50 protein-coding genes (2 of these 50 running past the window's edge) are annotated in these 57671 nt (G+C 52.2%); 18 read left to right on the top strand and 32 right to left on the bottom strand.

Annotated features, from left to right (window positions below; genetic code table 11):
- From WN16_RS16950 to WN16_RS16870, 17 genes are all read right to left on the bottom strand, one after another.
- Positions 1 to 1784, bottom strand: the 5' portion of a protein-coding gene (locus WN16_RS16950) for a TonB-dependent receptor (RefSeq protein WP_044700230.1). Its footprint begins 187 nt before the window's first position; 1784 of the gene's 1971 nt are visible here — the first part of the coding sequence; its start codon is at positions 1782 to 1784; its stop codon lies beyond the left edge, outside the window.
- Between the two features lie 23 nt (positions 1785 to 1807).
- Positions 1808 to 2665 carry a ModD protein gene (modD, locus tag WN16_RS16945; protein WP_044700227.1) on the bottom strand — a complete coding sequence of 286 codons (858 nt, stop codon included), beginning with the start codon at positions 2663 to 2665 and terminating at the stop codon, positions 1808 to 1810.
- Positions 2662 to 3474 (bottom strand): class I SAM-dependent methyltransferase, encoded by an 813-nt coding sequence (locus tag WN16_RS16940; protein WP_044700225.1) that lies wholly within the window; start codon positions 3472 to 3474, stop codon positions 2662 to 2664. The genes modD and WN16_RS16940 overlap by 4 nt, the downstream gene beginning before the upstream one ends.
- A 9-nt stretch (positions 3475 to 3483) precedes the next feature.
- Entirely contained in the window at positions 3484 to 4245 is a 762-nt protein-coding gene (locus tag WN16_RS16935; protein ID WP_044700223.1) for an ABC transporter ATP-binding protein, read from the bottom strand.
- Positions 4242 to 5228, bottom strand: a complete 987-nt coding sequence (locus WN16_RS16930; RefSeq protein WP_044700220.1) for an iron ABC transporter permease — start codon at positions 5226 to 5228, stop codon at positions 4242 to 4244. The genes WN16_RS16935 and WN16_RS16930 overlap by 4 nt, the downstream gene beginning before the upstream one ends.
- Entirely contained in the window at positions 5228 to 6250 is a 1023-nt protein-coding gene (locus WN16_RS16925) for an ABC transporter substrate-binding protein (protein ID WP_044700219.1), read from the bottom strand. Before WN16_RS16925 ends, WN16_RS16930 begins: the two co-directional genes overlap by 1 nt.
- 207 nt (positions 6251 to 6457) lie before the next feature.
- On the bottom strand, positions 6458 to 8170 hold the full coding sequence (locus WN16_RS16920) for an alpha,alpha-trehalase (protein ID WP_003020888.1): 1713 nt from the start codon (positions 8168 to 8170) through the stop codon (positions 6458 to 6460).
- 170 nt (positions 8171 to 8340) lie between these two features.
- Positions 8341 to 9771 carry a dihydroxyacetone kinase phosphoryl donor subunit DhaM gene (gene dhaM / locus WN16_RS16915; RefSeq protein ID WP_044700216.1) on the bottom strand — a complete coding sequence of 477 codons (1431 nt, stop codon included), beginning with the start codon at positions 9769 to 9771 and terminating at the stop codon, positions 8341 to 8343.
- 10 nt (positions 9772 to 9781) lie between these two features.
- On the bottom strand, positions 9782 to 10414 hold the full coding sequence (gene dhaL / locus WN16_RS16910) for a dihydroxyacetone kinase subunit DhaL (protein ID WP_003020881.1): 633 nt from the start codon (positions 10412 to 10414) through the stop codon (positions 9782 to 9784).
- 11 nt (positions 10415 to 10425) lie between these two features.
- Complete coding sequence (dhaK, locus tag WN16_RS16905; RefSeq protein ID WP_003020880.1) at positions 10426 to 11496, bottom strand: dihydroxyacetone kinase subunit DhaK; 1071 nt, start codon at positions 11494 to 11496, stop codon at positions 10426 to 10428.
- Positions 11497 to 11821: 325 nt separating this feature from the next.
- Positions 11822 to 13096 carry a Glu/Leu/Phe/Val dehydrogenase gene (locus tag WN16_RS16900; protein ID WP_003020877.1) on the bottom strand — a complete coding sequence of 425 codons (1275 nt, stop codon included), beginning with the start codon at positions 13094 to 13096 and terminating at the stop codon, positions 11822 to 11824.
- Between the two features lie 322 nt (positions 13097 to 13418).
- Positions 13419 to 14387, bottom strand: coding sequence for a spore coat protein U domain-containing protein (locus WN16_RS16895; protein ID WP_044700214.1), 969 nt, complete (start codon positions 14385 to 14387; stop codon positions 13419 to 13421).
- A 13-nt stretch (positions 14388 to 14400) separates the two neighbouring features.
- On the bottom strand, positions 14401 to 16686 hold the full coding sequence (locus tag WN16_RS16890; protein WP_044700211.1) for a fimbria/pilus outer membrane usher protein: 2286 nt from the start codon (positions 16684 to 16686) through the stop codon (positions 14401 to 14403).
- Between the two features lie 55 nt (positions 16687 to 16741).
- Positions 16742 to 17464 (bottom strand): molecular chaperone, encoded by a 723-nt coding sequence (locus tag WN16_RS16885; RefSeq protein WP_003020869.1) that lies wholly within the window; start codon positions 17462 to 17464, stop codon positions 16742 to 16744.
- 14 nt (positions 17465 to 17478) lie between these two features.
- On the bottom strand, positions 17479 to 18009 hold the full coding sequence (locus tag WN16_RS16880; RefSeq protein WP_003020867.1) for a spore coat protein U domain-containing protein: 531 nt from the start codon (positions 18007 to 18009) through the stop codon (positions 17479 to 17481).
- 309 nt (positions 18010 to 18318) lie between these two features.
- The gene (locus tag WN16_RS16875) at positions 18319 to 19050 is read right to left on the bottom strand and encodes a MerR family transcriptional regulator (protein ID WP_003841536.1); all 732 of its coding nucleotides are present in this window, start codon (positions 19048 to 19050) and stop codon (positions 18319 to 18321) included.
- Positions 19051 to 19253: 203 nt separating this feature from the next.
- A complete protein-coding gene (locus tag WN16_RS16870; protein WP_103790852.1) occupies positions 19254 to 20483 on the bottom strand; it encodes a diguanylate phosphodiesterase in 1230 nt (409 codons plus the stop codon).
- Positions 20484 to 20800: 317 nt separating this feature from the next.
- On the opposite strand from WN16_RS16870, the gene ycgZ reads away from it, so the two are divergent.
- From ycgZ to WN16_RS16850, 4 genes are all read left to right on the top strand, one after another.
- A complete protein-coding gene (ycgZ, locus tag WN16_RS16865) occupies positions 20801 to 21037 on the top strand; it encodes a regulatory protein YcgZ (protein WP_003020856.1) in 237 nt (78 codons plus the stop codon).
- A 41-nt stretch (positions 21038 to 21078) separates the two neighbouring features.
- A complete protein-coding gene (locus tag WN16_RS16860) occupies positions 21079 to 21351 on the top strand; it encodes a hypothetical protein (RefSeq protein ID WP_003844030.1) in 273 nt (90 codons plus the stop codon).
- Positions 21352 to 21385: 34 nt separating this feature from the next.
- Entirely contained in the window at positions 21386 to 21652 is a 267-nt protein-coding gene (locus WN16_RS16855) for a biofilm/acid-resistance regulator YmgB/AriR (RefSeq protein WP_044700206.1), read from the top strand.
- Between the two features lie 132 nt (positions 21653 to 21784).
- Positions 21785 to 22336, top strand: a complete 552-nt coding sequence (locus WN16_RS16850; RefSeq protein WP_032935433.1) for a LuxR C-terminal-related transcriptional regulator — start codon at positions 21785 to 21787, stop codon at positions 22334 to 22336.
- Positions 22337 to 22413: 77 nt separating this feature from the next.
- Here the strand turns inward: WN16_RS16850 and WN16_RS16845 are convergent, their stop codons facing one another.
- The 3 genes from WN16_RS16845 to WN16_RS16835 all read right to left on the bottom strand — a co-directional run bounded on the left by WN16_RS16845 (position 22414) and on the right by WN16_RS16835 (position 26153).
- Positions 22414 to 23673, bottom strand: coding sequence for an MFS transporter (locus tag WN16_RS16845; RefSeq protein ID WP_016150363.1), 1260 nt, complete (start codon positions 23671 to 23673; stop codon positions 22414 to 22416).
- Positions 23674 to 23738: 65 nt separating this feature from the next.
- Positions 23739 to 24686, bottom strand: coding sequence for an aminoimidazole riboside kinase (locus WN16_RS16840; protein WP_016150362.1), 948 nt, complete (start codon positions 24684 to 24686; stop codon positions 23739 to 23741).
- 30 nt (positions 24687 to 24716) lie between these two features.
- On the bottom strand, positions 24717 to 26153 hold the full coding sequence (locus WN16_RS16835; protein WP_044700203.1) for a glycoside hydrolase family 32 protein: 1437 nt from the start codon (positions 26151 to 26153) through the stop codon (positions 24717 to 24719).
- Between the two features lie 173 nt (positions 26154 to 26326).
- On the opposite strand from WN16_RS16835, the gene WN16_RS16830 reads away from it, so the two are divergent.
- A complete protein-coding gene (locus WN16_RS16830) occupies positions 26327 to 27322 on the top strand; it encodes a LacI family DNA-binding transcriptional regulator (protein ID WP_003020837.1) in 996 nt (331 codons plus the stop codon).
- A 200-nt stretch (positions 27323 to 27522) separates the two neighbouring features.
- On the opposite strand, the gene ychF is transcribed toward WN16_RS16830, so the two are convergent.
- Both ychF and pth read right to left on the bottom strand, forming a co-directional pair.
- Positions 27523 to 28617: a redox-regulated ATPase YchF gene (gene ychF / locus WN16_RS16825; protein WP_003020818.1), complete on the bottom strand. Its 1095-nt coding sequence runs from the start codon at positions 28615 to 28617 to the stop codon at positions 27523 to 27525.
- A 115-nt stretch (positions 28618 to 28732) separates the two neighbouring features.
- Entirely contained in the window at positions 28733 to 29317 is a 585-nt protein-coding gene (gene pth, locus WN16_RS16820) for an aminoacyl-tRNA hydrolase (RefSeq protein WP_003020814.1), read from the bottom strand.
- Positions 29318 to 29591: 274 nt separating this feature from the next.
- Between pth and ychH the strand changes: the two genes are divergently transcribed.
- On the top strand, positions 29592 to 29873 hold the full coding sequence (gene ychH / locus WN16_RS16815; RefSeq protein WP_003020810.1) for a stress-induced protein YchH: 282 nt from the start codon (positions 29592 to 29594) through the stop codon (positions 29871 to 29873).
- Positions 29874 to 29987: 114 nt separating this feature from the next.
- Here ychH and lysC read toward each other — a convergent pair whose 3' ends face one another.
- On the bottom strand, positions 29988 to 31349 hold the full coding sequence (lysC, locus tag WN16_RS16810) for a lysine-sensitive aspartokinase 3 (RefSeq protein ID WP_044700199.1): 1362 nt from the start codon (positions 31347 to 31349) through the stop codon (positions 29988 to 29990).
- 608 nt (positions 31350 to 31957) lie between these two features.
- Here lysC and WN16_RS16805 point away from each other — a divergent pair.
- Complete coding sequence (locus WN16_RS16805) at positions 31958 to 33343, top strand: diaminobutyrate--2-oxoglutarate transaminase (RefSeq protein WP_008784983.1); 1386 nt, start codon at positions 31958 to 31960, stop codon at positions 33341 to 33343.
- Between the two features lie 15 nt (positions 33344 to 33358).
- Positions 33359 to 34822 carry an aspartate aminotransferase family protein gene (locus tag WN16_RS16800; protein WP_044700197.1) on the top strand — a complete coding sequence of 488 codons (1464 nt, stop codon included), beginning with the start codon at positions 33359 to 33361 and terminating at the stop codon, positions 34820 to 34822.
- Between the two features lie 120 nt (positions 34823 to 34942).
- On the opposite strand, the gene dauA is transcribed toward WN16_RS16800, so the two are convergent.
- The 4 genes from dauA to lolB form a co-directional block, all read right to left on the bottom strand.
- On the bottom strand, positions 34943 to 36598 hold the full coding sequence (gene dauA, locus WN16_RS16795; RefSeq protein ID WP_008322586.1) for a C4-dicarboxylic acid transporter DauA: 1656 nt from the start codon (positions 36596 to 36598) through the stop codon (positions 34943 to 34945).
- Positions 36599 to 36749: 151 nt separating this feature from the next.
- A complete protein-coding gene (prs, locus tag WN16_RS16790) occupies positions 36750 to 37697 on the bottom strand; it encodes a ribose-phosphate diphosphokinase (RefSeq protein ID WP_001518537.1) in 948 nt (315 codons plus the stop codon).
- Between the two features lie 265 nt (positions 37698 to 37962).
- Positions 37963 to 38814, bottom strand: a complete 852-nt coding sequence (ispE, locus tag WN16_RS16785) for a 4-(cytidine 5'-diphospho)-2-C-methyl-D-erythritol kinase (RefSeq protein WP_044700194.1) — start codon at positions 38812 to 38814, stop codon at positions 37963 to 37965.
- Entirely contained in the window at positions 38811 to 39434 is a 624-nt protein-coding gene (gene lolB, locus WN16_RS16780; RefSeq protein WP_044700192.1) for a lipoprotein insertase outer membrane protein LolB, read from the bottom strand. The genes ispE and lolB overlap by 4 nt, the downstream gene beginning before the upstream one ends.
- A gap of 211 nt (positions 39435 to 39645) precedes the next feature.
- Between lolB and hemA the strand changes: the two genes are divergently transcribed.
- From hemA to kdsA, 6 genes are read left to right on the top strand one after another with little or no spacing between them, the layout of a single operon-like run.
- A complete protein-coding gene (gene hemA / locus WN16_RS16775; RefSeq protein WP_003020789.1) occupies positions 39646 to 40902 on the top strand; it encodes a glutamyl-tRNA reductase in 1257 nt (418 codons plus the stop codon).
- Positions 40903 to 40943: 41 nt separating this feature from the next.
- A complete protein-coding gene (gene prfA, locus WN16_RS16770; protein WP_044700189.1) occupies positions 40944 to 42026 on the top strand; it encodes a peptide chain release factor 1 in 1083 nt (360 codons plus the stop codon).
- On the top strand, positions 42026 to 42859 hold the full coding sequence (prmC, locus tag WN16_RS16765; RefSeq protein WP_044700188.1) for a peptide chain release factor N(5)-glutamine methyltransferase: 834 nt from the start codon (positions 42026 to 42028) through the stop codon (positions 42857 to 42859). Before prfA ends, prmC begins: the two co-directional genes overlap by 1 nt.
- Complete coding sequence (gene sirB2 / locus WN16_RS16760) at positions 42856 to 43248, top strand: invasion regulator SirB2 (RefSeq protein ID WP_003020779.1); 393 nt, start codon at positions 42856 to 42858, stop codon at positions 43246 to 43248. Before prmC ends, sirB2 begins: the two co-directional genes overlap by 4 nt.
- Positions 43249 to 43250: 2 nt before the next feature.
- Positions 43251 to 44060 (top strand): invasion regulator SirB1, encoded by an 810-nt coding sequence (gene sirB1 / locus WN16_RS16755; RefSeq protein ID WP_003020775.1) that lies wholly within the window; start codon positions 43251 to 43253, stop codon positions 44058 to 44060.
- Between the two features lie 35 nt (positions 44061 to 44095).
- Positions 44096 to 44950 carry a 3-deoxy-8-phosphooctulonate synthase gene (gene kdsA, locus WN16_RS16750; protein WP_003020772.1) on the top strand — a complete coding sequence of 285 codons (855 nt, stop codon included), beginning with the start codon at positions 44096 to 44098 and terminating at the stop codon, positions 44948 to 44950.
- Positions 44951 to 45048: 98 nt separating this feature from the next.
- Here the strand turns inward: kdsA and chaA are convergent, their stop codons facing one another.
- On the bottom strand, positions 45049 to 46149 hold the full coding sequence (chaA, locus tag WN16_RS16745; RefSeq protein WP_003020769.1) for a sodium-potassium/proton antiporter ChaA: 1101 nt from the start codon (positions 46147 to 46149) through the stop codon (positions 45049 to 45051).
- 403 nt (positions 46150 to 46552) lie between these two features.
- Between chaA and WN16_RS16740 the strand changes: the two genes are divergently transcribed.
- Positions 46553 to 47248 carry a gamma-glutamylcyclotransferase gene (locus tag WN16_RS16740; protein WP_003020766.1) on the top strand — a complete coding sequence of 232 codons (696 nt, stop codon included), beginning with the start codon at positions 46553 to 46555 and terminating at the stop codon, positions 47246 to 47248.
- A gap of 54 nt (positions 47249 to 47302) precedes the next feature.
- On the opposite strand, the gene WN16_RS16735 is transcribed toward WN16_RS16740, so the two are convergent.
- Positions 47303 to 47548 carry a DUF1883 domain-containing protein gene (locus WN16_RS16735; RefSeq protein WP_003020763.1) on the bottom strand — a complete coding sequence of 82 codons (246 nt, stop codon included), beginning with the start codon at positions 47546 to 47548 and terminating at the stop codon, positions 47303 to 47305.
- Between the two features lie 262 nt (positions 47549 to 47810).
- Positions 47811 to 48164 carry a DsrE/DsrF/TusD sulfur relay family protein gene (locus WN16_RS16730; RefSeq protein ID WP_003020761.1) on the bottom strand — a complete coding sequence of 118 codons (354 nt, stop codon included), beginning with the start codon at positions 48162 to 48164 and terminating at the stop codon, positions 47811 to 47813.
- Positions 48165 to 48339: 175 nt separating this feature from the next.
- Here WN16_RS16730 and WN16_RS16725 point away from each other — a divergent pair, with 175 nt between their 5' ends.
- Complete coding sequence (locus WN16_RS16725) at positions 48340 to 49725, top strand: YchO/YchP family invasin (protein WP_044700186.1); 1386 nt, start codon at positions 48340 to 48342, stop codon at positions 49723 to 49725.
- Between the two features lie 21 nt (positions 49726 to 49746).
- Here the strand turns inward: WN16_RS16725 and narL are convergent, their stop codons facing one another.
- Both narL and narX read right to left on the bottom strand, forming a co-directional pair.
- Positions 49747 to 50397: a two-component system response regulator NarL gene (gene narL / locus WN16_RS16720; RefSeq protein ID WP_003020756.1), complete on the bottom strand. Its 651-nt coding sequence runs from the start codon at positions 50395 to 50397 to the stop codon at positions 49747 to 49749.
- The gene (gene narX, locus WN16_RS16715) at positions 50390 to 52186 is read right to left on the bottom strand and encodes a nitrate/nitrite two-component system sensor histidine kinase NarX (protein WP_044700183.1); all 1797 of its coding nucleotides are present in this window, start codon (positions 52184 to 52186) and stop codon (positions 50390 to 50392) included. Before narX ends, narL begins: the two co-directional genes overlap by 8 nt.
- A 340-nt stretch (positions 52187 to 52526) precedes the next feature.
- Between narX and WN16_RS16705 the strand changes: the two genes are divergently transcribed.
- Together WN16_RS16705 and WN16_RS16700 are read left to right on the top strand one after the other, a co-directional pair.
- The gene (locus WN16_RS16705) at positions 52527 to 53918 is read left to right on the top strand and encodes a NarK family nitrate/nitrite MFS transporter (protein ID WP_003020752.1); all 1392 of its coding nucleotides are present in this window, start codon (positions 52527 to 52529) and stop codon (positions 53916 to 53918) included.
- Between the two features lie 514 nt (positions 53919 to 54432).
- Positions 54433 to 57671, top strand: partial view of a nitrate reductase subunit alpha gene (locus WN16_RS16700; RefSeq protein WP_044700181.1) — the 5' portion only. It continues 505 nt past the right edge of the window; the window shows 3239 of its 3744 coding nt (coding positions 1-3239); its start codon is at positions 54433 to 54435; the stop codon falls past the right edge of the window.

Below are 57671 nucleotides of genomic sequence, written 5' to 3'. Positions count from 1 at the left end.
CTATAGCTCGACGAACGGGCCTCTTCTGACAGCGTAATACTGAGCGGATCCCATGGCTTCAGCGTCATCCAGGCAGTCAGGGTTTGCGTTGGCAGGTCGGTAATCTTGCCGATGTCGCTGCGTTTGACGTCTGCATGAATAAGGCCGTAGCTCAGACCGACATCCAGTATATCAAAGACTTTACCTTTAACGCCTGCATCCAGACCGGTGTAATCCACCCGGCCGCTGTTCTGATTCTGAATGGTGTCGGCATCAATATTGTGTGAAAGGATGGCGTCGCTGATGCGGTTGTAATACACGCTGGCTTCGAATCCCCAGTTCTGACTAAGTGACCCATTCCAGGTCAAATCCACGCTGCGGGCGCGTTCAGGTTTAAGCTGCGGATTGACCAGCGCCACCTGGTTATAGGCCGGTTTTGAGGTCGTGTAGCGTTCTTTCAACGTAGGAAAACGCGTTCTGTCAGAATAGGACAGCGCTAATGTGTCTGCATTTTCGAAGTGATATTTGGTCATCATCTGCCAGTTGAAGGCCGACTGATTGTTGTCATCATAGTGGGTGACGCTACCATTTTTTTCGTGCTTCATGCCTTCCAGACTGTCACGCCAGTCATAGCTTATTCCCGCCACTACATCGACATTATCCGCCGCCGCCCACTGATATTCACTGGCAACAGACCAGGTACGGTCTTCGTAACGGTCGTAAGCCGCATTCGGTGCGCCTTTCTCGCGGTGAACATCATCCTTCCAGTTTACGGCGAAAGAGAGCAGGTCGTTTTCACGCATATCCGCAGCGAGCTGCAGGCCAGCTCCATCGCTATAGTCTGAATAATGACTGTAGTTGCCTTTTTTGTTTTTCAGATCGGCAAGCGAGTTGTACATCATCAACGTATTTTCAAAGGTATCGCGATACAGACGGCTTTTCAGAGTGAAACGATCGCCCAGATGGGTGGTGCCCTGATAGTAATAGCTCTCTTTATCGTACTGTGGCCATTGCCAGTAGCGTGATTTCTGACTGCTGGTCCCGGCATATGGTGGGTTATCTTTTTCACCGTCCTGATTAATATAGGTCAGGACATATTCATCATCGCCGCGAGGGGTAAAGCCCAGCTTCACGATGCCGCGTTTATCATCGGCGGACGAGTTGGCAATCTTGCCGTGACTGCCCGCAACCGGATTGTCCACGCCGTGCGGTAAGCCAAGGAAATCCTGCTTCAACTGGCTGCCGCTGAGCTGGATATAACCCAGATCGTTACTGGCACCAAATGAAGCGTGCATATCGTGAGCGTTGTCTTTGCTACGACTCCAGCCCTGGCGATAGCCGATGCTGCCTTCAATTGGTTTGGTGGGCTTTTTGGTGGTGATATTAATGGCACCGCCCATCTGGTTAGGCCCTTGTAGCAGAGATGAGTAGCCTTTGGAAACTTCAACTGAAGCGATATCGGATGTCAGAAAACGGCCTAAATCGAGGTTGCCGTCATAGGGGATGTACACCGGCACACCGTCAAAAAAGACGGGAACCTGACGGCTGTCAAAACCGCGTACTTTCACCTGCTGCTCATTGCGGTTGCCCGACTTTTGCAGCACCACGCCGGGGACGACGCTTAGCGCCTGCGCCACGTTTTGCTTATCCAGTTGCTGCATCGTTTCCTGACCGAGAACCGTAGTTGTTGCCGCGGAGGCCGGGCTTGACCAGACGGTCATGGTTTCGCTTTCTTGCCCAGCAAAAGCACTGTGCGCGAAAGCAAACGACAGGGCTGTGTAAAGACAACTTTTGTTGAAATTCATTATTGTTAGTCCATTTTTTAATGTTATATGCCACGTGCGTCCGGGCTCAGGCTAACTTTGATATCCGCAGGTGGAGCGTAATAAGGTGCGGAAGTGATAAAGAGCCTGATGCCACAGTCGAGATAACTCGCCAGCGAGGCGAGGGTAATGCCGCCAGTCAGCGCCAGCGTGCAATGAGGGGCCAGTGAAGGTGCCAGGCGGGCAATGTCTGTCGCCTGCTCAGGGGTGAATTTGTCGAGTTGCAGAACATCGGGCGCGGCGCGTAGCGCGGCTAATGCTTCATCTGGCGTATCCGCTTCGACGACGATCTTTTTTTCTGGCGCATGGCTGCGTAAGCGCGCAACCGCGTTTGTCCAATCGTTTGGGTTGGTAAGAAAACGGCGGTGATTAGCGAACCGCAGCACCGTTTCGGCGCATCCTCCGCGATGAATAATGCCCCCGGCAGCGAGTATTGCCTGAGTCGCCAACGAACGCGTGCCGGGAATGGCTTTGCGGGTGCAGGCAATCTGCCCATCAGGATAGCGTTGGCGCAGTTGGCTCAACATGCTCTCAAGATAGCCCGAAACTCCGCAGCTCCACTCCAGAACGTTTTGTACCGCTTTCCAGCCCTGATGTAGTGCCGCCGCATTTCCGTGCGCACAAATTATTCTCTGTCCCGCGCTCGCTCGTTCGCCATCGGCCATAATATCGCTGACGGTTATGCCCAATGATGTCAGCATTTGTCTGGCAACAGCGGTGCCGCTAACGCACCCACCCTGGCGATGGTAAAACTCCATAACGCCGGGCTGTGCGCCAATTCCCAACGCGCGGGTAGTCAGATCGCCGCCCTGAATATCTTCCAGCAGCAGCGCGTCGGTTTGCGCCTGCGAAAAGTAGATCATCGCAGCGCCTCCCGCGGCACACTGTCCCACCAGATAAGCGCCCAGTCACGGCTGGCGGGGGCAATCGCGCGTGGATCCTGCTGCTGATACCAGGTTTCCAGAAGTTCGACCTCGTCGGCGCTTAGTTCGCCCATACTCCAGCGCACGTTTTCCAGAAAGCGCGTCCAGGTACTGTTGTCCTGCTGACAGTTGGGGCCGCGGATAAAATCAACGTGCGCGTGGATCCCCATCTGATACAGGACATTAAGCGCATAGATATAGTTGGGAAGCTCAATCACCTCGCGGCCCAGCGCACGTTGAATGGTGGGGGAAACGAAAGATGAACTGACGAGATGGGTGGTGTAAACCCGCAGCCGGGCCTGATTATTCAGTTTGGTCATCGCCTGGCGCATATCGGCAACCAGCGTAGAGCGCGAGGCGACGGCGATATCGCACTGGGCTAAATCATCCCAGTGTTCTTCCCAGGCCCGCTGCACCCACTGTACGTGACGGGCGTTCATTTGCACAGCGCGGCGGGCAGCAACGCTCAGCATTCCCTGGCTGTAATCTACGCCGTAAATTATTGGTATCTTTTTAGCCAGCGCCAGCGAGACCGTACCGGGACCGCAGCCCATATCAAACAGCGACTCCGCTCCTTGCAGGTCGATTTTCCCCAACAGCTGTAGCAAATAGCTGTCGGTTAATGAGGCGCAATTCTCCGCCATTTTTTCCGCACGTTTATCCCAGTGCTCCGGCTTTTTCTCGGTTCTGTTCGCCAGTTGTAACTGTTTACGGTAAAGATCGGCAAAATCAATGTCGTCAATGAGCATTCTTATTCCTTAATTGTGTGAGCCAAAGAGGTGATGGGCGATTTGTGACGGTGTAACGTGATACAGTGCAGCCAGGCGATCGGTGGCGAGTTGGTGTTCAGGAAGCCCCTGCGAAACCTCACCGTTCGGTTCAACGCGTACCACGCTGTCGGCGATTGCCCGGGCGTGCAACGGATGATGCGTCGACATCAGCAGGGCCATACCCGAATTTTTCAGCGTCACCAGCGTGTCGAGCAGACGGATCTGATGCCCAAAATCCAGGCTGGAAGCGGGTTCATCCAGCAACAAAAGGCGCGGACGTTGCGCCAGAGCGCGGGCAATCAATACCAGTTGGCGCTCTCCGCCGCTCAGAGTGTTCCAGCGCCGGGGCGCCAGGTGAGAGATCCCCAGCATCGCCAGTTGTTGATGAGCAATGTCGTGTTCTTTAGCCCCGGGAACCGCAAATGCCGCCAGTTGCGGGGCCAGCCCCATCATCACCATGTCCAGCGCAGTGAAGGCAAACGCGCCGTCATGCGCCTGAGGAACCCAGGCGATAGCGGCGGCGCGTTGCCGATCGTTGAGATGATTTATGGCGATGCCATCAAGAAGAATGTCACCGTGAAGCGGCGAAAGAACGCCGAGAATGGTGCGCATCAGGGTGGTTTTTCCGCTACCGTTGGCACCAAGCAGACAACAGACGGAGCCGGGCGGAACCTGAAATGAGACATTGCGTAGCACGGGCTGTTGACTGTGGTATCCCAGCGACGCCCGGCGCACGATTAATAGCGTCATGGTCGATTTCCTCGCAGCAAAAGCAGCAAAAAGAACGGTGCGCCAATAAATGCAGTCAGGATCCCCAGCGGAATTTCCGTGCTGCTCAGCGTACGGGCGAGGGTATCGGTGAGCAGCAGCAAAATGGCGCCGACCCCCATGGAAACCGGCAGTAGCTGCTGGTGGTTATTGCCACTGAGGAGTCGGCCGATATGTGGCACAACCAGCCCAATCCAGCCGATGATGCCCGCGATGGCGACGGTGCAGGCGGTGATTAACGTTGCGCAGACGATCAGTACCAGACGCAGTCGGGCGACGTTGATGCCAAGCGATCGTGCTTCATCATCCGACAGGGTGAGCAGGTTCATGCGCCAGCGCAGCAGCAATAGCGGGACCAGTCCTGCCAAGATCAGCGGTGCCGAGAACCACAGATCGTGCAGCGTAATCGTTGATAAACCGCCGAGCAGCCAGAAAGTGATGGAGGGAAGTTGGGTATACGGGTCGGCCAGCGTTTTGATGAGTGAAATTCCCGCGCCGCATACCGTGCCCAGCGCAATCCCGACCAGCACCAGCGTTAACACCGGGTCGTGACGCTTGACTCGCCGGGTAATCAACCAGACACCTGCGACCACGAATAAACCGCCGGTGAACGCATACAGCTGAATGAAAAGGATCGGTAATCCGAAAAGTATTGCCGTACAGGCACCTAAACCGGCACCCGCCGCCACGCCGAGGATATCCGGCGAGACTAGCGGGTTGCGGAACATACCCTGATAGGTGGTTCCTGCGCTTGCCAGCGCCGCGCCAAGCAGCAATGCGGCCAGAATGCGCGGCAGGCGGATTTGCCAGAAGACGATTTTGTCCTGCATCGGGACGTCATCAGTACCTGTAATAAGATTCACAACCTGTTGTGCATTCAGGCGGTATGCGCCCGATACAGCGGCGACGCTCGCGCAAAGCACCACCGTAGCAATCATCAGAAAACCGAGAGTAGATGTTTTCATCAGACTGCCACCAGACGTTGATACTGTGCATCGCTTAGCGTGGTATGCCAGAACAGTTCGCTGTAGCGCTGCATATCGGCTTTAAAGCTCGCGTTAACCTGCGGATCAAGCCAGGCGTGCAGGCGGCGTAATCCCAGTAAGCGGTTGATGCCAGGAGGTGCATCCAACCAGCCAAACGGCAGACCGCTGAGAAACAGAATGCGCCGGTCCGCAACTGCTTTGACTCCTTGCCAGATCGGATCTTCTCGTAGGTGCTGCGCTGTCATCGTATCCTGCACCAAAATAATATCGGGCTGCCAACTGAGCAGATTTTCCATTGAAACCTGTGTGAGCCCCTGTCGTCCGGGGATGTGCGCCACATTCTGTAGCCCCAGCAGTTCTGCCGCTTCGGTATGCAGAGAACCTTGTAAACCTGTCTCCAGTCCTCTGGCACCGCGCGCGGCATAAAAACGCAGATTCGCCGCAGCTGTATGCGAGAAAGCTATTGCATTATCGATAAATCGACGGGCCAGCGCGGCCTGCATTGCGGTACGCGAGACGACGCCCAATGCTTCACCGGCTGCGTGCAACTGCTCTGGGGTATGGCGCAGTTCGCCGTTAATCAGCAGCCAGGGTATGTGAGTTTGTGCGCTCACTTGTCTGGCCTGAGAAAGCCAGGTTTCATCGGCATTACCGCAGTCAATAACCAGATCAGGTTTAAGCGCCAGGAGTGCTTCAAGCGAGAGCGTGCTGGCGCGGCCCGCCAGCCTGCCCAGTTTCGGTAAACTCCGAATATCATCGTGAAACGGGATGGCGGTCTGGCGAGAGAAATCAAAGGAGGAAAAACCCACCACTTTTTCTGGCGCGACAGCCAGCAGTAGCATGTCAGCGGGCGCGCCAGCACTGACCACGCGTTGGGTTATATTCGGCCCTGGCGAGCCTCCAACGGCAACGGTTAGCGGCGTTTGCGCCAATGCGGGAAGATGGCGTAGCAGCAGTGCAGATGCCACGAGTTGGGCAAACATCCGTCTTGTCATTGCCATTATCAGTATCCTGAAGGTTACAAATTCGCTATATATTTACATATACAGCGAATAAAAACATGTTCAGAATCAAATTCTCACGGATGAAAACACCGGATACCCCATAAGGGCTAGAGGGGTTAGAGGCAGCTTAAATGGCGAAAAATATGACAGAAAAATCCGCGACGAAGCGCGGATTCGGGGAGTAAAACGGCTCAGGTAATGACGTTATGGCGTCGGTTGAGTCTGTTTTTTAGGCTCGGCTGGTGGTGTACTTGTCGGTGTTGGCCGCGATGCGGGTACGCTGTCACAGGGCTTCTCTTTGGCGCAGATCAGGTCAAGCATTTTTAGCGTGACGCCGTTGGTCCAGCCAAAACCATCCTGCAATGGATATTCCCCGCCACCACCGCCGGTGCCGGTGGTGCTCACGTCATATTTTTCAACCAGCTTTTTCTCTCGATCGTAGGTGTGCTGCACATTGGTAAGGAATCGCCAGGTCACATCCATCGCAACGTTATCCTGACCGTAATTCTGTAACCCGGATGCTGCGACCCACTGGAGCGGGGCCCAGCCGTTGGGGGCATCCCACTGCTGGCCGCTTTTCACCGACGTGGTAGCAAGGCCGCCCGGTTGCAGCAGATGTGCCTGGGTAGCTGTGGCGACTTTACTGGCGCGATCTTTTGCCGCCGCATTGACATACAGCGGGAACAGGGCGGCGGCCGTGAGCTGATTGCGTACTTTATGGCTTTTCAGATCGTAGTCGGCATACCAGCCTTCTTTGTCGTTCCACAGGTACTTTTCGATCCCTTTTTGTCGGGCATTAGCGAAGCCATCGTACTGCGCCGCTTTGGCATCATCACCGGCAGCCTTGCTGGCGAGGGCGATCATTTTTTCCATTTTGTACATCAACGCATTGAGATCGACCGGAACGATGCTGGTGGTGCGCAGAGTGCCCAGCTGATTAGGATTGTCCATCCAGCGGGAGCTAAAATCCCAGCCGGACGCAGCCGCTGAACGCAGGTCGCGGTAGATTTCTGTGGCAGGGCGATTGGGGTTGCTTTTAGCGGTGGCGATATCCTCGACCCAGGACTCTGGCCTCGGCGTATCGCGGTCATCCCAGTAGCGGTTCAAAATGGTACCGTCATCCAGTTTAACCACACGCTTATTTTGCTGACCGGGCTGGAGTGTTTCGACACCTTCCATCCAGTAACTGTACTCTTTGAGCATCTGCGGGAGGTATTTTTTCAGCGCGTCATTCCCGTCGTGCTGCGCCAGCAGTTCAACCATAAAGGCAAAGAACGGCGGTTGCGAACGGCTCAGGTAGTAGGTGCGATTGCCGTTAGGAATGTGTCCCCAGGAATCAATCTCGTAAGCGAAGTTTGCCACCATGTCCGAGACCTTATCCCAGTGATTGCTTTCGGCAAGCCCCAGCATGGTGAAATAGCTGTCCCAATAATATATTTCGCGAAAACGCCCGCCAGGCACCACATACGGCTCTGGAAGTGGCAGTAGCGAGTCCCATTTTTCAGCGTCAGTTGTCGAGCGGGTGAGGACCGGCCACAGTCCGTCAATATGTTCGCGTAATGATTGCCCGGCCGGGGGAACGTATTTCTCGCCTTCTTTCGGCAAGGTGAAATTCACCTCCACAAAATGGCGTAAGTCGAATCCGGACTGATTTTTCTGCATCCGGTAATCGGCAAGGATCATGAGAGGATCGCTGTTAGGAACTGCGTCAGCAAAGGTTTTCTGGTCTGGAAACAGTTTAGCCGTTTGTACATCGTTAAACAGAGGTCCAAGCAGGATATCTGGCGGCTGCGGTGTAGCGGCTGGCGCGTCTTCTGCATTGACGGCAAAAGAGGAAAGGGCAAAAAAGGTACTGGCGAGAGTCAGTTTTATTGCAACAGAAAGCAGGCCTGGATGGCGAGTTGCAGGCGTTATCATCGGTTAATCTCCTTAGCGGTGTGCCGAAGTAGCGGCATTTACCATGAGAAAACCTTAGTTCAGGATCGACCGTTGCGCGTGATCGACACCCCATTTTGCGAACAAACAGACATTTCCCGACGCGAATAGGGAAGAAGCACACCCTTTGTCGGAAAGGGTGTACTTCGGTATCAGTTTGCGCGGGTTATCCGCTGTGTGACACAGTCAATGGTCAGAGTATCGCCCATCTTTATGCTATCGAGAGCAGCGCCTTGCTGACACATCCAGCACAGACCCATTTCACGAGCGATAATCGCCGGATGAGAGGCTTCGCTGCCGTCCCGCAGGCAGATACCTTTGATGGTCTTCGGATCGAGTTGCAGTACCGTAGACGGATAAATGACATCAGCGACCAGGATAGTGGGGCGCAAGAACGCGGGAATTTGTGCGCTCTCTCCCGTCAAATGTTGCAGTGAACGAGACAGCAAATCTTCAATATCAATGTATCGCGCCTGCAGATAAGGATCATCGAGCTGTAAATACTGCTGGCTGAGATCGCTCAGCACCTGATGCCAGGCCCAGGCGGCGCTGCATTGTTTTTCACGCATTACATCGCAGGCCATTTCAAACAGTTCAGGATCGTCCAACAGCGTGTGGTGACCGGAAAAGATGGCGGCGATATCTGCGGAATATCGTTCTTCAGCAAGAGCGGTGAGTTCGCTCAGATCGTTCAGCGTACTTTGGATGGCGGTCTGTAATCGCTGCTGCTCAGTCTGCAGTGATGCGGCGGACTGCGGGTTTACCTTTGGCGAGAATGGCGTGTGACAAAATGCCGTCCCCGTGACTTTTGAGGGAGCCAGAGTTGCCTTGTTATCAGTATGCGCGGGCTCGAGCGATTCACCAAAATTCTCAGCCGCCAACTGTTTAAATGCGGCCAGCGCATCCTCTGCCTGTTCGCCCTTAGCAATCAGGCGTAGCGTGTCATTACAGCGTACCTGCAGCAGGGCTATTTGATTCAGGCTATCAGGGACCACACACTTGCCGTTTTTCTCCAGCCACATGTCGGCGTTAAAACCAGACAACGCAGAAACCAGCCGCGAAGCAGGGCGGACGTGGATGCCGTTAGGGTTTTTCACCACAATGGCAATAGAACGGGCATCAGCGTCGGGAGACAGTTCAGCGGATGCGGGTTTCGCTGCGGATGGCGAAGGTAAACCCAGTTGTTCACATTTGGCGTCGAGGGCGTTCATGGCATCACGGATGACCCGATCGATATCAGCACCTGCGGCGGCGCTAACCGTCGCGGCCAGTGTGCCTTCAACCAGTGGTGCTGCGCACAAACGCACTTTGGCGGCAATGTTAGGGTCGAGCAGTTCCAGCGCGGTTTCCGCACTCAGTAATGCACTACCGATATCCATCATCACCAGCACGTGGTCCGTATCGGCCACGGACTCGATGGCTTCCATCACCTTAATCGGATCGGTGCCAATCGGATTCTCAGGATCGTCAATGCCTGCGGCAATGGCTATTTTGCAACCATCACCCATTAACATCTGCCGGGCCAGCACGCCGACGCCTTCGCCCAGTTGGGCGCTGTGAGAAACAATAACCAGGTTTACCATCGCTTTATCCTTACTCTCTGGACGCCTGAGCCAGCATTTGCATCATAAACATGACCGACGTTGCGCCGGGATCCTGATGCCCAATGCTGCGCTCACCTAGATAGCTGGCGCGGCCTTTGCGAGCCTGCATGGTGATGGTGCTTTGCGCTGCGACTTCCGCTTGTTGGCTTGCCGCTTCCAGAGCCGCCTGGACGCTCAGCTTCTGTTCGCATGACTGGCGTAAAGACTCCACTACCGGCAGCCAGACGTCGCACATGGTTTTATCGCCAGGTTCAGCCTTACCGCGGCTAATCACACCTTCTGCGCCATCACGAATCATTTGATAAAGCTCTTCAAGCGTCAGGCTTTGATGAGCCTGAGTCACCTGGGCGGCGCGGATAAAAAACGTGCCAAACAGCGGTCCACTGGCCCCGCCGACGCTTGAGAGCAGCACCATACCGGTGTTTTTCAAAATAAAGCCGATGTCTTTGTCCGCGATGGACGGCAGCTTTTCAACGACTTTGCTGAAACCACGATGCATGTTCAGACCGTGGTCGGCATCGCCGATCTCCCGGTCAAGTCCGGTGAGAAAATCACTTTCAGTGGTGAATATTTCACCGCAGCGATAGAGCCAGTTAACAATCTGTGTTCTGTTGAGGGACATCATTAATCTCCTTATTTACCCCAGTTGAGGGCAGGGGTGTGAACCGGTGCATCCCATAAGTTCAGCGTTTCGTCATCCACCTGTAACAGGGTGATGGAGAAGCCGGTCATATCCAGAGAGGTACAGTAAGAACCGATCAGGTTGCGCTCAATGACGATGCCTGCATCCTGGCAACGGCTTTCGAGGCGGTTATACACGCCGAAGAGTTCAGACAACGGCGTCGCACCGAGATTATTGACCAGCGCAATAACCCGATCGCCACTTTGTAACGCACGCTTGCTTTCTTTACCTTCATGCCACGCGCCCTGGACGTTGTCCCAGTGGCGGAGCGTACGGCTGTAGTTACCGTTTTCCAGCAGGGTATCGAACATTTCATCAACGGTCTGATCGAGAGAGGTGAAGGTGCGGCGGTCAATGCCCGGTTCCCCGTGGATACCTACGCCAAACTCCATCTCGTTATCCTGTAACGTGAACGACGGTTGTCCTGCTGCCGGAACGGTACAGGCGCCAATGGCTATGCCAATGGAGTGGCCCTGGTTATTCAGCTTACGACCCAGCGCCGCACAGGCTTCCAGCGAGTCACCGCGTTCGGCGGCCGCGCCGACCAGTTTTTCGATCAATACGGTATTAGCCACACCACGACGTCCGGCGGTATACAAACTGTCTTTCACCGCCACATCGTCATCCACCACCATGGTGGTGACCTTGACGCCGCTTTCGTGCAGCAGCTCGGTAGCGGTTTCGAAATTAAGAATGTCGCCGGTATAATTTTTGATTATCAGCAGCACGCCTTCGCCGCCATCAATTTGCATGGCGCATTCGAACATTTTATCCGGCGTGGGGGAGGTAAAAATCTCACCCGGGCAGGCGCCGGAGAGCATGCCCTGACCAATGTAGCCGCAATGCATAGGCTCGTGCCCGCTGCCGCCGCCGGAAAGCAGCGCCACTTTGCCCATCACCGGTGCATCTGCGCGGGTGACATACACTGGGTCCTGATGCAGTGCCAGGGAAGGATACGCTTTCGCCAGTCCGGCGAGTTGTTCATTCAGTACGTCTTCAACACGGTTGATCAATTTTTTCATTATTTATGCTCCGCAGACAGTCCTGGATGGCTGCCAAATTCGGGCAGGCATCTGATGTAGGGTATCGGTTTGTACAACGCCACGGCGACCGCTCGCTGCCGATAAGGTAATTTTGCACACGGGTTTGCAAAAGAAAATTGCTGTGAAGAGCGTTTCAATACGAAACATAGCAGCATAATAATGTTCCGTATTGGAACGTCATGGTGCATAAAACAGCGAAAGTGAGAGGTCGGGCGGTATTTGTGCGGAAAGTTTTTGAACGATTTTTTATGGAAAACAAACCACCTGCAGAACAGGTGGTTTGTAGGCATGGTCGATTTCGGCGTTAGCCCGGATAAATTCCGCGATCTTTTCGTGCCAGCAGAATGCGTTCGCAGGCAACGATGTAGGCTGCGGTACGCAGGGAGCAGGATTTCTCAGCTGCTTTTTCCCATACATGCACCATCGCATCAGTCATGATTTTGTCCATGCGATTGTTGATCTCTTCTTCACTCCAGAAGAAGCTTGCCATATCCTGAACCCATTCGAAGTAGCTGACGGTTACGCCGCCGGCGTTACAGACCACGTCAGGCACAACCACGATACCACGGCTTGCCAGCACATCATCGGCATCCGGATAGGTTGGGCCGTTAGCGCCTTCAAGTACCAGTTTACAGGTCAAGGTTTCCGCACGGTGACGGGTGATCTGACCCTCAAGCGCGGCCGGAATAAGAATATCCATATCCAGGCTCCAGAAGGCCTCGCTGGCGATGGTTTCAGCGCCCGGGAAACCGGCAATCTGTTTGTGCTCTAACTGCCAGGCAGACAACGCGGTCATGTCGATACCTGTGGGGTTAAACAGCGTAGCGGTGTGATCCTGAATCGCGACCACGCGTGCACCAGCTGCCGCGAACAGTCGGGCGGCTTCGCTGCCGACGTTACCAAAACCTTGCACTGCAACGCGAGCACCTTCAACTTCGATGTTGGCACGGCGCGCGACTTCCAGACCGCTGACGAAAACGCCGCGACCGGTGGCTTTATCACGACCTAATGAACCGCCAAGGTGAATAGGTTTACCGGTGACCACGCTGGTCACGGTGGTGCCGTGGTTCATGGAGTAGGTATCCATCATCCAGGCCATGACTTTTCCGTTAGTACCTACATCCGGCGCAGGAATGTCTTTCTGCGGCCCAATGATAATGCCGATTTCGCTGGTATAACGACGAGTTAAACGCTCCAGTTCGCCTTCAGACAGCGAGAACGGATCGACGCGCACTCCACCTTTGGCACCGCCGTACGGCAGGTTCAACGCTGCGCATTTGATGGTCATCCATGCGGACAGGGCCATCACTTCATTAAGATCAACATCAGGATGATAACGCACACCGCCTTTGCCCGGCCCGCGGGAGAGGTTATGTTGCACGCGATACCCTTCAAAATGACGGATAGTGCCGTCATCCATCTGCACCGGGATATCGACAATCAGCGCGCGTTTTGGGTGGCGCAGGGTATCCACCCAATGGGAAAGTTCGCCCAGGTAAGGGGCCACACGCTCGATTTGTTGCAGGTAGGTATTCCAGGCAGATGTGCTGCTATCTGAAGCGTAAGATAACTTATCCATGATAAACCTTAGTTATAAAAGTAATATGTTCTTAATTTGGCCGTGGTATACAGTGAATCTCACCATATAAACCTAAATTTAACATTTTTTTTCATAGAAGGGCCTGCCCGACCAGCACGAATTATCGCCATGATTAGTATGGGCTTTAACTTGCGATTGAATAGTTATTCTGTGTCTTTGCTTGTAATTGGGTTGTTTTGCAGGGTGCGTAATTTAATATGCAGAATATATAAAAATCGTAATTTGTTAGATTTATGACGCACCTCTAAAAGTAAATAATTTGATAACAAAATGTATTTGCTTTATTGCGGTTAAGATGAGGTCAGTAGGTTACGGCGATGGTAACGGTATCGGCATAGTTGTCTGGCGTGTAGTTCGCGCTGGGGACGGTGGCGTAAACCGGGTAGGTAGTTGTTGTTCCCGTACCGTTGCCCGCGACGGTATTGAGTGATGTATTGCCCCAGACCGTACCGGAAGGACCTGGCGTCGAACTAAGCTGGTAGGGGACTTTATCCGTATTTGACCCCGTGCCCGCCATCACGCCGCTGCCTGCCGTATTACCGTTGGAGGGCTGAAGCCCGATGGTGTAAGGCGTGTTATTGGAACATGCTACGCTCACGGTATTTGAAGCCGTAAGGTTACGCCCGGTCGCCCTGGCTGGCGCAAAGCTAATATCGGTTGCAGAGGTGATATTGCACTGTTTGCTTACGGTCGCCGATACGGTGAAAGGCAGCCTGGCGGCAACCGTATCGCCACAGGTTGTTGGCGGGAAAAGCAATCCGGGATTGAGAGTGACAAGGGCTGTGGCCGTCGTATAGCTATCCTGATAATTTCCGGGGACGGCTGCGGTTTGTGGCGTGACGATCTGCGCCGATACCGTGAGTGAACCCGTCACTGGCGTCAGATTCAGCAGGTTAAGCTGTACCATGGGAAAAGTGGTTCCCGACTGATACTGGCTGCCCCAGACTTTGGTGCGCCCGCTATCCTGGTAAAGCTGGTATGCCAGCGTTCTGGCAGGCGTTCCGCTTAATGACATATTTCGCGGTGTCACCTGGCCACTGACGGCCGAGGCGCCAATATTAAAACAGAGATTGATCCCTGCCAGCGCGTCACCAAGCTCTTTGGTGCAGGTGTAACTGAACGTCATTGATGACGTTGCGCCTGTCGCAGACAGTGGATTGACCGAACCTAAATTTATGGGTTGCACATTGCTCACCGAACAGGTTACCGCATGGCTAATTGCCGGACAAAAAAGTACGGCAGCGATGAGTAGCAGATGTCTTAACCTCATGAGCGCACTCCTGTTAGTGTGGGCGACAAACCAGCGGGCCTATTTGTACAATCCCCTTTGCTGACACAGGATAGTCAAATTGCACGCGACAACTACCGGTGTCCGTCTCAACGCGCAGCGTGTTGTGCTGTTCCAGGGTGTCGAACCAGGTCATCCCATCAAAACCAACGACAGACGACTGTCCTTTTCCGTTGATGGCGTAAGCCATGCTGCCTTCAGGAATTGGCTTACCCTGATTGTCGACGAGAAGGATCTGCGCGGCGCGTACGGGGGTGATACCAAAGCTCACCAACGCGCCGGAACGATCGGCGGGCGTTGCGTTCGCCTCAACGCGTGCGATCCGCATATTGGCGGGGAGATCCATCGGGTCAATACTGATCAGGTTTTTTTGATAGCTGTTCAGCGGCGTGACCAGCAGTAGTCCCTGGTCATCGCTGCGACCAATCAGGTTATTTTGCAGTTTGACTGGAACATCAGGCACGCCGTCAGTTGAGACGACGGCAAAACCATTGTTGATTTCCCTTGCTGCAAACAAGCCGCCTCCCATGGTCACCAGCGATCCGGTTGCGCCTGCGTAGCCGTAATGGTTATCTGGTAAACGGCTGAATCCCGCGTACGCTTTACCATAACGCCCCAGATATCCTACTTCTCCCTGGCCACTTTGTCGGGAAGCCTGCTGACTGGCGGCCAGATTCCAGCCCCAACCGCCGTCGGCAGGCGGCGTCTTGCTGGCGTTGAGCTGATAGCCGGTTTCATCGTTGGTGCGTTGTAGCGTGCTGCTGGCGCTCAGATTGTTATCAGTGGTAATCGTTACCATCAGATAGATACTGCGATCGCGGTTATCGTCAATGTTCTGGTTGAGTCCGGCATTCAGTGAGATGCTGTCTGTAACGGATTTGAACCAGCTGGCGTTGGCGTAGCGCACCGCATTTTCGTGTGGATAACGAAACTGCAGATAACTCAGGCTGACATTTCCGGCAGATTCCAGCGAATAGCCAATGACCGTGTTGCTGTTAAGCGTTGGGGGCGGCTCACCATAATGGGTGGCGACATCGCGGTAATCGCCAGAAGTTGCCGTGGTACTGGTACTGAAATTAAACCGTTCGCCGGACCAACGATAACCAAAGCTATACAGAAATCCGTTCTGCCCTGAATCGCTACTTGCGGCAAGTGATGTCGAAAATGTGCCGCTGCGGGTTCCCGGGATCCAGTCGTTACTGAAGCCTGCGTTAATTAGTCCATCGCTGGTTTCTGCGTGAGCCCCGGCGGTCAACGTATTGCTAAACCCGCGACGCCACGTAGCGCTCAATACCGGTGCGCTGGCATAGTCAAAAGAGGAATAACCATAATTTTCGCGTACCGTGCCCAATTCTGCCGACCAGGCGGTTAATCCTTCCCGCAGGAGTTGTTGATCGTTGTAGAACGAGAAATTTTGTACGCTCGTTCTGCCCAGAGCGTCTGTCATCATCACCTGACCCGTTCCCGCGCCGCTGATGTTAGGCATGGTGTTGATCTGAAAACTACCTGCGGGGACTTCTCCGTTGTAGTACCTGACACCGTCCACGTACAGCTCAACGTTTGATGGCAACGTCGCGGATCCCAGATATGCAGGGAGCGGGGTGGTTGGCATATAGGGCTGTAAACCAAAATCGGTGCCTATCTGAATGCCGCCAATACGCGTAGGTCGGGACCAGATGAGTGAACTTGTCAGGGTATCGCCAACGGTTAACGCCAACATCGTATCAGGAAATGAGGTACGCCAGCTGGTATCAAGGCGCTCAAAGCTGTTATCGGCGTATTCCTCGGTGGAGTACTGCGTCAACTGGGTGGAGCTGAGCACGCCGGCAGCATTGAAGGCGCGTAGTTCACTGAAGGTATTGATTGCGCTCTCGTGCCCCTGCTGGGTATAGATATCATAATTGAGCAGCGCTCCGCGTGATGTTGTTGCCGTTGGCGCGGTTTCGGTAGGCGAGTTAAGCTGCGTGGTTGCAAGATCGAGTGAACTAAGTGGCGCAGTAAGCGAGAGCGTTTGCAACTGAACGTTGTAGTCAATGGTTAGCTGGGGGATATCGTTCAGGCAGACGGCGTTAGTGGCGTCTGGAGCAAAGCGAAAGCCCATTTTACTCAGGGTATTAGCTCCCGCATAAAGCTTTCCATTATCGTAGCCAAAATGTACCAGCCCAACGGGATTCCCATTTAAGGTGACATCGAGATACAAATCGACTCCCGTAATTTGTGAGGTGCTATTAATAACACCATTCTCACTCTGGTTATTATTCAGCGTTTGTGCGCAAACCATTCCCGATATTAATACTCCATTGAGAAAGCAATATTTCACCAGAAGCCAGAATCTGTTACAGATCTTGTACTGTTTTTTGGCCATTGATTGTGACTTCAATTTTCCCGCCATAATGATTATTACTGGCCGACGGGGAGACTATCCAGCGCATTGTTGAGCCTGGTAAAACGTAGCCTAATAGTCCGGGTGTAATGACTTTTTTAGTACCGTCAGGGCTTATAAATGTTGCAGCAGATAACTGTGCATGCCCATTTCCCTGATTACTGACTTCAATAAATTTTTTGCCATCCAGTTGTTGTAATTTCCATTGCAGTTTTGCCTGCGTTTGTGCCGCTGATGTTGGTTGAATGAAAACGGGAACGGAATAATGCAGCACAAACTGAAGCTTATTTTTTTCTACTTTTGCAGGAGGTAACTCATCTATCGACAAACGATAAGCGTCTTCGGCATGTGCCGAGGGAGGGCTTGTGCGAATAACTCGAATCAACTGACGTTCTCCAGGGGCTAATGCCAACATCGGCGGGCTTATCACCAGCCCCTGAGAGGGGGAAAGTTTGTTGTCATAAGCACTTTGACTCCAGCGAAAAACCCGAACCTGGGCATTGAGCACATTTTCACCTGCGTTACTCAACCAGATACCATCGGCATTTTGCGTCGCTTGCAACGTTAACGTGACCGGGGCTATTTGCAGCCCACTGGCAGTGGCAAGGTTGGCGCTCGCAACCATCCCTAGCAGGCATGCGCAGGCACACTGCTTAACAGGCAGTTTTACTCTCATATAGCTTCCTGAAGTTAGTAGTTAACGTTAACCGTTACCGTGTCGGCATAGTCGTCAGGAGTGAAGTTGGCGCTCGGTGCGGTGGCATAAACAGTAAAAGTTTGCACCAGGCCGGTCCCTGTCGCTGCTACGCCATTCCCAGGTGCGGTGTCGGTGGCGGTATTTCCCCATACCGGACCTGTTGCTGACGTGCGATTTAGCTGATAGGGCACTTTATCGGTATTGGTAGCAGCGTTAGCCACAGAGGACATGGCGCCCGAGCCCGTCGTCGTCCCTCCATTAGCGGCCGACGGCGCCAGCCCGATAAAATAGGGCGTGGTTTTTGAGCAATTAATTGAAATAGTGTTGCTTGCACTGGTATTTGTCGCCGTGGTATTCACCGGACCAAGTGTGATATTTGAAGCCGAACCCGCAGTCACGGTACAGGCCTTTTGAATCGTCATCAGCACCTGAAATGTTCCGTTAACGGTTGCTGCATTTGCCACAGAGATAATGGAAAAGGCGCAGCAACAAAGAATTAAGCGTTTGTCTAAGACTAGAGCCATATCCTTTACCTTTTTCAAATAACCACATTTACTACTTTAGAAAAACAATAATGTGGCACAAGAAGACATAATTTAACCCTAGAATAAGTATTAGGTGTACGCCAGTTGATCTAATGAATTTTACTTAGGAAAAAGGTGATGTCGTCGACAAAAAAATAATACCAACGGGTGAGTATGTTGTTTTGTTTTTATGCTATGGCGGGTGTTAAGTCAGGAGAATAGGGGGCAACATATTCCTTGGATGGTACTCAAAATAACCACCCAAAAAATGAGAGTCGTATGATTTATCTTACACGTATTACGTATTGGCTACGGGCTGTGGAAAATGACCTTATAACCTTGCTCATTCCAGTGTTGTAGCAGTTCATTTTGTCTGCGGGTTGGCGCGATACCGGTCCAGACAAAAAGCGTTTGCCCAGGGAAAAGTTCAGGTCTTGGCGATTCAATGGGTTCAGCCAGAACGGCAATATGCCAACCAGATTGCGATAAACGCCAGGCTTCGAGCCACAGACGGGTTCTGTCTTCAACATCCCAGGCCAGCAGGAGAGCATCCTTTCCTGACTTGCGCCGCGTTTCAGACAGCAGTGTTGCAACATATTCAATCAATGCGCCATCAAGCATGCTGTTCATTATGCGGGATGTATTATGGTCAAGTATCAGCCGTTGACGTACGGGAAGATAAACGTGATCAATCAGCGCATCTACGGGGTGAACCCGACCGAGTGCGGTAATTTTGGCTCGCAGCTTCGGTGGATGCGCCATGCGAAGAATGCTCATCATCTCTTCTTGTAATTGATTCCAGTCGTCGTCAGCTTGACGGGTACTGGTTTCCAGCAACGCCTTAACTTTGCCAACAGGTATGCCATTGCTAATCCAACGTTTTATTTCTTCAATACGCTGAATATCTTCTTCATCAAAGAGTCGGTGGCCACCTTCACTGCGTTGAGGTTTGAGTAAACCGTAACGTCGTTGCCATGCCCGAAGGGTGACAGGATTTATCCCGCAACGTTCTGCGACATCCCCAATGCTGTAATAAGCCATAGTTCCCCCGGACACTCCTGATTCTCCGTCACCGATATTCGGTTCCTGCTACTTTGTACAACATTCATCAAATTGTACAAAACATATATAAGATTCTAGCAAAATTAAGATTTACTTTACTATCATGCAAGGAGTAAATGCTGTTTTTTTATGTTCAGCATGAGGGCGGTTGTGGTGATTGTTGATTTATAACAATGCGTTAGTTATTTTGACGCTGAGAAATCATTTTTCTCTGGCCATGCAACAGATGGAATACCATTCAGGCAGGCTTGTGCAAAAAGGTTACCCTGGAAGATTTCAATGCCCGCGGATTCAAGCCACATCCACTCTTCGGGTTTTTCAACGCCGACTGCGGAAATTATAATTTCCAGTGAGGCGCAGCATTTGATAATTGCCTGAATGATAGCCTGCCGCGGTCCACTTTTATGCACATCCGTGATCAGCTCGCGGCTTATCTTAATTCGGTCGGGTTGAAAACGAGACAGAAGCTGAAGCCCGGCAAAACCTGTCCCAAAATGGTCTATCGCCACACAGATCCCCGCAGCCTTGAGTGACTTCACGGCCTGCGCGAACGTATCAAAGCGAGAAATAACTTCACTTTCGGTAAACTCTACAATGATTTGTTCAGGCACTAGCCCGTGCGCAGCGATTTCGTTTATAAGAAAGCTGACTGCATTGGGTTTGTTTACCAGGGTCATGGGGAGCAGATTGACTGACAGCATTTTGTCGTTAAGTCCCAGCGCGCTTGCCATTGCAAAAGCAGTCTTTTTGCTCTGCAGATCCGCGGTATACAGTTCCTCAGGATTTAAGTTGTCAAAATAAGTTGCGGGCGTTTCACCGTCTCTACCACGAATAAGTGCTTCCAGAGCAATGACGCGTTGCGACATAGGATCGATAATTGGTTGAAAAGCAAAGCTGAAATCTATATCGGATGGGAGTGTGTTTTCATCCAGGAGAGTACAAGAGTTGTCGGCAATAAAACTCCAGCAATCCGGCGCTGGTATTTCAAAATAGCTCGATTTTTCCGTCGCAAGGACAAATGTGCGGAAAAACTGTAACGCCCTGTCATCATAGGTGAGCTGAAATTTTGATGTTCCCTTATTCAGCACGGCTTGCAGAACGTCATTGCGTTCATGTTTTTGTAGATCAAATAACTCCATTCCCACTTTTCCGAATCTTCTCGCAGGAGCGTAATCACACATCAGCTCAACGATATTGTGGTGCCGTGGATCGTTACAAATACAACAATAAATCTCTTTTACCTGCTCCTCAGGGCCTTCAAGCAGTTGGAAAAAGTGGTGACCGTTAAAGAGTAAGATTCCCGTAACATCAGATCGCCTGTTTTTGATATTTGCGGCTGTCACCATATCCTCAAGCGCTTTGAGGGGGGCGTCATCACGTAGATGGCTGCGGTAAATAATGGTCGTGAGCATGGACAGTCCGGGAATAAGGGAGAAGAAGATATATGACAGTATCAGACAACCCAGGTTATGTCCTGATTTTAATACATTATTCTAACTTTAACTTCACAATTGAACGGTCTGATTAAGATGAAATTTAGCCATGTTACGACGTGATTTGTACAGTGATCCTAATGTTTATATCAATTGATACAATTGTAAGCAATTGATTTATATCATTTAGCACATTTTGATAAAAACAAATTAATCTTGTTGTACACATTTTTGGTACAACTTTGCTACTGTTATAAAACTTAATATTCACCAGCATTTTGATACAGGAGCATGACATGCAGCAGCATAACGTTCGCACTGATACTGCAAGCGCGATTTCTCGTTACTTTGCAAAGGCGCATCTGCCAACTCAACAGGAAACATTGGGAGAAATTGTCACTGAGATACTCAAAGATGGACGTAATCTGAACCGCAAATCACTTTGCACTAAGCTTTTGTGTCGTCTTGAAAAAGCATCAGGGGAGAAAGAACAAAAACATTACAATGCGTTAATTGGTCTGCTCTTTGAATAAAATAAACCCCTTATATGATAGGGGTAAGTAGTGAAGGCGTTATGAAGAAAACTGATAGTGAACGCTTGAAACATGAAATTACAGGTTTGGCTGTGCTAGAAATTCTGCGAATGCATAGAGACGTTTCGTTAGCTGCAGTGATTAAGCAATTGCGACTTATGCAGGCCAGTGAAATAGATGGCACACGAAAGCAATTAATTGACAGCGTTATCAATGATTTTACAAACATTAATCCGGAGAAAATAAGCAGAAAACCGGATAAAACCAGAGATGAGAGTGCATTCAGTGCCAGCAAAAACCCTAAATTACATTAAAGATAATCTTCCAGACTATACAAGCGAGGTTACCATGTTCCATGAAATTAATGTCCACAACGTAATGACGGATAAAGCTTTATCAAGTTACTTCCATAATGCAGGTGAGCTATTAGCAGATGAGTCTGTGGTATTGGGGCAGGCGGTAACAAATGTAATTCTGGCAGGTGATAATGTTAATAATAAAAACATCATTTTAAGCCTGATTGGTTCTCTGGAGTCAACTGTTGACGTTGTCCAGGCAGATGTTATCAGAAAAACCCTGGAAATAGTGTTGCGCTACACAGCTGACGACGTTTAATAAGTCTTCATATTAACAAAATATGTACAGTACCCTTGTTATATGCTGAAAGCCCTTATGCTAAGCATTTTTTGAATTAAGACTATACATAGCACCCCTCTAAATCAATTATGATTTTTCATTGAGGCCATAATGATGAACATCGTTCAGGAACATACTCTAAACGCAGAGTTATGGATTGATGATATTTTTGTCAGGCAAGGGTTAATGAATATTCTTGCAGATATCATTTTTGAAGATGACAATGCGCGACTTGTATTCTTTACCGCGAATCACTTTGAGGCGGTAAAAAAGCAAAATTACAATCTGAAAACGCATCGTCTGGTATTGCTGATTGATGGTCATTTGTATCAGTATCTTAATGATGTTTCGCTTTACAGACTACCAGTAGATATCGGAGTTGCCTCAATCAAACAATTTATTATTGATATTACTCGTGCTGGTGGTAATCACGAGAATCAATCTGATTCAAATATCTCATTAACCGCGAGAGATAAATATATTTTAACGCAGTTAGGAGAAGGTCGAACTATTTTTGAGATATCCGCATTGTTAAATCTACACTTAAAAACGATTTACCAGGCCCGGCAGAATCTGATCAAGAAGCTTGGTTGTTCTGGGCTGATTGATTTTCAGGGAATACTGCGAGCGCAAATATTCCGCAACTGGCTGGAACATGCCTGAGTAAATCGACAGTTCGTACTTACTGTTGAAGGGTACGACAGGGCTAATGGCCCTGTCGCGATATTAATAAAACTTCGCTATTCTGTCACCAGTTCATTGATACCCTTCTGCTGATGATGTTTTTTACTCAGCGAGAAGTAGCCAAATATTAGTGTTATTACCACGATGCTCGCCATAATCAGGAAGATTTCCTGATAGCCCACTTTATCAAACAACTTACCGACAGGCAGTGACAGCACGATGATGCCAATGGAACTGGCGATATTGAAGCCAATAAGATATATCGTTGACGACAGGCGCTTATCAAAATTCGCTACGCTGAATTTAAACACTGAAATAACAAACAGTGGGACCTCCAGCGCATGGAGCATTTTAATCAAGGAGATAATATATATATCGGTGAACAGTGCTGAACCCAGGATTCGACAGGTCATGATTGTTCCACCCAGCAGCAATGCGGATTTAGGCCCGATGCGGTTAATCAGGAACGGAACCAGCGCCATACCGACGGCCTCCATAAAGACTTGTACCGAGTTGAGGTAGCCGTATACGCGTGGTGCCAGTTCGGGATCGTCAAATAAGCTGGCGTAAAACACCGGGAACATCTGCTGATCGTAGATGCTATAGAACGACCAGGTGCCGACGACAAAGATAACGAAAAACCAGAACTGCGAATCTTTAAAGATGGTGAGAAAATCCTTTCGGGTCAGCGCGTCTGGCTCGGGCGAACGTGTATCCGTGGATGCCGGGGCCGGTGCGTCGGTTTTGAACACCACGTTAATCACCAGGAATAACACCCCCATGACCGACACGCACCAGAAGTTAATGTGTGGGTTGATGCTGAAGAAGATACCGCCAACAAAAGTCCCTGCGGCGTAGCCAAGCGATCCCCAGAAACGAGCAGTGCCGAATTCAAAGTTGAATTTACGGCTCACTTTCTCGACGAAGCTTTCCACCAGACCGCAACCGGCGAGATAGCCAAGGCCAAAGAAAATGGCGCCTAGCACCATGCCAAGCTTGAAGTTGGAGACCAGCAGCGGTTCATAAACATAAATCAGGAACGGACCGCTGAGCGTGATGACAGTCCCCATCATCCAGATAAGGGGTTTGCGGGTACCGAGCTTATCCTGCAGAAAACCGTAGCCCAGCATAAACAGCATGCTGAAAAACTGGTTTACGGCATACAGCATTCCCAGCTCCGTTCCGGACAGGCCAAGTTTATTTTTTAGCCATATTGCATAAAAAGACCACCACAACGACCAGGCGGCAAAGAAAAAGAGCAGATACCCGGATGAGTATCGATATTTATCATTACTGAACGGCATATTTATCTTCATGATTTTTCCAATCCAGATCAGGTCATTGTAAGGTCTTTCTGATACGACGTAACGAGTGCGCTTTATTACGGGGTGATCGTTCTCCGTAGCGACGGTTGCGACTGAATAAAGCTGCTCAGGTGTTGGCTGTCGGGAAACGCGCTTAGCGCGCCACGCCGGGTAGTCGCCAGAGCACCACAAGCGCTGGCCTGCTCGATAAGCGGAAGTAGCGTTGACGTCGATGTGGGCCAGCCTTCTCCGGCGAGTGCCGCCAGCAGCCCGGCCATAAAGGCATCACCGGCGCCGGTGGTATCGATGCTGTCGACGTGATAGCCGCTTAAAGTCAGCCTATGGTTTTGCCAGAAAGCGATAGCGCCGTCGGCACCGCGGGTAATAACTTTCAGGCACGCGGGAAAATCAGCCAGGCGTTCGCAGGCGCTACTAAGACAGTCAGTTTGTGTTAGCCACAGCAGCTCTTCTTCCGACATCTTCAGAATGTCGCTCTGCCGGGCAAACTCGCTGACAAGGTCAAACATCTGCATCTCGTTGCTCCACATCTGCGGACGCAGATTGATGTCAAAGCTCAGCGTACCGCCGGCCTGTCGCAATGCGGCCATTGCCTGGGTGAGGGTGGCGCGGCACTCAGGGGCAACCAGCGCCAGCGAGCAGAAGTGCAGAATGTCGGCACCAAAGTCGGGCAGACTCGCCGGGCTGAGAAATTGATCGGCAGACGGATTAACTAAAAACTCAAACTGCCGCTCACCGTTGGGAGCCAGTGAAACCAGTACGGTACTGGTGTGCTGTTGTGCATCAAACTCCAGACTTCCTGTATCCACCTGCGCTGTTACCAGCGTCTGATGCAGAAAGCGGCCAAAAGTGTCATTGCCCACACGGCCGATAAAGCCGCTGTCATGGCCGAGGCGGGCGACGCCGATGGCCACATTGAAGGGCGCGCCTCCCGCACAGGCTTCAAACTGCATATTGTCGCGCGGTAGCAAATCCACCACGGCATCTCCAAGCGTCCAGATTGTCATTATTTTTCCCCAAAGCAGTGAGACGGGTGGTTAATTGGCGGCGAGCGGCCAGGCATGCCCGTTATTAAAAATGGCGTGTCCGTTCTGGCTAAATAAGGTCAGTTGGCGATCGTCCGGTTCAGGATAAATACGGCTGCTGAGGGTGTACTCGCCGTGATTAACAAAGACTTCTACCGACGAACTATCGATAAATAGACGTAGGTCCAGCACATCATTGGCGGGCAGCGGTATGCTACGGCAGTCCGACAGGCCGTGTTGCGGATAGCGGCGTTCAAGCACCAGACGCTGTGCCTGGGTATCGACGAAGACGCGCAGCCCGTCACCCAGCGCGATGCCATACTGTTCAGCATGGCTGCGGGCGATATCGAGGCTCAGTTCGACCTCGAGAGCATGCGCCTGTTCTTCTACCATCAGGGTGCGATTGTTCAGGTCACTGACCGGCCAGACATGAAGCTGACCGCGTAATGCCTCCAGCTCTTTGACCGGGTTCATGCGCAGCCGCAGATCTGCATCGAGCGTCACTTCCCGGGGAAGAGTAAGCATGCCCGCCCAGCCGTCGGCCTGTTCTGGCATCGGCGACTCCCACATGGATAGCCAACCGATCACCACGCGGCGACCGTCCGGAGTGATAAATGACTGAGGGGCGTAAAAATCATGCCCGTGATCCATCTCCTGGAAGGGTTGGGTAACGTGGAACTGATGGTTATCCTGCCATTCGCCGACCATATAGCCGCTCTGGAACAGGTTACGGTAATCGTATCCGTCCGCGGCGATGCCCTGCGGCGAGAACATGAAGACGAGCTTATCGTTCAGTGGGAAGAGGTCCGGGCACTCCCACATGTAGCCCATGCCGTCATCGGCCCTGCCGAGCGTGCTGGCAAACTGCCAGTGCTGTAGATCCTGCGAGCGATAGAGCTGCACTTCGCCCACGTCATCGACCCGGGCACCCACCACCATGTACCAGCTGTCTCCCTCTTGCCAGACTTTCGGATCGCGAAAATGGTGTACGCCTCGCGGGGTATCCAGAATCATGCCCTGGCGTTCAAAGTGAATCCCGTCGGTGCTGGTGGCCAGGCACTGTACCTGATACAGGTTTTCCTCTTTCGCCTCGCCGTCAAACTTGTGTCCGGTGTAGATAAGGGCCAGCTTATTGCCTTCAACCACCGCTGAACCGGAAAAACAGCCGTCTTTATCTTCCGGCCCTTCAGGTGCCAGTGCGATGGGTAAGTGCTCCCAGTTCACCATATCGCGGCTGCGCGCATGGCCCCAGTGCATTGGTCCCCAGACCGGCTGCCACGGATAGTGCTGATAGAACGCATGGTAGTAACCATCAAACCAGGACAGGCCGTTAGGGTCATTCATCCAGCCAGCCGGAGGGGCGAGGTGATAGCGTGGATACCAGCGCGGGTTTACAAGGTCTTTCTGCTGGTTTAAGGCTTCGTTGGCTTTGGAAAGTAGTGATGTCATTTGCTGGTCCCTGTAAGTGAATTGAGCAAAAGATAACGTTAACATTCTCGGTTTTCTCGCGAATTTGATGGTAATATCGATGTTAATCACAAAAGTTAACGTTAACATTTTGCGAGTGTTATCAAGATCGCATTTTCAGACCCGGCAGGATGAACGCCGTCAAAGGAGAGGGTATGGCATCTTTAAAGGATGTGGCGCAACGGGCTAACGTCTCGTTAATGACCGTATCGCGAGCGATTAACGAACCCGAACGACTGCGGCCAGAAACCTATAAAAAGGTGATGGAAGCGGTAGATGCGCTGGGGTATGTCTCCGATCTCTCAGCGAAAAAAATTCGTGGCGCGAAAACCACGGCTAACACTATCGGGGTGTTAGCGCTGGACACCATGACCACGCCATTTTCCGTGGAGATAACGCTTTCTATCGAAGAGACCGCGCGGGCGCACGGTTGGAATAGCTTTGTGGTGAATATGTTCAGCAATGACCAGCCAGAGAAAATGGTGGATCTGCTGCTGGCGCATCGCCCTGACGGCATTATCTACACCGCGATGGGGCTGCGTCAGGTTCCGGTGCCGGAAAAGCTGCATAAGTATCGTTGCGTGCTGGCGAACTGCGAAAGCATCAGTGGCCCTTTTCCCACCTATATTCCTGATGATGAGCAAGGGCAATACCTTGGCGTGAAAGCGCTGTTGGCCGCAGGCTACCGTCGGCTGCTGTGCATCCACCTGCCAAAAGGGATTGTGGCCACCGATCGCCGCCGGGCGGGAATGGAGCGCGCCTGTCGTGAAGCGGGCGTCGACCCTGATGCCATGTTCCACCACTATCTTCCGGCGGGCGAGAGTCACCATATTGATGCAGCGGAGATTGCCGGGCATTACCTGAGTGGCACGCGTCCGATGTTTGATGCGGTGGTATGCGGTAACGACCGCGTGGCTTTTGTTATCTACCAGGTCTTGCTGGGGCGAGGGCTGCGCATTCCGCAGGATGTTGCCGTACTAGGCTATGACAACATGGTAGGCACCGGCGAGCTGTTTTTACCGCCGCTATCCACAGTACAGCTGCCGCATTATGAAATTGGCCGTCTCAGTGCACTGCATCTTATCCAGGGGCTCGATCACCGCGATACCGTGCGGGTAGACAGCCCCTGGCTTCCGCGCGCCTCAATATGAGTACGTTCACGTGGCAACTGCTGCTTTGCCAAAATAGCTCAGCCTTTTTGGTCATCGTGTTTGGTGCCAACTTTCAGATGCACCACAGCGGGAACCTCTGAGATGCTATAAAATAAAAAATCCACGCAATTGCGTGGATTTTATGGGGTTTTCCATTTTTCATGCGATTCACTGAGATCGCATGAGACAATAGAAACGGCTTAGACGTTGAACAGGAAGTTCATGATATCGCCATCTTTGACGATATAGTCCTTACCTTCGGCACGCATTTTCCCAGCTTCTTTCGCACCTTGCTCACCTTTATAGGTGATGAAATCTTCAAACGCGATGGTTTGTGCGCGGATAAAGCCTTTCTCGAAGTCGGTATGGATTTTACCTGCGGCCTGCGGAGCCGTGGCGCCGACAGGAATGGTCCATGCACGGACTTCTTTCACGCCAGCGGTGAAGTAGGTCTGCAGGTTCAGCAATTCGTAACCAGCACGGATAACGCGGTTCAGGCCCGGCTCTTCCAGACCCATTTCAGCCATGAATTCTTCACGGTCAGCATCATCGAGTTCTGCAATATCAGCTTCAACGGCAGCACAAACGGCAACCACAACAGAACCTTCGGCAGCCGCGATTTCGCGCACTTTGTCGAGGTACGGGTTGTTCTCAAAACCGTCTTCGTTGACGTTAGCGATATACATGGTTGGCTTCAGGGTCAGGAAGCTCAGGTATTTGATGGCCGCTTTGTCTTCGTCAGTCAGCGTTTTCAGCGCGCGCAGCATGCCGGCGTTTTCCAGCTGTGGCAGGCATTTTTCCAGCGCAGCCAGTTCCGCTTTAGCGTCTTTGTCGCCGCCTTTTGCCTTCTTCTGCACACGATGGATAGCGCGCTCACAGGTGTCGAGGTCGGACAACGCCAGCTCGGTATTGATAACCTCGATGTCGTCAGCCGGATCCACTTTGTTATTAACGTGGATGATGTTGTCGTTTTCAAAGCAACGCACCACGTGGCCGATAGCTTCGGTTTCGCGGATGTTGGTAAGGAATTGGTTACCCAGACCTTCACCTTTGGACGCGCCTTTTACCAGACCGGCAATGTCGACGAATTCCATCGTTGTAGGCAGGATACGCTGTGGTTTGACGATTTCGGCCAGCTGATCCAGACGCGGATCGGGCATCGGGACAACACCCGTGTTCGGCTCGATAGTACAGAACGGGAAGTTTGCCGCTTCAATACCCGCTTTTGTGAGCGCGTTGAACAGGGTGGATTTGCCTACGTTTGGCAAACCGACGATACCGCATTTGAATCCCATGTTTAAATCACCTTAATCTTTTGATATTCAACCTGTTATGGAAAACAGATTGTAGAAATGTAAATAACTTTGCCTATTATACACAGCACGCGAGAAAAATGCCGCACATCACTGCTTATTGCGCTTTAAAGGTGTGTAACCGGCTCGTAGCTTTGGTCAGGCCATCTTTGAACAAAATCTCGGTACAACGTGCCGCTTCGTCAATCGCTTCATCAATTAACTTCTGTTCTGAAACAGGCGGTTTGCCTAAAACAAATCCGACAACTTTGTTTTTATCGCCCGGATGGCCAATTCCAACGCGTAAACGATGAAAGTTAGGGTTATTACCTAACTTGCTAATGATGTCTTTCAGGCCATTATGTCCGCCATGACCTCCGCCAAGCTTAAATTTGGCGACGCCAGGAGGCAGGTCTAATTCATCGTGCGCGACCAAAATTTCATCGGGGTTAATACGATAAAAACTGGCCATCGCACCGACGGCCTTGCCGCTAAGATTCATAAATGTGGTCGGTACCAGCAGACGGACATCTTCACCTTCAAGCGTTACTCGGGAGGTGTAACCAAAGAATTTCGGCTCATCGCGCAGGGGGGCGCGTAATCTCTCTGCCAGTAGATCGACATACCATGCGCCTGCGTTGTGTCGCGTTGCCGCATACTCTGCGCCGGGGTTCGCCAGGCCGACAATCAATTTAATCGCCACGTGTTTTGTCCTGAGTGTTTCGATAAACGACGTGTAGTTTACTGTCTGACGGTGCGCTTGACAAAAAACTGCGTGCTTATCGCCAAAAGCTGAATAATTGCACAAATGGACTATTAGAAAATGAGTATGTTCAGTGGCTTATTTGTAAAGTTTTGTTGCATGAGTGTTTGTAATTGTGATCGCTCCCGCACTTGCGAACGGCAGTGTTGTCTATACTTTACACATAAGGATTAGGGGTATTCCCTGTAACAACCCAAAGTTCCGGAGGTGACACATGAAACGCAAAAACGCTTCGCTACTCGGTAACGTGCTCATGGCTTTAGGGTTGGTGGTAATGGTTGTGGGTGTGGGTTATTCAATTTTAAACCAGTTGCCGCAATTTAATCTGCCGCAGTTTTTCGCACATGGTGCGGTGCTCAGTATTTTTGTTGGCGGTATTCTCTGGTTAGCAGGTGCCAGAGTGGGTGGACACGAACAAATCAGTGACCGTTACTGGTGGGTACGTCATTATGACAAACGCTGTCGTCGTGGTGACACCAATCACCGTCATAACTAAATCCTCCCTCTGTTGAGAGGGTGGTGGTCAGAATGAAGAGCCTCGGTTATAAAACCAGGGCTCTGCTTGTTTATGATCATTGCTTAAACTGGATGCGACAGAATAAGAGAAGAATTATTCGAATAATCGGTAATGTAATGCTCTAACCGCGCTGTCTGCATCGTCAGCCGGTAACAGGATGCACAGGTTGTCGTTCGATGCTCCATGGCAAACCATTCGTACCGTATGCTCTTCAAGCCAGGCAAAAACGTCTTTGCAAACTCCCGCAGCCTGTGTGAGTTGATTCCCCACCAAAGTGACCAACGCCAGCCCGGTTTCCACTTCTACACGACAGTGGGAGGATAATGCGGTAAACAATGCGGTGGTCAGCACATGGTCTTCACCTGAGGTTGCATGAGTGGCGTCCAGCGCCAGCGCAATACTATTTTCTGAGGTTGTAACCAAATCCACCGTGACAGCGTGGCGAGCTAAAATGGCGAAGGACTGCGCCAGAAAAGAGCAGGAAGGTTGCTTCTCCAGACTGTGTAACCTCAACAGCGTCTGTTTACGACGCACGGCGATCGCACGATAGCGAGGTGGATTATCGGTGGTGTTGTGCACCAACGTACCTCCGGCGGCAGTATCCTTACTTGAGCCAACAAAGACCGGAATGCTTTTACGCATTGCCGGGAGTAGCGTAGCCGGGTGGAGGACCTTCGCACCGTAGGCGGCCATATCGCTGGCCTCGGAAAATGAGATATGGTCGATTCGTTTGGCCCGCGGCGCAATGCGTGGGTCGGTGGTGTAGATCCCTGCGACGTCGGTCCAGATGTCAACGCGTGTGGCGTGAAGTGCCTCACCGAGAAGCGTAGCCGTGTAATCACTACCGCCGCGTCCAAGCGTTGTGGTGTGTCCTGCGGCATCACGCCCGATAAATCCCTGAGTCACCATAATCGCTTGCTCAAGACGAGGGCGCAGGTGAGTCTCCACCTGGTGGTGCAGTGTGCCAAGCTCGGGTTCGGCGCAGCCGAAGTTCGCGTTAGTACGCATCACGCAGCGGGCGTCAAACCACTCGGCCTCGGCCTGCCGTTCACGTAAGACTTCAGTAAACAGTAGTGAGGACATCAGCTCGCCATGGCTGACTAATTCATCGCTTAACGCATCAGACGGTGAAACCATCGCCGTTTGTGCAAGACGATGTATATTGTTGAGAAGATTATCGATTTCCGTGCTGATAACGGAAGGCTGCTTCAGGCGGGAAATAATGTTGTATTGGATGGCGCGTAAAGTCTCAAGCTTATCTAATTGTTGATGCGTTTCCAGACCTTCAGAAAGCTCGACCAGTAAGTTTGTCACGCCTGCTGAAGCAGACAAAACGACTAAACGGACATCTTGATCAGCAAGGACAATGCTGGCGCTTCGGTTCATCGCATCAAAATCAGCGACGCTGGTGCCGCCAAATTTGGCAACGACGGATGGTGGATAAATGCGAGTCATAACAATCTCATATCAGGGCGCCATAAAAGTATGGCTAGAAAATTTTCATTCTCGGCATAAGGGAACAAAGTTCGCCTTACGAAATGTCCGCCCGCGAACATTTCTGCTGACAACCCAGGGTATACCTGTTGTCGATAACGAGTGTCGCCTGTACGCGTTACCGGGTGCTGCGCATTAATTTTATTTACAAAGCCTGCAAATAAGCGCGCCATACTAAGTGATTTATATTAAGGGATCGACTTTTTTATTCGATTTATAGGCAAATAAGTGAAAAATCATGTCGTAACAAGAAAGCGCCTACATTATTAATGGTAAAAACGTGTAAAAAAATAATAAAAACATGAAAATCTCATGGTTTTTATAACATCGTAAGCGCTGCAATTGGCTACAGTATTGTTAATTTAATAGCTATATTTGTTTAGGATTTAGTAATGATTGAAGAAGGTTATGCGCTGAAATTTAAGGAAAAAATGCTTATTTGAGACGTCTAAAAATAAATGATTGAGTCCCAAGCTAAAACAACATATATTAGCCGCGCTTTTTTACAGGTAATCCTTATAACCATTTATTCAATCAGGCGTTAATCTACACCTGGTTGTAGGAGTGATATGATGACGGATAAAGTCCGTATTGATACTTTAAGTGCTAATTCATTACCACAGAGCAATGATACCTTTTTAGCAAGACAGGCTGAGTTTGAATCTAATGTCCGCAGCTATCCACGTAAACTGCCATTAGCGATCGCTAAAGCGCAGGGCGTCTGGATTACTGATGTAGAAAATAATCAATATCTTGATTGCCTGGCAGGTGCCGGAACCCTGGCGCTTGGTCATAACCATCCTGAAGTGCTGCAGAGCATTCAAAGTGTCATCACAAGCGGCTTACCGTTACATACGCTTGACCTTACCACGCCGTTAAAAGATGAATTCTCATCATATTTACTTTCTTTATTACCGGGCCAGGGCAAAGAATATTGCCTGCAGTTCACCGGTCCGTCCGGTGCAGATGCTGTTGAAGCGGCGCTGAAGCTGGCGAAGAAAGTGACCGGCCGTTCCAGCATCATTAGTTTCTCCGGCGGCTACCACGGGATGACCCACGGCGCGCTGTCCGTGACCGGCAACCTGTCGCCGAAAGAAGCGGTCAGCAATATGATGGCGGAAGTGCAGTTTATGCCGTATCCACATCAGTACCGTTGCCCGCTGGGTATCGGCGGCGACGCTGGCGTCAAAGCATTAACCTACTACTTCGAAAACCTGATCAACGACGTTGAAAGCGGCGTGCGTAAACCGGCTGCCGTAATCCTCGAAGCCGTGCAGGGCGAAGGCGGCGTGAACCCGGCTCCGGTCGAATGGCTGCAACGCATTCGTAAAGTGACTCAGGAACACGGCATTCTGCTGATCATCGATGAAGTTCAGGCTGGCTTTGCACGTACCGGTAAACTGTTCGCCTTCGAACACGCCGGTATTGAACCTGATATCATCGTGATGTCCAAAGCGGTTGGCGGCGGTCTGCCACTGGCGGTACTGGGCATTAAAAAGCAATTCGATGCGTGGGCTCCGGGCCACCACACTGGCACTTTCCGCGGCAACCAACTGGCGATGGCGACCGGTCTGACAACGCTGAAGATCCTCAAAGACGACAAGATTGCCGATAAAGTTGCCGCCCAGGGCGAGTGGCTGAAAGGCAAACTGGCTGACCTGCAGAAACGCTACCCGGTTATCGGCCAGGTGCGTGGTCTGGGCCTGATGATCGGCCTGGAAATCGTGAAGCCGAACGAAGCGCAGGATCACATGGGTTGCTACCCGGCTGATGGCGAGCTGTCCGCGTTGCTGCAGAAGAAATGCTTCGAAAACGGGCTGATTCTGGAGCGTGGTGGCCGCAACGGCTGCGTGCTGCGTCTGCTGCCGTCTCTGCTGATCACCAACGCTGAGCTGGAAATTTTCCTCGATAAATTCGAAAACGCCCTGCTGGGCGCTGGCGTGAAGCCGGTTTAAACGGAGTTGGATCGAATGTCAGACGTAAACCCGATTCTGTCCGGCTCGGCGCAAAGCATCGCCGCCTATCAGGACGCTATCGAGCAGAGTACGCAAGCGGTCGTTGAATGGTTGAAGCAGCCTGAGATGTATCAGGGCAAAACCGTTGAGCAACTGCGTGAACGTATCAACCTGAATTTTACGTCTCAGGGCCTGGGCAACCAGGCCGCTATTGAGCGTGCGGTTGAATACTTTCTCAAAGACAGCCTGTTGGTTCACCATCCTCAGTGCGTGGCGCATCTGCACTGCCCAAGTCTGGTGATTAGCCAGGCGGCGGAAGTGCTGATCAACGCCACTAACCAGAGTATGGACTCATGGGACCAAAGCCCGTCCGCCACGATCATTGAGATCAAACTGATTGAATGGCTACGTGAGCAGGTAGGTTATGCGGCAGGCGATGCGGGCGTATTCACCAGCGGCGGCACCCAGAGTAACCTGATGGGCCTGATGCTGGCGCGCGACGCCTTCTTTGCTCGCCAGGGACATTCCATTCAGCAAGATGGTCTGACCGGTGATCTGAGCAAAATTAAAGTGTTCTGCTCTGAAAGCGCGCACTTTTCCGTGCAGAAGAACATGGCGTTAATGGGGCTGGGCTACCGCTCCGTCACCCAGGTGAAGACCGATGCGTTTTCACGCATGGATCTGGCTGACCTGAAAGACAAGCTGGCCCAGGCGAAAGCCAACGGCGAGCAGGTGATGGCCATTGTCGCGACGGCTGGCACGACAGATGCGGGCGCCATCGATCCGTTAGCGGATATTGCGGCGCTGGCGGCAGAACATCAGATCTGGATGCACGTGGATGCGGCATGGGGCGGGGCGTTACTGCTTTCTGAACAGTATCGTCACTTCCTCAACGGCCTTGAGCTGGCAGATTCCGTGACGCTGGATTTCCACAAGCAGTTCTTCCAGACCATCAGCTGCGGTGCGTTCCTGTTAAAAGATGCGCGCCACTACGAGCTGATGCGTTACCAGGCGGCGTACCTGAACTCTGATTTCGATGAAGAGGCTGGCGTACCAAACCTGGTATCGAAGTCGCTGCAGACCACGCGTCGTTTCGATGCGCTGAAGCTGTGGATGGGCCTCGAAGCGCTGGGCAAAAAGCAGTATGCCGAAATCATTGATAATGGCGTAACGCTGGCGCGTGATGTTGCTGAGTTTGTCAAAACCCAGTCGCATCTTGAACTGGTGATGGAACCACAGCTGGCAAGCGTGCTGTTCCGCTTCCGTCCTGAAAGCGATGATATGGCGTTCGTTGCGCTGCTGAACCAGCGTATTGGCGACGTGCTGCTGGCTTCCGGTAGCGCCAACGTCGGCGTGACCGAAGCGGATGGCATCACCTGCCTGAAGCTGACGCTGCTGAACCCGACGGTGTGCCTGGAGGATGTGAAAGTCCTGCTGGCCAGCGTTAAGGCAACGGCATTGAGCATTTTAAACGCGTAATTGCCCGGTGACACTGCGTTTACCGGGCCTACGGGTTCGGTGCAATGTTTGGGTTTTGTGGGCCGGATAAGCGAACCTCATCCGGCAATAAAAAGGCTCCCGTTCACGGGAGCCTTTTTGCTATTTAATATCCGCTAAAGCGGCGTCTTTATTCGGGAAGAATGCCAGACGACCGGGGATCGGCTGAATACCCGCGCGCGCCATGGTGCGCAGCGGCTGAAATTCCAGGTTAGATACCCGCAGCTCGCAGCCTTCAGGCAGTTTTTTCACAAAACGCTGGAAAGCGTCCAGACCACCGGCATCCAGTACCGGGACCGCGTCCCACTTCAAGACTACGATGCGTTTACCTTCAATACGCGACTCGAGATCGGTAAATAATCCTTCCGCCGCGGCAAAGAATAGCGGGCCAATGACGCGCAACACCAGCACATCATCCGGTACGTCTACGTTGACCGGCGCCAGACGCGTCATGCGCGCAATACGACGCATAAACAGTAGAGATGCAAGAACGATACCGACGCTGATGGCGATAACCATATCGAACAGCACCGTCAGCGACATACACATCAGCATGACGATGATGTCGTCTTTCGGCGCATGACGCAGCAAATCCACCACTTTATGCGCTTCACTCATGTTCCATGCCACCATTAGCAGCAGGGCGGCCATGGCGGAAAGCGGTAACCAGGAAAGCAGCGGTGCAAGCACCAACAGGGCTAGGATCACCAGAATCGCATGGATAACCGCTGAGATTGGCGATGTTGCACCCGCGCGGACGTTTGCCGCAGAACGGGCAATTGCCGCCGTGGCGGTGATACCGCCAAAGAACGGTGCGACGATGTTGCCCAGTCCCTGACCAATCAGCTCACTGTTAGCTTTGTGTTTGGTGCCGGTCATCCCATCGAGTACGACGGCGCACAGCAGAGATTCGATCGCCCCGAGCATTGCCATCGAGAAGGCTGCCGGTAACAGCGCCTGTAACGAGCTCCAGCTCAGAGTAAAGTTTGACTCTGGCATATTCCACGGTAATACCAATTGCGGCAGCAACTGTGGGATACCATTGCCCTGCGAGCCGTCAGCCAGAATATAGTGGAACTGAGATCCGATGGTGGCGACATGGCCGCCGGTGAGGTTCACGATACCCATTACCGCACAGCCTGCCAGGAGTGCGGGAAGGTGGCCCGGTAATCGGATACCCAGACGCGGCCAGAAAATCAGGATCCCCAGTGTCACCACGCCAATCGCGGCATCACCCACGTTGATGGTCGGCAAGGCCATAAATAGCGCGCCAACCTTCTGCAAATAGTGCTCTGGCACGTGGGTCATTTGCAGGCCGAGAAAATCTTTAATCTGCATAGTACCGATGGTGATACCGATACCTGAGGTAAAACCTAGCGTAACGGACACCGGAATATATTCGATCAAACGACCAAAGCGGGCGAGGCCGAAAAGGATCAGGAATATCCCGGACATGAGCGTGGCAACCAGCAGGCCTGCCAACCCAAACTGTTGCGACACCGGATACAGAATCACCACGAAGGCGGCGGTTGGGCCAGATACGCTAAAGCGCGACCCCCCGGTAAGGGCGATAACAATCCCAGCAACGGCTGAGGTATACAGACCGTACTGCGGAGCAACGCCACTGCCTATTGCCAGCGCCATCGCCAGTGGAATGGCAATGATCCCAACCGTTATCCCGGCGATCAGGTCGCGGGTGAAGCGGGAAGCAGTATATTTTTCTTTCCAACAAGCGTCGATGAGGGCGCGGAAAGGCATCACATGTGAGGAAAATAATCTGTTCACAATAATGTTTCATCCATGGGCGCATCATCTGTCAACTGAATGGCAGGTGAAGGAGGCAAAAGTCATACAAATAAATATTACAGATAAAAAAACCCGCCGCAGCGGGTTTTTGAGCCGGGCTCGATTAATGCTCGAACATAGCAGAGATGGATTCTTCGTTGCTGATACGACGAATCGCTTCGGCCAGCATACCCGACAGGGTCAATGTACGCACGTTTGGCAGTGCTTTGATTTCGTCAGTCAGTGGAATGGTGTCACAGACAACGACTTCATCAATCACTGAGTTGCGCAGGTTGTTTGCCGCATTACCTGAGAAGATCGGGTGAGTAGCGTAAGCAAATACGCGTTTTGCACCACGTTCTTTCAGTGCTTCTGCTGCTTTGCACAGCGTACCGCCGGTATCGATCATGTCATCAACCAGTACGCAGTCACGACCTGCAACGTCACCAATAATGTGCATCACCTGAGAAACGTTCGCACGTGGGCGACGTTTGTCGATGATAGCCATATCGGTATCGTTCAGCAGTTTAGCGATAGCGCGGGCACGCACGACGCCACCGATATCCGGAGAAACCACAATCGGGTTGTCCAGGTTCAGCTGCAGCATGTCTTCTAACAGGATCGGGCTACCGAATACGTTATCAACCGGTACATCGAAGAAGCCCTGGATCTGTTCAGCATGCAGGTCAACGGTGAGGACGCGGTCAACGCCAACGCTGGACAGGAAATCAGCGACGACTTTAGCGGTAATCGGTACACGAGCGGAACGTACGCGACGATCCTGACGTGCATAGCCGAAGTAAGGAATAACGGCGGTGATACGGCCTGCGGAAGCACGGCGCAGCGCATCAACCATAACGACCAATTCCATCAGGTTGTCGTTAGTAGGGGCACAAGTGGACTGGATGATGAAAATATCACCACCGCGTACATTTTCATTAATTTGTACGCTGACTTCGCCGTCGCTAAAGCGACCTACAGCGGCGTCGCCGAGTGAAGTGTACAGGCGGTTGGCAATACGTTGTGCTAGTTCCGGGGTGGCGTTACCAGCAAAAAGCTTCATATCAGGCACGAGAAGAACCTCAGGCATGCGTCCATTGGTGGAAAGAATCTGCCGAAAACTGTGCGGGCCAGGCAGTATCCTCTCCATGCGGTGTATTAAAGAGCGCGATGCAACGTCTGGAACAGGGTGACGTTGTCACCGCAACTCAGCTTGCCCGGCTTACTCCTTATCCTTCGTGTTTCATGTTCGCTGGCATCAATTCCTCACACCAGTCACATACTTTTGTATGCTCCTGCGGTTTGTCATTTCGCCATCTTCCTGAAACCAGAAGGATTTAGAGTAACGCTCTGTGCAATGGGGAGAGGTTGACGCCTTTCGCCACAAAGCCTTTGAGCCATTCCGGGGCTTGCTCAAGCACCTGGCGAGCACGAGACTCAGTGTCAAATTCAGCAAAGACACAAGCCCCTGTACCAGTCAGGCGCGACGGCGCGTATTCTAACAGCCAGGAAAGCGCCGCATCAACCTCGCGAAAACGTTTTCTTGCGATAACCTCGCAATCATTGCCGAATTCACATTTTAGTAACGTTTTTATTGACCTTTTTGGCGTGTTGCGCGGGAGGTCGGGATCGTTAAAAATCACCGGTGTCGGAATGCTGACTCCCGGGTGAGCAACCAGATACCACTTTTCTTCAGGCTCGACCGGCGTCAGAATTTCTCCTACGCCTTCGGCAAAGGCCGCATGGCCGCGCACGAACACGGGAACATCCGCCCCTAGGGTTAAACCGAGTGCCGCCAGTTCATCAATCGAAAGTCCACACTGCCAGAGATGGTTCAGCGCCACCAGAACGGTTGCTGCATTTGATGAACCACCGCCAAGACCGCCGCCCATCGGCAGGCGTTTGTCGATACTGATGTCCGCACCGCTCCCTTTGGGAAGGCGATTGCTTTCAGATGCCACCTTCATCAGCAAACGTGCCGCACGGACGATCAGGTTGTCTTCGTGCGCAACGCCTTCCACCGGGGTTAACAGGCGGATTTCGCCGTCGCCACGCAGCGCAATATCTATCGTGTCGCCATAATCAAGAAACTGAAATAGCGTTTGCAGCGAATGGTAACCGTCCGTACGTTGCCCGGTGATGTATAAAAACAGATTCAGTTTTGCCGGAGAGGGCCAATGAGTCATCATTTCACAATCCAGTTATCCATTTTTAGCTTAATACGCTGGGAGCCGTCCGACAGCTCCATGTTTGCCGGCATCGCTGGCTGGGTTTTGCTGTCGTAGGCGCTATAGACCACTTTCCATCTTTTACCGTCTTTGCTGTAGTTCACTTCACTCAGACGATATTGGTCGTCGAGCTTGTAATCAGTAGCGTCACCCGGCAGGCCAAGGATCCACTGGCGCAGGCTATTCAATGGGATAGGCATGCCAGTCAGTTTGCCGATCATCTCTTCAGCGTCGTCGGCAGTGTAGTGCTTGCCTTTGTTATCGACCAGTTCGACGTTACCCGGCTGCGCATTGAGTTCCAGTTCAGTGCTGCCCAGTGGGTTGGTCAGCAGGAGACGATAGCGATCCTGACCGGTTTGCTGCCAGAAAAAGCGGGCATACACTTTCTGTTGATCGGAAATATAGGCAAACGCACCGCGCGTCTGATATTGGTTCAGGGCGCGTACTTCCTGCTGGTGCTGGCGCCACTGCGGGGAATCGGGGCTTTTGCCGGGACCTTTCGGCGCGTTGAGGGTACAGGCACTAAGAACCAGGGCCGCAAGGGGCAGCAGGCGAATCAGGCGAAAATCAGGCAGGGTCATAATGATGACAAATCCTTGAGATACGTTGCAGTTATAACTCTTAATGCTAGCGCCGCCATCAGACATCGTCTACGTTCAAGTTATCTTAAATCGCTTAAATTTGTGCACTAAGCTATTACTCCAAAAGGGGTCAGTCTCTTTTATTGACCGCACGCATCCTGTATGATGCACCCAGTCTAACCTTATCAACGCTGGTACTATTCCCGCACACATGACCCTTTTAGCGCTTGGTATTAACCATAAAACGGCACCTGTATCGCTGCGAGAACGCGTAACGTTTTCGCCGGATACGCTCGATCAGGCGCTGGACAGCCTGCAAGCGCTGCCAATGGTGCAGGGCGGGGTAGTGCTGTCGACGTGTAACCGCACAGAGATTTACCTCAGCGTGGAAGAGCAGGATAACCTGCGAGAAGCGCTGATTCGCTGGCTGTGCGAATACCATAACCTCAATGAAGAAGACCTGCGTAATAGCCTGTACTGGCACCAGGACAACGACGCCGTCAGTCATTTGATGCGCGTTGCCAGTGGTCTGGATTCACTGGTGCTCGGTGAACCGCAAATTTTGGGGCAGGTGAAAAAAGCATTTGCGGATTCGCAAAAAGGCCACCAGAACGCCAGTGCGCTGGAGCGCATGTTCCAGAAATCATTCTCTGTTGCTAAACGTGTACGTACAGAAACTGACATCGGTGCCAGCGCCGTGTCGGTGGCGTTTGCCGCCTGTACTCTGGCGCGGCAGATATTTGAATCGCTCTCAACGGTAACCGTGCTGTTAGTCGGTGCGGGCGAAACCATCGAGCTGGTAGCGCGACACTTGCGCGAGCATAAAGTGAAGAAGATGATCATCGCCAACCGTACGCGCGAGCGTGCGCAGGTGCTGGCGGATGAAGTCGGCGCCGAGGTGATTTCACTGAGTGATATCGACGCGCGTTTGCAGGATGCCGATATCATTATCAGTTCTACTGCCAGTCCGCTGCCGATTATCGGTAAAGGAATGGTGGAACGCGCGCTTAAAAACCGTCGCAATCAGCCTATGCTACTGGTGGATATCGCCGTACCGCGCGATGTCGAGCCGGAAGTGGGTAAATTGTCTAACGCCTATCTGTACAGCGTTGATGACCTGCAAAGCATCATTTCGCATAACCTGGCCCAGCGCAAAGCGGCGGCGGTGGAAGCCGAAACGATTGTGGAGCAGGAAGCCAGCGAGTTTATGGCCTGGCTACGCGCCCAGGGCGCAAGCGACACTATCCGCGAGTATCGCAGTCAGTCAGAACAGATCCGTGATGAACTGACCGCTAAAGCGTTGGCCGCTCTTCAGCAGGGCGGTGATGCGCAAGCCATTATGCAGGATTTGGCCTGGAAACTGACCAACCGCCTGATCCATGCACCAACCAAATCACTTCAACAGGCCGCCCGTGACGGGGATAGTGAACGCCTGAATATTCTGCGCGACAGCCTCGGGCTGGAGTAGCAGCACACCAATCTTATTTTTTACAGGGTGCATTTACGCCTATGAAGCCTTCTATCGTTGCCAAACTGGAAGCCCTGCATGAACGCCATGAAGAAGTTCAGGCGCTGCTCGGTGATGCGGGTACTATCGCAGATCAGGATCGCTTTCGTGCGCTGTCGCGCGAATATGCGCAATTAAGCGATGTCTCTCGCTGTTTTACGGACTGGCAACAGGTTCAGGAAGATATCGAGACGGCTCAGATGATGCTCGACGATCCTGAAATGCGTGAAATGGCGCAGGATGAACTGCGCGAAGCAAAAGAGAAATGCGAGCAGCTGGAACAGCATCTGCAGGTCCTGCTGTTACCTAAAGACCCCGATGACGAACGTAACGCCTTCCTCGAAGTGCGTGCGGGAACCGGTGGTGATGAAGCGGCGCTGTTTGCCGGCGATCTGTTCCGCATGTACAGCCGTTACGCTGAATCGCGTCGCTGGCGGGTAGAGATCATGAACGCCAGCGAAGGCGAACATGGCGGGTTTAAAGAAGTTATTGCCAAGATTAGCGGTGAAGGCGTTTACGGGCGACTGAAATTTGAGTCCGGCGGCCATCGCGTGCAGCGCGTACCTGCGACGGAATCGCAGGGGCGTATTCATACTTCTGCCTGTACGGTCGCTGTCATGCCGGAACTGCCGGATGCCGAACTGCCGGACATCAACCCGGCCGATCTGCGTATTGATACCTTCCGTTCATCAGGCGCGGGCGGTCAGCACGTTAACACCACCGACTCCGCAATCCGTATTACCCACTTACCGACCGGTATCGTGGTGGAATGCCAGGACGAACGTTCACAGCATAAAAACAAAGCCAAAGCGATGTCGGTGCTGGGGGCGCGAATTCGTGCCGCCGAAGTGGCAAGACGTCAACAGGCAGAAGCCTCTGAACGTCGTAACCTGTTGGGCAGCGGCGATCGCAGCGATCGTAACCGCACCTATAACTTCCCGCAGGGTCGTGTGACCGATCACCGCATTAACCTGACACTCTACCGTCTGGATGAAGCGATGGAAGGCAAACTGGATATGCTGATTGAGCCGATTGTCCAGGAATACCAGGCCGACCAACTGGCGGCGTTGTCCGAGCAGGATTAATGGATTATCAGCACTGGCTGCGTGAAGCGATAAGCCAATTACAGGAAAGCGAAAGCCCGCGACGTGACGCCGAGATTTTACTCGAGTTTGTCACCGGTAAGGGGCGCACCTTTATTCTGGCGTTCGGCGAAACGGTGTTAACCGAGGCGCAGCGTCAACGGCTCGATACATTACTGGAACGCCGTCAGCGGGGTGAGCCGGTGGCACATCTGACCGGCGTGCGCGAGTTCTGGTCGCTGCCGCTGTTTGTCTCTCCGGCTACGCTTATTCCACGCCCGGATACTGAGTGTCTTGTTGAGCAGGCGCTGGCTCGTCTGCCTGCCTCTGCGTGTCGTATTCTCGATTTGGGAACCGGTACGGGCGCCATCGCGCTGGCGCTGGCAACTGAGCGTCCGGATTGCGCGGTGACCGCGGTTGACCGCATGCTCGATGCCGTGGCGCTGGCAACTCGCAACAAACAGCATCTGGCCATCGACAATGTTTGCGTGCTGCAAAGCGACTGGTTCAGCGCTTTGCAGGGGCAGCAGTTTGACATGATTGTCAGCAATCCGCCGTATATCGACGAACAGGACCCGCACCTGGCGCTTGGCGATGTACGTTTTGAGCCGCTATCGGCACTGGTGGCGGGCGAGCAGGGTATGGCGGATATCGTGCATATCATTGACCAGTCTCGACACATGCTAACGCCCGGCGGATATCTGTTGCTGGAGCACGGCTGGCAGCAGGGACAGGCAGTCCGCGACGCCTATACTCATGCTGGTTACCAGGCGGTTGAAACCTGCCGCGACTATGGCGGCAACGAGCGAATTACGCTTGGACGCATCCCATCATGAGTACCTTCAGCGTGTTACTCAACGTCCATCTCATCAGCATTGCGCTTTCTGTTGGTCTGTTAACGCTGCGTTTTTGGTGGCGTTACACCGATTCGCGCCTTGCCTGCGCGCGCTGGACGCGCATCGTGCCGCCGGTTGTCGATACCGTTTTATTACTCAGCGGCATAGCGTTAATGGTTAAAGCGCACATCCTGCCATTCACTGAGCACGGGACATGGCTGACTGAAAAGCTGTTTGGGGTTATCATTTACATCGTTTTGGGTTTTATTGCGCTCGATTATCGTCGGGCGCGCAGTCAGCAGGCGCGATTAGTCGCATTTCCGCTGGCGCTGGTGGTGCTGTACATCATCATTAAACTCGCCACCACAAAAATACCGTTACTGGGGTAAGCATGAGGTCGTTAGCTGATTTCGAATTTAATAAAGCGCCATTGTGTGATGGGATGATCCTGGCGTCGGAGTCTATCCGTCTGGATTTTCCAACACAAACTGTGTATGACGAACTGGAACGTCTGGTTAGTCTGGCGCAAGAAGAAATTAGCCAGCTCCTGTCTCAGGATGAGCAACTGGAAAAACTGCTGGCACTTTTTTACGGCGAATGGGGGTTTACGGATACCCACGGCGTCTATCGTCTTTCTGATGCATTATGGCTTGACCAGGTACTGAAAAATCGTCAGGGCAGCGCCGTATCTCTGGGCGCTATCTTGTTGTGGATTGCCAACCGACTGGAGCTACCGCTGGTGCCGGTGATTTTCCCGACACAACTCATCCTGCGTATTGAATCGCTCGATGGCGAAATGTGGCTAATCAATCCGTTCAATGGCGAAACGTTAAATGAGCACACGCTGGAAGTGTGGCTGAAGGGGAATATCAGCCCGGTCGCGGAGCTGTTTAACGAAGACCTGGATGAGGCGGATAATGCAGAAGTAATCCGCAAGCTGCTCGACACGCTGAAATCATCGCTGATGGAAGAGCGGCAAATGGAGCTGGCGCTGCGTGCCAGCGAAGCACTATTACAGTTTAATCCTGAAGATCCGTATGAAATACGCGATCGTGGATTAATCTACGCGCAGCTCGAGTGTGAACATGTTGCGCTGACCGATTTAAGTTATTTCGTTGAGCAGTGTCCGGAAGACCCGATCAGCGAAATGATTCGTGCGCAGATTAATACTATTTCGCACAAGCAAATTGTATTGCATTGATTAATGACACTTTACCTACCGTTTAAGGCGATCCTATGAAACAAAAAGTGGTTAGCATTGGCGACATCAACGTGGCAAATGACCTGCCGTTCGTGCTGTTTGGCGGAATGAACGTGCTGGAATCCCGCGATCTGGCGATGCGCATTTGTGAGCACTACGTAACCGTTACTCAAAAGCTGGGTATCCCTTACGTGTTCAAAGCCTCCTTTGATAAAGCCAACCGTTCTTCCATCCACTCTTACCGTGGACCGGGCCTTGAAGAAGGGATGAAAATCTTCCAGGAACTGAAGCAGACTTTTGGCGTAAAAGTGATCACCGACGTTCACGAAGCCAGCCAGGCGCAGCCTGTTGCTGACGTGGTGGATGTGATTCAGCTGCCGGCATTCCTCGCGCGTCAGACCGATCTGGTGGAAGCGATGGCGAAAACCGGTGCCGTTATCAACGTGAAGAAACCGCAGTTCGTAAGCCCTGGCCAGATGGGCAATATCGTGGATAAATTCCATGAAGGTGGTAACGATAAGGTTATTCTGTGCGACCGTGGCGCGAACTTTGGTTATGACAACCTGGTTGTAGACATGCTGGGCTTCAGCGTGATGAAGAAAGTCTCCGGCAACTCACCGGTGATTTTTGACGTTACCCATGCGCTGCAATGCCGTGATCCGTTTGGCGCAGCAAGCGGCGGTCGTCGTGCGCAGGTTACCGAACTGGCTCGCGCCGGTATGGCGGTAGGTCTGGCGGGTCTGTTTATTGAAGCGCATCCGGATCCAGCCAATGCGAAATGCGATGGCCCATCCGCGCTGCCGCTGGCAAAACTGGAACAGTTCCTGACGCAGATTAAAGCGATTGATGACCTGGTGAAAAGCTTCGACGAGCTGGATACTGAGAACTAATTCATTTTGTGTGCCTGATAGAGCTTGCGCTTATCAGGTATACGAAAGGAAATAAGAAGCCGGACCCGACAAGTTATGTCGGTGTCCGGCTTTTTTCATCAGGCAAATATCGTCATCAGATAGGCGATAAACAGCGCCAGATGTGCCGCACCGTTAAGCACATTGGTGCGTCCGGTGGAAAAAGAGATATGGCACAGTACCAGTGAAGAAACCATCACAATCATCTCTGGCGCGCCCAGCGCAAACACCAAATCATTCCCGGTTGCCCATGCGATCAGCGTCACCACTGGTACGGTTAGTGAAATAGTGGCTAATACTGAACCGAAGAACAAATTCATCGCCCGCTGTACCTGATTGCTCAGAACCGCTTTCAGCGCGCCCAGCCCTTCAGGAGAGAGGATGAGTAACGCAACCAGGAAACCGGTAAAGGCCACTGGGGCATTCAGTTCAGTCAGCAAGGTCTCCAGTGGGCTGGCGTTCATCTTGGTTACGGCAATAACGGCGATCAGATGAATGATAAGCCAGGCGGCGTGCCACATATTGCTGTGTGCTGATGGCTTGCCGTGATGCGGGTCGTCATCGTCGCCTTCATCTTCATGCTCGTAAATGAACAGGCTTTGGTGCGTTTTGGTTTGAATCAGTAAAAATACGCCGTACATCGCTGCAGAAATTAATGCTACCAGCAGCGCCTGGGCGGTAGTGAAATTCGCTCCCGGTAAAGCCATTGGGAACACCAGTACAATAATGGCCAGTGGGAACAGGGCAATTAAATACTGTTTAATACCAAACAGATTCATATACTGAGTAGCAAATTTACGGCCACCCAATAGTAACGAAAAACCGACCAGACCGCCGGTGACGATCATAATGATTGAGTACAACGTGTCGCGCATGAGCGTAGGTGCAGCATCACCGGTCGCCATTAATGCGGAGATTAAGCTGACTTCGAGAATAACGACGGACAGGCTGAGGATCAGTGACCCGTAGGGTTCGCCAAGTCGATGTGCTAATACATCCGCATGACGAACAACGCTGAATGCGCTGCTTAATATACCAATAAGGGCCAGCGCATTAATACCGATGACCACTGGTAGTGACTGACTGCTCCCCCAGAAGAACAGGACTACCAGCGCCAAAATCGGGAAGACGAGAGAGGTCTCCTTGTGGCGGGTTTTTACCGCCTCATGTACTTGTGTCATTGAACTAATTCTCCATCTCTGCAGGTATTTATAATTATAAAAGTATTAAAGAATGTAAAAAATAACAGATCTTTCGGTATTTCCGATCTAGTTTTACGTAATTTTACGGCATGGACCAACTTTTGCATCCAAGCGGATAAAATTGCATATCTTGTTTATAGAGTATTTAAATAACAAAGCATTAGATTTTAACGTCAACAAAAATTGCTGATACTACTGATACAAATGATAGTGCAGAGCTTAGCAACGCGAGAGGATATAAAGTGCCGTTGACGCTTTGTTGCCTTGCAAGCTAGCGGCGAATTGCCTATTGTCCAGCTATTGGTTTCAAAATGAGCAGTAAAAAAGCCCGGAAGGCGTCAAAAAAGTTGTCGCAGGGAAGCAGCAGTGGCGGAGGTGTAAGGTGTTAACGCGTGATTTTTTATTGAATGCCGACTGCAAGACGGCATTTGGTGCTATTGAAGAATCACTACTCTGGTCAGCGGAACAACGGGCAGCCTCACTGGCGGCCACGCTTGCTTGCCGACCCGATGATGGACCGGTGTGGATCTTCGGTTATGGATCGTTGATGTGGAATCCGGCCTTAGAGTTTGATGAGTCCTGTACCGGGACGTTAGTTGGCTGGCACCGTGCTTTTTGCCTGCGCCTGACGGCGGGGCGAGGAACGGCGGGTCAGCCAGGACGCATGTTGGCCTTGAAAGAGGGCGGACGCACTACCGGTGTAGCCTACCGCTTACCTAACGCATCGCTCGAACAAGAGCTTTCTTTACTGTGGAAGCGTGAAATGATCACCGGATGCTATCTGCCCACCTGGTGCCAGTTGGCGCTGGATGATGGTCGGACGGTGAACGCGCTGGTCTTTATTATGGATCCTCGCCACCCGCTGTTTGAGTCAGACACGCGCGCGCAGGTGATTGCGCCGCTTATCGCTGCGGCGAGCGGACCTTTAGGCACCAACGCCCAGTATTTGTTCTCGCTGGAACAAGAGCTGGTCAAGTTGGGGATGCAGGATGACTGTCTTAACGATCTGGTGATCACGGTCAAACGATTGTTGGGAGAGAATCTGCCGGAAGGCGTTATGCGGCCAGGGTTTGCCTGAATCCAGCCGGGAACTGAATGCCCGAAAGCCAGGCGCTTTTCGGGCAATTAACGCTTAGGCTGCAATATAACTTATTGAATGCTCTAGCGACTGGCTGTGGCTGTCGATCAGCACATTCCAGATGCCGGTGTAGGGCACGGTCAACCATGCGTTATCACGATCCTGCACGCTTAAGATGTCGGACTGCGTGTCTTTGACGTGATTTTTCTCGCTCATCAGATGGATGTGACAGCGCTCGGAACAGCGCACAACCACCGTATCGCCACCAAATAACTTTAAACTTGCCTTCACTAATGCCATTTTTCACCCCGTTCTTGAAAACAACGTACTTTCTGTCGAAAGTGCTGCGTGATGTTGTTCACATTTCACTCATTGCATAACACCAAAGGGGGAGCAACGGGATGCTGATTTTGATCAAAAAATGGCATAACGATTAAACAAAAGTGACAAAATCCCTCAAAAGGATTGAAAGGGCGTGCTAACGTTCAACGAAACCGCGCCCATCTACGATTAAATCCGGAAATTATCGACACTTTCAGTGTGCTTGCCTGAAAGCGGTGTATCAGAAGGTCAGTACTTTATCTGCAGCCAGCGTCCATTGAGCCAGTTCAACCAGCGTGCCGACGGCTACTCCGTCAATTAACGGCAGCGTGGTGATTCCACGGCCATCGGTGCAGGTTTTGCACAGTTTTACCGGCACATTTTGCGCCGTCAGAATCTCCAGCATTTGCTGAATATTGTATCCTTCCGCAGGTTTTTGACCACGCAATCCCGCGGTTACCGCGTCCGACATTAAAAACAAACGCAGGTCGAGATCCCCTTCCTGCTCGCGCAAGGCGATAGCCAGACGTAGACTGTTAAATAACGATTCGCTTCCATAGGCTGCACCGTTCGCGACGATCACTATCTTTTGCATTTTTACTCCTTTTGCTGCATGTGAGCGTTAAAAACTGACACGTATGTTACACCTATTTCTAGATGCCAGGATAATGCCGAAAAAGCAAGGAAGGGCTGAAAATCAATACTGAAGACGTTATGGTTTAAGATAAGTATGCCGCTGTGGCTAATAGATATAAGAAACCACTAACGATTTGAGCCGTAATATTTATTTATCTCTCGCTGTATTTGCACTCTTGCCGTTGGCAGGCGGTACTGCCAGCGCGCAATCGTCATTTATTCACCAAGCGGAAAACCCTTTCGATAACAATAGTGATGGCTTGCCCGATCTTGGTATGGCGCCGGAGTCGCGGGCAGGCGAAAAGCACTTTGCCGAAATGGTCAAAGCGTTTGGGGAAGCCAGCATGACCGATAACGGGCTTGATACCGGTGAACAGGCGAAGCAGTTTGCGTTTGGCCAGGTGCGCGACAGGGTCAGCGAACAGGTGAATCAGCAACTGGAATCCTGGCTCTCTCCCTGGGGAAACGCCAGCGTCGGGTTGCAGGTGGATAACGAAGGCAGCTTTACCGGGAGTCGGGGAAGTTGGTTTATACCGTGGCAGGATAATCAACGTTATCTTACCTGGAGCCAGTTGGGGCTGACGCAACAGGACGGAGGCCTGGTCAGTAATGCGGGGATTGGGCAGCGCTGGGTTCGTGACGGTTGGTTACTGGGTTACAACACCTTTTATGACAACCTGCTGGATGAGAATCTGCCTCGGGGAGGCGTGGGGGCAGAGGCGTGGGGTGAATACCTCCGTTTATCTGCTAATTACTATCAACCGTTGTCCTCCTGGCAGGATCGTTTTGCAACTCAAGAACAACGGATGGCCCGGGGATACGACCTGACCGCGCAAATGCGCATGCCGTTCTATCAACATCTCAATACCAGCGTCAGCGTGGAGCAGTATTTTGGTGACCAGGTGGATCTGTTTCATTCCGGAACCGGGTACCACAATCCTGTGGCGGTTAATCTGGGATTGAGCTATACGCCGGTGCCGCTGATCACCGTGACAGCACAGCATAAGCAGGGTGAAAATGGCGTCAGTCAGAATAACCTCGGATTAACGCTAAATTATCGTTTTGGCGTGCCGCTAAAAAAACAGCTGATGGTAAGCGAGGTGGCAAACAGCCGATCGCTGCGCGGCAGTCGTTATGACGATCCACAACGTAACAATCTGCCGACGCTGGAGTATCGCCAGCGTAAAACACTGTCGGTATTTTTGGCCACGCCACCCTGGGATCTCAAGCCTGGTGAGACGGTGGCGTTGAAGGTGCAGGTGCGTAGTTTGCATGGGATCCGTCGTCTGGCATGGCAGGGTGATACTCAGGCGTTGAGCTTAACGGCGGGCAGCAATAGCCGAAGCGCTCAGGGTTGGACGATTATTATGCCGAAGTGGGACAACAGAGAAGGTGCGACAAACCGCTGGCGGTTGTCTGTGGTGGTAGAAGATGAGCAGGGCCAGCGTGTCTCTTCCAATGAGATCACGCTATCACTGACCGAACCGTTTATTACCGTTTCGGAAAATGATCCTCGTTAACAATGACGCATGAGCGCGTTATCAAAAAATGCGTTCCTGGTGCACCCATACCGCGGCTTCAACGCGTGATTTGAGCTTCATTTTCTTCAGCATATGCTTCACGTGAACTTTTACTGTGCTTTCGGTGATGTCGAGGCGGCGGGCGATCATCTTATTAGGCAGACCCTGGGCGATGAGTTTAAGAATATCGCGTTCGCGCGGCGTCAGTTGAGTAACATCACGGTCGGATGTTGCGCGATTGGCGCGCAGGCTGGCGGCCAGAACCGGGGTTAAGGCTTCGCTCAGCACCATTTCACCAGCGGCAGCCTGCTGCAATGCTTTCAGTAAATCTTCCGGCTCCATATCTTTCAGCAGGTAACCGTCGGCACCACGCTTCAGTGCGGTAACCACATCTTCTTCATGATTGGATACGCTAAACACAACGATACGGCCCGACAGTGATTTTTCACGCAGCTTATCGAGGGTTTCCAGACCGTTCATGCCGGGCATGTTGAGATCAAGCAGGATCAGATCGGGATCAAGGGATTCAGCCAGCTCGATACCCTGCTCACCATTGCTGGCTTCGCCGACAACGGTAATATCGGGCGCCATGCTGACAAGCTGTTTTACACCGGTTCTCAGCATCGGATGATCGTCGATCAACAGGATAGTTGCCGGTTCCAGATTACTCATGGGTATCTCCTTGGACTTCTGTGAAGTTTGTTTCGGGAATAAAAGTGACAGCAACTTCAGTACCGCCCGTCTCGCGACGGCGTACGCGGCAATCGCCGCGCAAGCTCTGCGCGCGGTCGCGCATTATTATCATGCCGTAGTGGTTACTGCGTTCGGCGTTTTCCGGTACGCCGCAGCCGTTATCTTGCACTGTCAGTTTGACCTGCTTGCCATTTTGCACCACCGTCACGACCACTTCATTGGCCTGAGAGTGTTTAAGTGCGTTGCTCAGGGCTTCGCGCGCAATTTGTAGCAGGTGAATCGCCTGATGCGAAGGGACCAGGCGTGGCGGTAGCTGATAATCCAGCTTAACCGTAAATCCAAAACGGGCGCTGTACTCCTGACAGCTGGCTTCCAGCGCCGGTCGTAATCCAGGTTCCGTGAGCTGTAAACGGAAGGTGGTTAACAGTTCTCGCAGTTGTGCCCATGAAGCATTTAGCTCGTTACGAATCTGGCTGAGCAACTCGCGACAGTTATCTGAAAGCGCATCGCCCTGCATCTGTAAACAGCTAACCTGCATCTTCATACAAGAGAGCGATTGTGCAATAGAATCATGAAGTTCGCGCGCAATGGTGGCACGCTCTTCCATCACAATCAACTGCTGTTGACGCTCCTGATGCCTGTCGAGCGCAAGCGTTGCGGTCAGTTGCTCAACCAGAGTATCAACCAGCTGCTGCTGATCGTGGCTGAGATGGCGTCCGTTCGGCAAGGTGGCGAGTAGAATACCATACTGGGTATGCGCATCGGTCAGCCGCCATTTCAATGTAATCCCGCCGTCAATCGCGGGCAGCGTTCCGCGAGGACACAGATGGCAACCTTTCTCATCACAGCTGGCATTTGACTGACAGGTAAATTCCTGATGATTGTCTTCATCTTCCAGGTCGTAAACCCGGAGCTCAATATCATGCAGCAAGGTCAAATTTTGCAAACCATTCAGTACCGGAGAGAGGCGTTCGCACAACGGCACCTGAGAATGCAGGCGGCGGTTAGCTTGCCACAGAAAAGAAAGAATCTGATTTTTGTGCTCCAGCCCCGCCGTTTTCTCCTGTACTCGCTGTTCCAGCACAGCGTAACTTTCGGCCAGTTCTTCCGACATATTATTTAGCGCCGAGCCCAGAGCCGCCATCTCATTACGACCGCTGATATGCGCGCGTTGGGTAAAATCACGCTGGCTGACGGCTCGCGCCATCGACAGCAGCTGTTTCCACGGCTCTAACAGGCGCACGCGCAGCCAGATAATGGTGAAAACCAGCAGCAATGCCATAAATACGGCCATCAGGCGATGCAGCAGGACGACGCGTTCAATGCGTAATTCGGTGGTATGGTCAAAGGCGGTGACCAATTTATCCAGTCCGCCCACAAAGCGCGTCACATCCTGCGCTACCGCATCAGGCGTTTGCGCATGCGCAAGTCCCGGCGCAAGTTCAGTGTGCCAGTAATCCTGTAATGCTTTTAACTGCGCCTGTTGTCCATCTCGCTTTGCGGCACGCGTCAACTCCGGGCTAAACGCCGTTTGCTCCATTTCATCCAGCAGCGGTTGATCGCTAGCGTCCAGCGGTACGGCTGCCAGCAGGCGATAACTCTGCATGCGCAGCGATCCCGCTTTGTTGATTGCATGGGCGCTACCCTGAACGCCCTGAACCAGCCAGCCGGAGACAGCCATACCCGCCACGCCGATGGCTGTGGACAATAAAACAATCAGCGCCAACTGGTTGACCAGCGTAAGCGGGGAGAGACAACGTTTAAACATGGTGACTTGTTCCTTCGGGTTTTCGTCGAACAGAAAACCTTATTGAATGACGATTCTGCTGCAGGCAGTGGCGTTATTCTCGGCGATACACTGGAGTATACCCATACCTCAAACGGGCTACCCCTTAATTGCCAGTGGAGGGAGAGATCCTGGGCGAGGGGGAGTAGGGGGCGACAGAAGCGTGAAAAACCACATCTTTTTTACCGAAGTTATGTACTCATTAAGGGTAATAATAAATTTTAGGCATGAATAATGACACCTTTTCCTTTGATTTATATCAACTTACCTCCAGCTGTAAACCCTAATGTTGCAGGCATCGAAACAAGTATCAGAGGTGTCTATGAGTCACTCATCTGCCCCGGAAAGGGCATCTGGAGCTGTAATTACCGAATGGCGACCGGAAGATCCCGCCTTCTGGCAGCAGCGTGGTCAACGAATCGCCAGCCGTAACCTGTGGATTTCCGTCCCTTGCTTACTGCTGGCGTTTTGCGTGTGGATGTTATTTAGCGCTGTGGCGGTGAACTTACCGAAAGTCGGATTTGATTTCACCACTGAACAGCTGTTCATGCTGACGGCATTACCTTCGGTGTCCGGCGCGCTGCTGCGTGTTCCGTACTCCTTTATGGTCCCCCTGTTTGGTGGACGTCGCTGGACGGCATTTAGCACCGGCATCCTGATCATTCCTTGCGTATGGTTAGGTTTTGCGGTGCAGGATACCTCCACGCCGTTTAGTACCTTTATTATTATCTCCCTGCTGTGCGGCTTCGCTGGTGCGAACTTTGCGTCCAGTATGGCAAACATCAGCTTCTTCTTTCCAAAACAGAAACAGGGCGGCGCGCTGGGTCTGAACGGTGGCCTGGGCAACATGGGCGTCAGCGTGATGCAGCTGGTCGCGCCGCTGGTGGTTTCATTGTCAATCTTTGCCGCATTTGGTAGCCACGGGGTTGAACAACCGGATGGTACACAGCTGTATCTGGCAAACGCCGCATGGATTTGGGTGCCGTTCCTCGCTATTTTCACGCTGGCCGCATGGTTCGGTATGAACGAACTGGCAACCTCCAAAGCCTCGCTGAAAGAGCAATTGCCGGTGCTGAAACGCGGGCATTTGTGGATTATGAGCCTGCTGTATCTGGCGACCTTCGGTTCCTTTATCGGTTTCTCTGCCGGTTTCGCGATGCTGTCAAAAACGCAGTTCCCAGAGGTGCAGATCCTGCATTACGCCTTCTTCGGCCCGTTCATTGGTGCGCTGGCGCGTTCTGCGGGCGGCGCAATCTCTGACCGTCTGGGCGGGACCCGCGTCACGCTGGTGAACTTCATTCTGATGGCTATTTTCAGTGCCTTACTGTTCCTGACGCTGCCATCAAACGGTGTCGGTGGCAACTTCATTGCCTTCTTCGCTGTGTTCCTGGCGTTGTTCCTGACGGCTGGTCTGGGGAGTGGTTCAACCTTCCAGATGATCTCTGTAATCTTTCGCAAACTGACGATGGACAGAGTGAAAGCTGAAGGTGGTTCAGAAGAGAAAGCGATGCGCGAGGCGGCAACCGATACGGCGGCAGCGTTGGGCTTTATCTCTGCTATTGGTGCGATCGGCGGCTTCTTTATCCCGAAAGCATTTGGCACGTCCCTGGCATTAACCGGTTCTCCGGTCGGTGCGATGAAAGTATTTCTGATCTTCTATGTCGCTTGTGTGGTTATCACCTGGGCGGTATACGGACGTCATTCTAAAAAGTAAAAAAGTGGTATACACAAAATCATTCTAACTGCATCAAGGCGGCAAGTGAGAAATCCCCAGGAGCTAACAGAAGTAAGTGACTGGGGAGAACGAGCGCAGCCAACGCGAAGCAGTTTGAAGGATGAAGTGTAAGTTGATTATCCATTGCGCGGTGTTAGACCGCGCTTTTTTTTATCTGTAATTAGTTACAACATACTTTTGTATTGTGGCATGACAACAGCCTGTGAGAACGGCGAACGCAACATGCTAAGCAGGGGGGATACCCCTTAATACCCACTTATAAAGAATTTAACATTTGCATGATAATTGAATTATTAAAAATCCTTTAAATTCAATTTATTACATTAATTATCAATATCCCACTTTGGGGGTATGTAAAAACCAACCCTCATTTTTCATCCCTGCCTGCCTTGATCGTTATCAATTCTCACGCCCTTTCAGAGCGTTACCTTCGCTCTCAATCAAGCAATGTCGATTTATCAGAGAGCCGTCAGGCTCCTACAGGAGAAAACCGATGAGTAAATTCCTGGACCGGTTTCGCTACTTCAAGCAGAAGGGCGAAACCTTTGCCGATGGGCATGGCCAGCTTCTCAATACCAACAGGGACTGGGAGGACGGATACCGCCAGCGTTGGCAGCATGACAAAATCGTGCGTTCAACCCACGGGGTAAACTGCACTGGCTCATGCAGCTGGAAAATCTATGTGAAAAATGGTCTGGTGACCTGGGAAACCCAGCAAACCGATTATCCGCGTACCCGTCCGGACCTGCCAAACCACGAGCCTCGTGGTTGCCCTCGTGGTGCAAGCTATTCCTGGTATCTCTACAGCGCTAACCGTCTGAAATACCCGCTGATGCGCAAACGTCTGATGAAAATGTGGCGTGAAGCGAAAAGACTGCACAGCGATCCGGTAGACGCATGGGCCTCCATCATCGAAGACGCCGATAAAGCAAAAAGCTTCAAACAAGCGCGTGGTCGTGGTGGTTTTGTGCGTTCTTCCTGGCAGGAAGTGAATGAGCTGATTGCCGCTTCTAACGTTTACACCGTTAAAACCTACGGTCCTGACCGCGTGGCGGGCTTCTCGCCGATCCCTGCGATGTCGATGGTTTCCTACGCCTCCGGTGCACGATATCTGTCGCTGATTGGCGGCACCTGCCTGAGCTTCTACGATTGGTACTGTGACTTGCCGCCTGCGTCTCCGCAGACCTGGGGTGAGCAGACTGACGTTCCGGAATCTGCCGACTGGTATAACTCCAGTTACATTATCGCCTGGGGTTCAAACGTTCCGCAGACCCGTACCCCAGATGCGCACTTCTTCACGGAAGTTCGCTACAAAGGGACTAAAACGGTCGCCATCACCCCGGATTACGCTGAAATCGCTAAACTCTGCGATCTGTGGCTGGCTCCGAAGCAGGGTACCGATGCCGCAATGGCGCTGGCAATGGGCCACGTCATGCTACGCGAGTTCCACCTTGATAACCCGAGCCAATACTTCACCGACTACGTGCGTCGTTACACCGACTTCCCGATGCTGGTGATGCTCGAAGAGCGTGACGGGTATTATGCGGCGGGTCGTATGCTGCGTGCCGCCGATCTGGTTGACTCCTTGGGTCAGGAAAATAATCCAGAGTGGAAAACTGTTGCCATCAATACCGACGGCGAAATGGTTGCGCCAAACGGTTCAATTGGTTTCCGCTGGGGTGAAAAAGGTAAATGGAACCTTGAACAGCGCGACGGCACGTCCGGTAACGAAACCGAACTGCAGCTCAGCCTGTTGGGCAGCCAGGACGACATCGCTGAAGTCGGCTTCCCGTATTTTGGCGGCGAAGGTACCGAGCACTTTAGCAAAGTTGAACTGGAAAATGTTCTGCTGCACAAACTGCCGGTAAAACGCCTGCAACTGGCAGATGGCTCTACTGCGCTGGTGACGACCGTTTACGATCTGACCATGGCCAACTACGGTCTGGAACGCGGTCTGAACGATGAAAACTGCGCCTCCAGCTACGACGATATCAAAGCGTATACCCCGGCATGGGCAGAGAAAATCACTGGCGTATCGCGCGCTCAGATCGTGCGTATTGCCCGTGAATTTGCCGATAACGCAGATAAAACGCACGGCCGCTCAATGATTATTGTTGGCGCGGGTCTGAACCACTGGTACCACCTCGATATGAACTATCGTGGGCTTATCAACATGCTGGTGTTCTGTGGTTGCGTCGGCCAGAGCGGCGGCGGCTGGGCGCACTACGTCGGCCAGGAAAAACTGCGTCCGCAGACCGGCTGGCAGCCGCTGGCGTTTGGCCTTGACTGGCAGCGTCCGGCGCGTCACATGAACAGTACGTCCTATTTCTATAACCACTCCAGCCAATGGCGCTATGAGACGGTCACCGCGCAGGAACTGCTGTCTCCGCTGGCAGACAAATCCCGCTACAGTGGCCATTTGATTGACTTTAACGTTCGCGCTGAACGTATGGGCTGGTTGCCATCTGCGCCGCAGTTAGGTACTAACCCGCTGTACATTGCGCGTGAGGCGGAAAAAGTCGGGATGACACCGGTGGATTACACCGTTAAATCTCTGAAGGAAGGTTCTATTCGCTTTGCGGCTGAACAACCAGAGAACGGTAAAAACCATCCGCGTAACCTGTTTATCTGGCGTTCTAACCTGCTCGGCTCTTCCGGTAAAGGCCACGAGTACATGCTGAAGTATCTGCTGGGTACTGAACATGGTATTCAGGGACTGGATCTGGGTAAACAGGGGGGCGTGAAGCCAGAAGAAGTGGAATGGCAGGATAACGGACTGGACGGCAAGCTGGATCTGGTCGTTACCCTGGACTTCCGTCTGTCGAGCACCTGTCTGTACTCCGACATCGTGCTGCCGACCGCTACCTGGTATGAAAAAGACGATATGAATACCTCGGATATGCATCCGTTTATTCACCCGTTGTCTGCCGCCGTTGATCCAGCCTGGGAATCGAAGAGCGACTGGGAAATCTACAAGGCTATCGCCAAGAAATTCTCTGAAGTTTGCGTGGGCCACCTTGGCAAAGAAACTGACGTAGTGACGCTGCCTATCCAGCACGACTCGGCCGCCGAACTGGCGCAGCCGTTGGATGTTAAAGACTGGAAGAAAGGCGAATGCGATCTGATTCCAGGCGTTACCGCGCCGCATATCATGACAGTTGAGCGTGATTACCCGGCAACCTACGAACGCTTCACGTCCATCGGCCCACTGATGGATAAAGTCGGGAACGGCGGGAAAGGGATTGCCTGGAATACCCAGAGCGAAATGGATCTGCTGCGCAAGCTCAATTACACCAAGGCTGAAGGCCCGGCAAAAGGCCAGCCGATGCTGAATACGGCGATTGATGCCGCTGAGATGATCCTCACCCTGGCACCGGAAACCAACGGTCAGGTGGCGGTGAAAGCCTGGGCGGCGCTGAGTGAATTTACCGGCCGTGACCATACGCATCTGGCGCTGAATAAAGAAGACGAGAAAATCCGCTTCCGCGATATTCAGGCGCAGCCGCGCAAAATTATCTCCAGCCCGACCTGGTCAGGACTGGAAGATGAACATGTTTCTTACAACGCTGGTTACACCAACGTTCACGAGCTGATCCCATGGCGTACGCTGACTGGTCGCCAGCAGCTGTATCAGGATCATCAGTGGATGCGAGACTTCGGTGAAAGCCTGCTGGTATACCGCCCACCAATTGATACCCGTTCGGTGAAAGAGGTGATGGGCGAGAAATCAAA

The organism is Citrobacter sp. ABFQG (genome assembly GCF_004322975.1).
In the GTDB taxonomy this organism is placed as follows: Bacteria; Pseudomonadota; Gammaproteobacteria; order Enterobacterales; family Enterobacteriaceae; genus Citrobacter; species Citrobacter freundii.
The sequence above is the reverse complement of the archived record's forward strand: the minus strand, read 5'-3'. Positions and strand labels throughout refer to the sequence as shown.

Excerpts from the sequence above, each read along its gene's own strand:
- modD (WP_044700227.1), bottom strand. The coding sequence starts at position 2,665 with ATGATCTACTTTTCGCAGGCGCAAACCGACGCGCTGCTGCTGGAAGAT.
- WN16_RS16940 (WP_044700225.1), bottom strand. The coding sequence starts at position 3,474 with ATGCTCATTGACGACATTGATTTTGCCGATCTTTACCGTAAACAGTTA.
- WN16_RS16935 (WP_044700223.1), bottom strand. The coding sequence starts at position 4,245 with ATGACGCTATTAATCGTGCGCCGGGCGTCGCTGGGATACCACAGTCAA.
- WN16_RS16930 (WP_044700220.1), bottom strand. The coding sequence starts at position 5,228 with ATGAAAACATCTACTCTCGGTTTTCTGATGATTGCTACGGTGGTGCTT.
- WN16_RS16925 (WP_044700219.1), bottom strand. The coding sequence starts at position 6,250 with ATGGCAATGACAAGACGGATGTTTGCCCAACTCGTGGCATCTGCACTG.
- WN16_RS16920 (WP_003020888.1), bottom strand. The coding sequence starts at position 8,170 with ATGATAACGCCTGCAACTCGCCATCCAGGCCTGCTTTCTGTTGCAATA.
- dhaM (WP_044700216.1), bottom strand. The coding sequence starts at position 9,771 with ATGGTAAACCTGGTTATTGTTTCTCACAGCGCCCAACTGGGCGAAGGC.
- dhaL (WP_003020881.1), bottom strand. The coding sequence starts at position 10,414 with ATGTCCCTCAACAGAACACAGATTGTTAACTGGCTCTATCGCTGCGGT.
- dhaK (WP_003020880.1), bottom strand. The coding sequence starts at position 11,496 with ATGAAAAAATTGATCAACCGTGTTGAAGACGTACTGAATGAACAACTC.
- WN16_RS16900 (WP_003020877.1), bottom strand. The coding sequence starts at position 13,096 with ATGGATAAGTTATCTTACGCTTCAGATAGCAGCACATCTGCCTGGAAT.
- WN16_RS16895 (WP_044700214.1), bottom strand. The coding sequence starts at position 14,387 with ATGAGGTTAAGACATCTGCTACTCATCGCTGCCGTACTTTTTTGTCCG.
- WN16_RS16890 (WP_044700211.1), bottom strand. The coding sequence starts at position 16,686 with ATGGTTTGCGCACAAACGCTGAATAATAACCAGAGTGAGAATGGTGTT.
- WN16_RS16885 (WP_003020869.1), bottom strand. The coding sequence starts at position 17,464 with ATGAGAGTAAAACTGCCTGTTAAGCAGTGTGCCTGCGCATGCCTGCTA.
- WN16_RS16880 (WP_003020867.1), bottom strand. The coding sequence starts at position 18,009 with ATGGCTCTAGTCTTAGACAAACGCTTAATTCTTTGTTGCTGCGCCTTT.
- WN16_RS16875 (WP_003841536.1), bottom strand. The coding sequence starts at position 19,050 with ATGGCTTATTACAGCATTGGGGATGTCGCAGAACGTTGCGGGATAAAT.
- WN16_RS16870 (WP_103790852.1), bottom strand. The coding sequence starts at position 20,483 with ATGCTCACGACCATTATTTACCGCAGCCATCTACGTGATGACGCCCCC.
- ycgZ (WP_003020856.1), top strand. The coding sequence starts at position 20,801 with ATGCAGCAGCATAACGTTCGCACTGATACTGCAAGCGCGATTTCTCGT.
- WN16_RS16860 (WP_003844030.1), top strand. The coding sequence starts at position 21,079 with ATGAAGAAAACTGATAGTGAACGCTTGAAACATGAAATTACAGGTTTG.
- WN16_RS16855 (WP_044700206.1), top strand. The coding sequence starts at position 21,386 with ATGTTCCATGAAATTAATGTCCACAACGTAATGACGGATAAAGCTTTA.
- WN16_RS16850 (WP_032935433.1), top strand. The coding sequence starts at position 21,785 with ATGATGAACATCGTTCAGGAACATACTCTAAACGCAGAGTTATGGATT.
- WN16_RS16845 (WP_016150363.1), bottom strand. The coding sequence starts at position 23,673 with ATGAAGATAAATATGCCGTTCAGTAATGATAAATATCGATACTCATCC.
- WN16_RS16840 (WP_016150362.1), bottom strand. The coding sequence starts at position 24,686 with ATGACAATCTGGACGCTTGGAGATGCCGTGGTGGATTTGCTACCGCGC.
- WN16_RS16835 (WP_044700203.1), bottom strand. The coding sequence starts at position 26,153 with ATGACATCACTACTTTCCAAAGCCAACGAAGCCTTAAACCAGCAGAAA.
- WN16_RS16830 (WP_003020837.1), top strand. The coding sequence starts at position 26,327 with ATGGCATCTTTAAAGGATGTGGCGCAACGGGCTAACGTCTCGTTAATG.
- ychF (WP_003020818.1), bottom strand. The coding sequence starts at position 28,617 with ATGGGATTCAAATGCGGTATCGTCGGTTTGCCAAACGTAGGCAAATCC.
- ychH (WP_003020810.1), top strand. The coding sequence starts at position 29,592 with ATGAAACGCAAAAACGCTTCGCTACTCGGTAACGTGCTCATGGCTTTA.
- lysC (WP_044700199.1), bottom strand. The coding sequence starts at position 31,349 with ATGACTCGCATTTATCCACCATCCGTCGTTGCCAAATTTGGCGGCACC.
- WN16_RS16805 (WP_008784983.1), top strand. The coding sequence starts at position 31,958 with ATGATGACGGATAAAGTCCGTATTGATACTTTAAGTGCTAATTCATTA.
- WN16_RS16800 (WP_044700197.1), top strand. The coding sequence starts at position 33,359 with ATGTCAGACGTAAACCCGATTCTGTCCGGCTCGGCGCAAAGCATCGCC.
- dauA (WP_008322586.1), bottom strand. The coding sequence starts at position 36,598 with ATGCCTTTCCGCGCCCTCATCGACGCTTGTTGGAAAGAAAAATATACT.
- ispE (WP_044700194.1), bottom strand. The coding sequence starts at position 38,814 with ATGATGACTCATTGGCCCTCTCCGGCAAAACTGAATCTGTTTTTATAC.
- lolB (WP_044700192.1), bottom strand. The coding sequence starts at position 39,434 with ATGACCCTGCCTGATTTTCGCCTGATTCGCCTGCTGCCCCTTGCGGCC.
- hemA (WP_003020789.1), top strand. The coding sequence starts at position 39,646 with ATGACCCTTTTAGCGCTTGGTATTAACCATAAAACGGCACCTGTATCG.
- prfA (WP_044700189.1), top strand. The coding sequence starts at position 40,944 with ATGAAGCCTTCTATCGTTGCCAAACTGGAAGCCCTGCATGAACGCCAT.
- prmC (WP_044700188.1), top strand. The coding sequence starts at position 42,026 with ATGGATTATCAGCACTGGCTGCGTGAAGCGATAAGCCAATTACAGGAA.
- sirB2 (WP_003020779.1), top strand. The coding sequence starts at position 42,856 with ATGAGTACCTTCAGCGTGTTACTCAACGTCCATCTCATCAGCATTGCG.
- sirB1 (WP_003020775.1), top strand. The coding sequence starts at position 43,251 with ATGAGGTCGTTAGCTGATTTCGAATTTAATAAAGCGCCATTGTGTGAT.
- kdsA (WP_003020772.1), top strand. The coding sequence starts at position 44,096 with ATGAAACAAAAAGTGGTTAGCATTGGCGACATCAACGTGGCAAATGAC.
- chaA (WP_003020769.1), bottom strand. The coding sequence starts at position 46,149 with ATGACACAAGTACATGAGGCGGTAAAAACCCGCCACAAGGAGACCTCT.
- WN16_RS16735 (WP_003020763.1), bottom strand. The coding sequence starts at position 47,548 with ATGGCATTAGTGAAGGCAAGTTTAAAGTTATTTGGTGGCGATACGGTG.
- WN16_RS16730 (WP_003020761.1), bottom strand. The coding sequence starts at position 48,164 with ATGCAAAAGATAGTGATCGTCGCGAACGGTGCAGCCTATGGAAGCGAA.
- narL (WP_003020756.1), bottom strand. The coding sequence starts at position 50,397 with ATGAGTAATCTGGAACCGGCAACTATCCTGTTGATCGACGATCATCCG.
- narX (WP_044700183.1), bottom strand. The coding sequence starts at position 52,186 with ATGTTTAAACGTTGTCTCTCCCCGCTTACGCTGGTCAACCAGTTGGCG.
- WN16_RS16705 (WP_003020752.1), top strand. The coding sequence starts at position 52,527 with ATGAGTCACTCATCTGCCCCGGAAAGGGCATCTGGAGCTGTAATTACC.